Source organism: Micromonospora sp. PLK6-60 (genome assembly GCF_019890675.1).
Taxonomy (GTDB): domain Bacteria; phylum Actinomycetota; class Actinomycetes; order Mycobacteriales; family Micromonosporaceae; genus Micromonospora.
This window is the reverse complement of the sequence record NZ_JAIOAA010000003.1, coordinates 1-56997: the sequence shown is the minus strand read 5'-3', so window position 1 is coordinate 56997 and position 56997 is coordinate 1. Positions and strand designations below refer to the sequence as shown.

Below are 56997 nucleotides of genomic sequence, written 5' to 3'. Positions count from 1 at the left end.
CTCCAGCAGCCCCATCAGCACCCGGGTGAGCGGGCCGCTGCGCTGCGGCGTGGCGGGCGGGTCCTCCACCACGGCGTGCATGGTCTCGATCGGGTCGCCCTTGTCGAACGGGGGCCGCCCCTCCACCGCGGTGAACAGCGTCACGCCCAGCGAGAACAGGTCGCTCGGCGGCCCGAAGTCCTGGCCCATCGCCCGCTCGGGGGAGATGAAGTGCGGCGAGCCGAGGACCATGCCGGGGGTGGTGAGCTGCACGTCGGTCGGCATCCGGGCCACCCCGAAGTCGGTGAGCACGCAGCGACCGTCGGAGCAGATCAGCACGTTGGCGGGCTTGACGTCGCGGTGCAGCACACCGATCGAGTGCGCCACCTCCAGCGCGCCGAGCAGCGCCACGCCGATCTTGGCGACGGTGCGGGGCGCCACCGGCCCGTCCTCGATCACCATGTCGGCGAGGCTGCGCGCGTCCAGCAGCTCCATCACGATCCACGGCCGGCCACCCTCGGTGACCACGTCGTACACCTGGACCACGGCCGGGTGCTGGATGGCCGCGGCGGCCCGGGCCTCGCGCAGGGTGCGTTCGTACATCGCGTCGCGGTCGCTCGGGGCCAGCCCCGGCGGGAGCACGACCTCCTTGACCGCCACGTCGCGCCGCAGCAGGGTGTCGGTGGCACGCCAGACCGTGCCCATGCCGCCGTTGCCCACCGCGGAGCGCAGTTCGTAGCGCCCACCGATGGTGGTGCCGGGTGCCGCGCGTCCGTTGGGGGGACTGACCGGTCCGCCGCTCCACGTCGGGATCTGAGTCACTGAAAAGCCACCGGGGGATATCGAGGGGGCTGGGACACAACCCCCCTATCTTGCTGGTTCCGACGCCCGATGCGAAACCCGACGCGGCCGACGATTACCTACTCGACCGTACGCGCACGCGTACTCACCAGGCTTCCCGCTGCTGATGTGCGGTATCCCTCACCCGTCGATGTCTGGCCGCGTCCTACCATCCGAGGATGAGCGAACGGCGTCCGAGCGAGTCCGGTTTCCCCATCAAGGCCGTCTACACGGCGGCCGACCTGCCGGGGGAGCTGGAGTCCCGCCTGGGCGCGCCCGGGGAGTTCCCGTACACGCGCGGGGTCTACCCGACCATGTACACCTCCCGGCCGTGGACCATGCGGCAGTACGCCGGGTTCGGTACCGCCACCGAGTCCAACGCGCGTTACCACCAGTTGTTGCGGGCCGGGACGATGGGACTGTCGGTCGCCTTCGACCTGCCCACCCAGATGGGGTACGACTCCGACGACCCGATCGCGCACGGCGAGGTCGGCAAGGTCGGCGTCGCCATCGACTCCATCGAGGACATGCGGCTGCTCTTCGACGGCATCCCGCTGGACAAGGTCTCCACCTCGATGACCATCAACGCGCCCGGCTCGGTGCTGCTGCTGCTCTACCAGCTCGTCGCCGAGGAGAACGGGGTGCCGGGCACGGCGCTCAACGGCACCATCCAGAACGACATCCTGAAGGAGTACATCGCCCGGGGGACGTACATCTTCCCGCCCAAGCCGTCGCTGCGGCTGGTGGCCGACACCTTCGCGTACTGCCGCGCCGAGGTGCCGAAGTGGAACACCATCTCCATCTCCGGCTACCACATGGCCGAGGCCGGCGCGTCCCCCGCGCAGGAGATCGCGTTCACCCTGGCCAACGGCGTGGAGTACGTTCGCGCGGCGCTCGCCGCCGGGCTGGCGGTGGACGACTTCGCGCCCCGGCTGTCGTTCTTCTTCGTCGCCCGGACCACGCTGCTGGAGGAGGTGGCGAAGTTCCGCGCCGCCCGGCGGATCTGGGCCCGGCTGATGCGCGACGACTTCGGCGCGAAGGATCCGAAGTCGATGATGCTGCGGTTCCACACCCAGACGGCGGGCGTGCAGCTCACCGCCCAGCAGCCCGAGGTGAACCTGGTCCGGGTGGCGATCCAGGGGCTCGGCGCGGTGCTCGGCGGCACCCAGTCGCTGCACACCAACAGCTTCGACGAGGCGATCGCCCTGCCCACCGAGAAGGCCGCCCGGCTGGCGCTGCGCACCCAGCAGGTGCTGGCGTACGAGACGGACCTGACCGACACCGTGGACCCGTTCGCCGGGTCGTACGTGGTGGAGGCGATGACCGCCGAGCTCGAGGCGGCGGCGAACGACCTGATGGACCGGGTCTTCGACCACGGCTCCGCGGTGGACGCCATCGAGGCCGGCTTCCAGAAGCGGGAGATCGAGCAGTCCGCGTACCGGATCGCGCAGGAGATCGACTCGGGCGAGCGGGTGGTGGTGGGGCTCAACCGCTTCGCCATCGACGAGGAGGAGCCGTACGAGCCGCTGCGGGTGGACCCGACGATCGAGGCGGCCCAGGCGGAGCGGCTGGCGAAGCTGCGCGCCGACCGGGACAACGGGGCGGTCGAGCGGGCGCTTGCGGAGCTGCGGGCCGCGGCCGAGGGGGACGTCAACGTGTTGCACCCGATGAAGGCGGCGCTGCGGGCCCGGGCCACGGTCGGTGAGGTCTGCGGCACGCTCCGCGACACCTGGGGCGTCTACCGCCCGTCCGATCGGTTCTGACCTCTTCCGTCGTGCCGAGTGGGTGCCGGGTCGATCCGGCGCAGGCGTGTGGCCGGAAGAATTCGGGTAACCCGAACGGGTGACGGGAACGGACAGCGTGTCCGGTCGCGCGTGGTGCGCCCATGTCACCCTCGGGAGCCGCCCGACTGCTCAGCGTTGTCGGGGAATTGTCGGAGCGGCGGTTAATTGAACCGACGAATGCGACAATTCGGAACAGCGGCGCTGGTGCCGACGGGGATTTCGTAGCCGCTGAGCCGGTTACGCGTTGTAGGAGGTGGGGGGCAGATGACGGCGTTCGACCGCGATCTACCTGCTGTCCCGCAGATATTCGACCGCCCCCACCAGGGCATAAGTGACGCTGTGCGGTCCGATCACTACCGTAGTGAGGTTGCGCAGCGTCACCGTCGGAGGTCTAGGCTGTCTGCTGTCCTCCCCGAAGATCCATCCATTTCTAGTGATCGAGAATTCGACGTGACGAGTGCGTTGACGCTGCCCGCGGGCAGCCAGCTGGCGTCGTCCTGGCCGGAGGCGCCGTCCGGGTCCCAGCCCCTGCCCTTCGAGCTCGACCATCTGCTCGCGCTCCGGGAGCCAGGGCTCATCGCCACCCGGCGTCACATCCACTCGCACCCGGAACTCTCCGGCCACGAGTTCGAGACCGCCGCGCTGATCGCGCGGGAGCTCTCCCTGGCCGGGCTGACCCCCCGGATGCTGCCCAAGGGCAACGGGGTCATCTGCGACATCGACGGCCGCCCCGACGGGCCGGTGATCGCGCTGCGCGCCGACATCGACGCGCTGCCGCTGACCGACGTCAAGGACGTGCCGTACCGCTCCACGGTGGACGGCGTCTGCCACGCCTGCGGGCACGACGTGCACACGGCGGTGCTGCTCGGCGTCGGCATGCTGCTCGCCCAGCTCGCCGACACCGGCCGGCTGGACGGCCGGGTCCGGCTCATCTTCCAGCCGGCCGAGGAGATCCTGCCCTGCGGCTCGCTGGAGGTCATCGAGGCCGGCGGCCTGGACGACGTGGCGCAGATCTTCGCCCTGCACTGCGATCCCAACCAGCCGGTCGGCAAGGTCGGCCTGCGGGTCGGTCCGATCACCGCCGCCGCCGACAACGTGACCGTGCGGCTGACCGGCCCGGGCGGGCACACCGCCCGCCCGCACCTGACCGTCGACCTGGTCGACGCGCTGGGCCGGCTGATCACCGAGGTGCCCGCGCTGGTGAGCCGGCGGGTGCCGGCCAACAGCGGGCTGCTGCTGGTGTTCGGCCACGCGTCGGCCGGCACCCGCTACAACGTCATCCCCTCCGAGGCGTGCGCCTCCGGCACCCTGCGGGTGATGGACCGCGACACCTGGGAGCAGGCGCCGAAGATCGTCGCCCAGGTGGTCCGGGACGTGATCGCGCCGACCGGCGCCACGGTGGACCTGGAATACCTGCGCGGCCGGCCGCCGGTCTGCAACGACGGCCGGGCCATCGGAGTGCTCACCGCGGCCACCGCCGCCGCGCTCGGGCCGGAGGGGGTCGCCGAGACCCCGCAGAGCATGGGCGGCGAGGACTTCTCCTGGTATCTGGAGCACGTCCCCGGCGCCCTCGCCCGGCTCGGGGTGGGCCGCTCCGGCCCCAACGTCGACCTGCACCGCGCCTCGTTCGACGTGGACGAGCGGGCCATCGCGGTCGGCGTACGCGTCATGGTGCAGACCGCGCTGCGGGCACTGGCTGAGGTGCGCTGACCGGCGGCTGCGGTCCGGCCGGCGGCCCGGCCCGGCGCCGCCGCCGGCGCAGCCCCGCGAACAGCAACCCCAGCGGTACGCCGAGCACGACCAGCCAGGGCAGCAGCGCGCCCAGGACGGTGAGCAGCACCCCCAGCGAGGCGAGCAGGGCGTGCCAGCCGTCGCGCAGCCCGGACAGGAAGCCGGCCTCGCTCTTCGCCGCCGGTGGGGCGTCGGCCCGCACGAAGGCCACCGTGACGGTGGACAGGGCGGTCAGGTCGGCCAGCCGCCGCTTCTTCGCCTCCAGCGACGCCAGGTCGGCCTCCCGCCGGGCCAGCTCGCCCTCCAGCGTCACCAGATCGCTGATGGTGGTGGCCCGGGCGAGCAGCTTCCGGGCACTCTCCACCCGGGCCCGCTGGCTGGCGATCCGGGCGTCCAGGTCGACGGTCTCCTCGGTGACGTCCTCCGTGCGTACCTCCCGGGAGTCCTGCTTGCCCAGCGCGGCCAGCTGGTCGACGACCCGGGTGAACTTCTCCGCCGGCACCCGCAGTTGCAGCTCCGCCCGGGTGTCGGTGTCCCGGCTCTGCCGCTGGTCGCCGCCGACGAACCCGCCGGCCGCCGTGGCGATGCTCACCGCCTGCCCGGCGGCGAAGTCCACGTCCTCCACCCGGACCTGCATCGTTCCGGTGTAGATGATGGCCCGCTGGTCCACCCGCAGGTCCGGCGCGCCGCCCCCCTTCGCCTGGTCGGCGGCCGGCCCACCGACCTCCGGCGCCGCCCCGGCCCGGGCGTCCCCGCGGGCGGGAGCCTCCGCCGGGACCGCCGCCCCGTCGGCCGCGCCGCTGTTCCCCTCGTCGCTCGCGCCGGCGCCGCAGCCGCCGAGCAGCAGGGCGACCAGACCCGCCGCCAGCCCGGCCCGCGCCGCCCGGCGTCGTCCGCTCCGTCCGTCCATCTCCACTCCTTCCCCGTGGCCCCGGTCGGGGCGATAGGTCGGACGCGGCGCGGTACGGCCCCGGTTCCGGCAGACTGCGCAGAGGACGTCACGATTCGGTAATCGAGGAGGCGCGGTGCACCTCACCAAGTACGCCCATTCCTGCCTGCGGATCGAGCACGACGGGGGAGTGCTGGTCATCGACCCCGGCACGTTCAGCGACCCGGTGGCGCTGGACGGGGCGGACGCGGTGCTGATCACGCACGAGCACCCGGACCACGTCGACGTGGCGGCGGTCGGCCGCCAGCTCGACCGCCGGCCGTTCGTCATCCACGGACCCCCGTCGCTCGCCGGCGTGCTGGGCGACGCGGCGTCGGCGCTGAGCCCGGTCGAGGCCGGCGCGTCGTTCACCGCGGCGGGCGTGCCGATCCGGGCGTACGGCGGGCGGCACGCGGTCATCCATCCCGACATCCCGGTGGTGGAGAACCTCGGCTACCTGGTGAACGACGTCGTGTACCACCCGGGCGACGCCCTGGAGGTGCCGGCGGACGTCGAGGTGGACACCCTCTTCGCGCCCATCCACGCGCCCTGGTCGAAGTTCTCCGAGGTGGTCGACTTCATCCGGGCGGTCGCCCCGCGCAAGGTGTACGCGCTGCACGACGGCCTGCTCAACGACCGGGGCTACGCGGTGCTCGACCGGCAGTACGCCGCACTGTCCAGGAGCGACTACCAGCGGCTCGCCCCGGGCACCTCGCTGGACGTCTGAGGTCATGCCCGGCCCCTCCCGTGAGCTGGTCGAGCGGCTCTACGCCGAGCCGCCCGACCGGTTCGTCACCGCCCGGGACGCGGCCGTCGCCGAGGCGCGCCAGGCCGGTGACCGGACCGCCGCCCGGGAGATCGCCCGGCTGCGCCGGCCGACCGTGGCGGCCTGGCTGGTCAACCTGCTCGCCCTGCGCCGGCCGGAGCTGGTGGCCGACCTGGTGCGGCTCGCCGAGTCGCTGCGCTCGGCGCAGCGGGAACTGCGCGGCCCCCGGCTGCGGGAACTCTCCGCCCAGCGACGGGCGGTGGTCGGCGCGCTGGTGGCCGAGGTGCGCGCGCTGGCCGCCGACGCCGGCGCGCCGCCGGCCGGCAAGCTGCCGCTGGGCGAGGTGGAGGCCACCCTGAACGCGGCGCTCTCCGACGCCGACGTCGCCGAGCAGGTCCGCTCGGGACGGCTGCTGCGGGCGGCCCACTACGCCGGGTTCGGCGAGGTGCCGCGCCCGCAGCTGCGCCTGGTCACCGGCGCCGAGGAGGAGGAACCACCGCCCCCGCGGGCGGCGACCCGGGCCGAGCCGGCACCGGCCGGGCCGGCGCAGGACCGGGCGGCCGAACGGGCCGAGCGGGCGGCCGCCGCGGAACGGGCGAAACGGCGCCGGGCCCTGGACCGGGAGCTGGACCGGGCCCGCGGCGACCTGGCGCGGGCCGAGGCGGAGCTGACCGGCGCGGCGACGGCCGAGCAGGACGGCGCGGAGCTGCTCGCCGACCTGGAGGCGGAGCTGGCCGAACTGGAGCGCCGCCGGGCCGCCGCCGAACAGGACCTGAGCCGGGCCAAGCTGGCCCGCCGGGCCGCCGAACGGGGCGTGACGGCGGCCCGCCGCCGGGCCGGCGAGGTCGAGGCGGCGCTGGAGGAGTTGACGGCCGAAGAGGGGACTGCCGGCGACCGGGCCGACCGGGCACACTGATCGCGATGGATGACGAGGGTGGGCGGGCGGCCGGATGACCCCGGAGCAGATCGCCGCCGCCAGCAAGCCGGCGGTGCTGGAGCTGGGTGACCTGTTCAGTCGCTGCCCGGCCACGCTGCGGCGGGCCCGGTTGCTGGGCATCTCCGGGTGGGCCTTCTACATCACCAGCCGGGCCGGCGCGCTCGGTGACGTGCGGGCCGAGACGGTGGCCGCCGCGCTGGGCTTCATCGCCCCCGACGCGGTCGCCGACGGCTGGGACGCGGCGGCGCGTACGGTCCGGCCGGTCGAGGTGGCCGCGGCAAACCTCGCCGAGTGCTGCCGCTGGGGCGACCAGCAGCTCGGCCTGCTGCCCGGGGCGGCCCGGCTGGCCGAGCTGCTGCACCGGATCGCCGGTGCCGCCGACGCGACCGGGATGCCGCTGTTCGCCGCGTGGCGGGCCATGCCGGTGCCGCAGGGCGGGGCGGGCGCCCAGGCGGGCGTCGGGCTGCTGCTGCTCCGCGAGCACTTCGCGGGGGCGTACCTGCTGGCGGTGCGGGCCGCCGGGCTGACCCCGGTGGAGGCGGTGCTGGCCGGGCCGGAGGGGGAGGCCGGCGCGGCGGCCTGCGGCTGGCCGCCGCCGTACCCGCCGATCGGGCCGCTGGTCCGGCGCCGGCTCTGGGCGGAGGCGGTGACCGACCGGCTGGCCGCCACCGCGTTCCGCTCCCTCGGCCCCGGTGAAGGTGCCGAGCTGCTGGAGCTGCTGGCCGGCGCCCGGGCCCACCTGCGCCGGTCCGGCCTCGCGGCCTGACCGTCACCGATGGTGCGGGCCGGAATCGGGTGGCGCGGGCGACGGGTCGGCTGACAGGATCCGGCCGTGACGCTCCCCGCCGGCTGGACGGCCCGCCGACCGACCCTCGACGACGTACCGGCGATCCTGCGGGTGGTGCATGCCGCCGACACGTTCGCCATCGGGTATCCGGACTTCTCCGCCGAGGACGTGGTCGAGTGCCTGACCGCCCCGCACGTCGACCCGGCCGCGGACAGCTGGCTGGGCCTGGACCCGGCGGGCGACGTGGTCGCCTGGGCGATCCTGGACAACCCGACCGGGGTGGGGCGCGAGTTCGTCGAGGTGTACGTCGACCCGGAGCGCGGCCGGGAGCTGCGCGAACCGCTGCTGCGCCGGCAGCTGGCCCGGGTCGCCGAGCGGGCCGCCGGGCGCGGCCTGCCGGAGCTGACGGTGCGCTGCGCCGCCTGCCCGCCGGAGGAGCGGTGGCGGCGGATCCTGGCCGACGCCGGCTTCACCTTCGCCAGGCGGTACGTGCGGATGAGCCGCCCGCTGCCCGCCGACCCGCCGGTCATCCCGCCCGGCGTGCTGGTCCGGCCGGTCCGTCCCGACGACGAGGACGACCTGCGCACCTTCCACCGGATCTACGAGACCGCCTTCGCCGACACCCTCGACCACGACCCCCGGGACTTCGCCACCTGGCGGGAGCGGATCGGCCCGGACCCCTCCTGGGACGAGTGGTTCGTCGCCGAGGTGGACGGCGAGCCGGCCGGCGTGCTGCGCTCCTCCGACCAGGGCGCCGACCGCGACGAGGGCTGGGTCAAGAGCCTGGCCGTGCTGCCCGGGCACCGGGGTCGTGGGGTGGGCCGGGCCCTGCTGGGGCACGCCTTCGCCCGGTACGCGGTCAAGGGGCGGACCACCGCCGGGCTGGGCGTGGACCTGGCCAACCCGACGGCCGCGCTGTCGCTGTACCGCTCGGTGGGGCTACGGGAGACCTCGACGGTCGACATGTACGAGCTGGTGGTGCCGGCCGGTGTGTGATGCGCGACGCCGGTCGGGCCCGGTGGACGGGCGGTCCCGGCGGGGGCGCAGACTGGGCGGGTGGGATGCGCGCTACGCGGACGCCGTGCCGGTGGGGCGGGACCGCAGCTCGGTGACGTAGTCGTCCGGCGCGCCCGCCTTCTGCGCCGCGTTCGCGATCTCGGAGAGATACCACGCGGTGGGCAGGCCGCCCTCGTACCCGTCGAAGACGTAGACCCAGGCCGTCACGTCCCCGTCCAGCGTCGAGACCCGGACGGTGAGCTTGCGGTACGTCCCGGCGGTCACCCCCTCGATCTCGTCGAGCTGGGCGGCGTCGTACGGGTGGATGTCGTACAGCGCCACGAAGACCCGGTCGCCGGGCGACTCGACCACCGTGCTGACCGCGCCCTCCCAGCCGATCACGTCCTCGCCGGCGAAGGTCAACCGCCAGCCCTCCAGCCAGCCGGTGCCCACCATCGGCGAATGCGGACAGTAGGCGCGCATCCGGGCGGGATCGAGGTTTGAGCCGTAGGCGGCGTAATGACGCACGGCGATGACGATAGCCCGGCGGACGGGTGGGGGAGAATACGACGGTGCGTGTCGGACGTGTCCGGGAGAAGAAAGTCACTGTGAACACTGACGAGGGGCGAGCGCTGTGAGCCAGATCGTGATCATCGGCGGGGGGCCGGCCGGGTACGAGGCGGCGCTGGTCGCCGCCCAGCTGGACGCCGATGTCACCGTCGTGGAGGCCGAGGGGGCCGGCGGGGCCTGCGTGCTCTCCGACTGCGTCCCGTCCAAGACCTTCATCGCCAGCTCCGAGGTGGTCACCGGTTACCGGGACACCGAGGAGTTCGGCATCGACTCGGACGGGCTGGAGGCGGTGACCGTCGACGCCCGGGCGGTGCACGAGCGGGTGAAGCGGCTGGCGCTGGCGCAGTCGGCCGACATCCACGCCAAGCTGACCAAGGCTGGCGTGACCTTCGTGGCCGGCAACGCCCGGCTCGGCGAGGACAAGCTCGGCCACACCCACCAGGTGGTCGTCACCCCGGCCGACGGCGCCGCCGAATACCCGATCGACGCGACCACCGTGCTGATCGCCACCGGCGCCACGCCGCGCCAGCTCCCCACCGCCGTGCCGGACGGCGAGCGCATCCTGACCTGGCGCCAGGTGTACGACCTGCCGGAGCTGCCCGAGCACCTGATCGTGGTGGGCTCCGGCGTGACCGGCGCGGAGTTCGCCAGCGCCTACCTGGCGATGGGGGTGGAGGTCACCCTGGTCTCCAGCCGCGACCGGGTGATGCCGCACGAGGACGCCGACGCCGCGATGGCGATCGAGCGGGTCTTCCGCAACCGGGGCATGAGCATCCTGAACAATTCCCGCGCCGACGCGGTCCGCCGGACCGCCGACGGCGTCGAGGTCGTGCTCTCCGACGGTCGGATCGCGTACGGTTCGCACGCGTTGATCGCGGTCGGCTCCATCCCGAACACCGCCGGGCTCGGCCTCGCCGAATACGGCGTCGAGCTGGCCCGGGGCGGTTACGTCGCGGTGGACCGGGTGTCCCGGACCAACGTGCCGGGCGTCTACGCCGCCGGCGACTGCACCGGGGTGCTGCCGCTGGCCAGCGTTGCCGCGATGCAGGGCCGGATCGCGATGTGGCACGCGCTGGGCGAGGCGGTCCGTCCGCTGCGGCTGCGGACCGTGGCGGCGAACGTCTTCACCGACCCGGAGCTGGCCACCGTCGGCGTCTCGCAGGACGAGGTGGACGCCGGCAAGACCCCCGCCCGCCAGGTGATGCTGCCGCTGTCCGGCAACGCCCGGGCGAAGATGGACGACCTGGCCGACGGCTTCGTCAAGCTCTTCTGCCGCCCCGCCAGTGGCCAGGTCATCGGTGGTGTGGTGGTGGCGCCCAAGGCCAGCGAGCTGATCCTGCCGATCACCATGGCGGTGGAGAACAACCTCACCGTCAACGAGCTGGCCCAGACGATCACCATCTATCCGAGCCTCTCCGGCTCCATCACCGAGGCGGCCCGCCAGCTCATGCTGCACGAGTTGGAGTGAGCCGACGCCGGCCGGAGCAGCCGGACCGCGACGACGGTGAGCAGGCCGACCTCGGCGAGGATCAGCAGGCGTTCGACCAGGCCGAGCAGCACCCGGTCACCCGGGTAGGCGGACCAGATCATGGCGCCGGCCAGCACCAGGCTGGCCAGGGTCAGGGCGCGCAACCAGCCGGCGGTGCGGCCGCCCACGCCGCCGGCGAGCAGCCAGCCGGCCAGCGGCAGGGCGAGGAAGGCCACCACCGAGGCGTACCGGTGGACGTAGGCGGCGGTGTCCATCGGCAGGCCGGGCGGGTTGGTCGGCACCACGGCCGAGGTGAGCAGGCCGGCGGCCCACGCACCGAGCAGCGGCCCGGCCGCCCGGTGGGCACCTGAGCGGCGCAGCGCCGGCAGCAGCACGGCGCTGGCGGCGGCGAGCAGCACCATCGCCACGTCCAGGACGCCGCCCCGGTCGGAGACGGCGAAGTCGCTGACGGTCAGCGACCAGGGACTCAGGTCGTCGTTCACCTCAAGGTGAGCGAGCACGGCGAGCACCGCCGCCACGGCGATCCCGCCGAGGGCCAGCAGGCCCGTCGTCCGGTTTCCAGGCATGCCTCAGCCTGTCGCCGGGAGCACCCGAAACGGATCCGGGACCGCCACCGACATCGATCCGGGGGAGGTCCCCTACGTTGACCCCGATCAGCGGAAGTCGGCCGCGTGGTCGGCGACCCATTCGGCGTACGACCGGGCGGGGTGCCCGGTGACCGTCTCGACGGTGTCGGTGACCGCCTCCGGTTCGGCGACGAAGCCGGCCCAGCCGGCCAGCGCCAGGTCGGCGAACGCGGCGTCGCCGAAGGACGCCGTCAGCGCCCGGCGGGCCTCCTCCACCGGCTGCTCCGACCAGCGCAGCTCGCGGCCGAGCACCCGGCCGATGGCGTGCACCTGTTCCTCCTGGGTGAGGGTGGTCGGCCCGCTGATCAGGTGCCGGGCCCCGAGGTGGTCGTCGGTGGTGAGCGCCGCGACGGCGACCTCGGCCAGGTCACGCTCGTGCACCAGCGAGCGGGCCGCCGCGCCGTACGGCCAGCGCACCACGTCCCCCGCGCGGATCTGCCCGGCCCAGCCCAGGGTGTTCGCGGCGAAGCCCACCGGGCGCAGGAAGGTCCACGGCGCCCCGGACTCCTCGACCGCCCGCTCGACGATCCCCCAGAACGTCTCCGGGTATTCGGCGCCGGGCGCGGAGAGGTAGACGATCCGGGCGCCCCGCGCGGCGATCAGCCGGGCGACCTCGGGGGCCCGCGCGCGGGCCGCCGCCGGGTCGGTGAACGGCCAGATCAGGAACACCGCGCGCACGCCGGTCAGGTGCGGGGCGAGGGACGCCGGGTCGGCCAGGTCGGCCGCCACCACCTGCACCCCGTCCGGCAGTTCGGCCGTCGCCGGCCGGCGGCTCACCGCGCGTACCCGCTCGCCCCGCGCCGCCAGCAGCGACACCACCTCGCGCCCCACCGTGCCGGTCGCCCCCGTCACCAGGATCATCCGCGCCTCCGCCGTCACCGGAGCGCCGCTCGCCCCGACCCGGCACCGACGCTAGGAGCTGAAGCGCGGTTGAGGTCAACCGCCGGGGACCGGGCAATCTTCCCCAGCGCCCCGGTCACCGTCTGTCATGGCAGCGGAGGCAGGGTGACCGAATGAGCGTGATACCTCTCAGGAATATTTATGACTCACAGGTATCAGGCTCATGCGCGTCACCGCCCTGCCCCGGCGCCGCGTCGGCTGTCAGTCCTCGGCGGACCCGGTGCGGGCGGCGCGGGTGCCGATCAGGGTCATCGCCCACCCGGCGGCGGCGAACCCGCCCGCCGCGACCGCCGCGATCGCGGTAAGCCGCCAGGCGGACTGGGTAAGCGCCGTGCCGCCGAGGTGACCGACCAGCGCCCCGTAGGTCGCCCAGCCGAGCGCCGCGGCGGCCTCGTAGCAGAGGAACAGCCGGTACGGGTAGCGCCGGCGGCCGGCGGAGAAGCAGGCCGCCATCCGGCCGCCGGGGACGAACCGGCAGAGCAGGATCACCATCGGGCCCGGCCGGCGCAGCCCCCGGGTGACCCGGTCGGCGACCCGCCGGGCCCGGTTCGGCGTACCGGGCCGGGGCAGCCGGCGGTCGGGCGCGCGGCGACCGAGCAGATAGCAGGCCAGGTCACCGGTGAACACGCCGAGCGCGCCGACGACGATGGTGGTCGGCAGGTCCAGCCACCCGTACACGGTGAGCGCACCACCGGTGATCATGACGACCTGGGTAGGCACGATCGGCACGAACGCGTCCACCAGCAGCAGGGCGAGCAGCACCAGGTAGGCCGCCGTCGGCGACGCCACGTCACTGAGTAGTTGGGGCACTGCCACCTCGCCGGATCCGGCTGACCTTTTCCATCGAGCCTGCGCGACCGCCCCGGGCCGCCGTACACGGGGCCGGTCGCCGGTGACCACGGACACGGCCGCGCCACCGGGTGTCGACGACCCAGGTCGTCGGGAGGTGACCGGAATGCTGTTTCCCGACGCGGGCCGGAGCGGGCGGCGGATCGGCGATCGTGCGCGTACCGTGGTGACTCGCGTGGCCATGCGCGCCGGGTCCCCCGTTCCTGGCGAGGTGGCCGCCGAGGGTCGCCGGCAGGTCCCGTGCCGGCGGCCCGCCCCAAGCTCCTTGATATTCGGGTGCGCGGGACGAGCGCCCGCGGCTACCGTCGCGGCATGCGCAGCGCGGTGGTGACCACGACGCCGGGAATCCCCGGCGCGCCGCACTGACGTTTCCGTCGACGAGGCCCCGGGGCGAACCGCCCCGGGGCCTCGCGGCGTGCCGGGCCAGTTCGCCTCCGGGTCGTACCCGATCAAGGAGAGCGACATGACCGACCACCGTAGGCTCGGCCGGGAGCTGGAGCTGTTCGTCTCCGACCCGCTGGCGGGCGCCGGCCTGCCGATCTGGCTGCCGGCCGGCGCCGCCGCCCGGCACGCCGTCGAGGAGTACGTCCGGGAGTTGGAACGCCGGGCCGGCTACCGGCACGTCTACTCGCCGCCACTGGGCCGGCGGGAGCTGTTCGAACGCTCCGGGCACCTGAGCCACTTCGCCGACGACATGTTCCCGCCGATGCGGCTCGGCGCCGACGACGAGTTCGTGCTCCGCCCGGCGCTCTGCCCGCACCACGCGCTGGTGTTCGCGGCGCGCGGCCGGTCGTACCGGGAGCTGCCGCTGCGCGTCGCCGAGATCGGCGGGATGTACCGGGCGGAGCGGTCCGGGGTGCTCGGCGGGCTGTCCCGGGTCCGGGCCATCTCGCTGAACGACGCGCACAACTTCTGCGCGCTGGAACAGGTCGGCGACGAGGTACGCGAGATCCTGCGGCTGATCCGCGAGGCGCACGCCGCGCTCGGCGTCCGGCCGGCGGGGTTCCGGCTGTCGCTGCGCGGCCCGGGGGAGAAGTACGTCGGCGACGACGCGCAGTGGGCGCGGGCCGAGGAACTGCTCCGGGACGCCCTGGACGGGGCCGACTTCGTCGAGGGGCCCGGCGAGGCGGCGTTCTACGGTCCGAAGATCGACATACAGGTCGTGGACCCGGCCGGCCGCGAGTCGACCATCTCCACCATCCAGCTCGACTTCGACAAGCCGGAGCGGTTCGACCTGTCCTACACCGACGCGGACGGGCGCCGGAAACGGCCGGTGATGGTGCACCGCAGCCTGGTCGGCAGCCTGGAGCGGCTCTTCGCGTACCTGATCGAGGAGCACGCGGGTGCCTTCCCCGCCTGGTACGCCCCGGTCCAGTTGGTGCTGCTGCCGGTCGACGACGGCCAGGCGGACGCCGCCGTCGAGTTGGCCCGCCGAGCGGAGGCGGCCGGGCTGCGGGTCGAGGTGGACCGGGGCGGCTCGCTGGGCGCCCGGGTCCGGGACGCGGCCCGCCGCCGGGTGCCGTACGCCGGGGTGCTCGGCCCGCGCGAGGCCACCGCCGGCGCGGTCGCGCTGCGGCTGCGCGACGGCCGGGCGTTGGACCCGCGGCCCGTCGCCGACGCCCTCGCCCTGATCGCCCGGGTGGTCGCCACCCGCTCGCCGGACCTGCTGCCCGAGTCCTGACCCCACGACGTCCCCTAGGCCCGGCTGGGCTGGGGGGCGGTGGGGAGGGCGGGCTCCTCCTCGACGGTGGGGGCGGTGAACTGCGACTGGTAGAGGCGGTGGTACGCGCCACCCAGGGCGAGCAGTTCGTCGTGCGTGCCCTGCTCGACGATCCGGCCGTGCTCCATCATCAGGATCAGGTCGGCGTCCCGGATGGTGGAGAGCCGGTGGGCGATGACGAAGCTGGTCCGGTCCGACCGCAGGGCGGCCATCGCCCGCTGGAGCAGCACCTCGGTACGGGTGTCCACGGAGCTGGTCGCCTCGTCGAGGATCAGCAGCGAGGGCTCCGCCAGGAACGCCCGGGCGATGGTGATGAGCTGCTTCTCGCCGGCGCTGACGTTGCTGCCCTCCTCGTCGATCACGGTGTCGTACCCGTCGGGGAGGCTGCGGACGAAGCGGTCCACGAAGGTGGCCCGGGCGGCGGCGAGGATCTCCTCCTCGGTCGCCCCCGGCCGCCCGTACGCGATGTTGTCCCGGATGGTGCCGCCGAAGAGCCAGGTGTCCTGGAGCACCATGCCGATCCGGCCGCGCAGCTCGTCCCGGGGCATCGCGGTGATGTCCACCCCGTCCAGGGTGATCCGGCCGGCGTCCAGCTCGTAGAACCGCATGATCAGGTTGACCAGGGTGGTCTTGCCCGCCCCCGTCGGGCCGACCACGGCGACCGTGTGCCCGGGCTCGGCGACCAGCGACAGGTCGTCGATCAGCGGCTTGTCCGGGTCGTAGCGGAAGCTGACGTGCTCGAACTCGACCCGGCCGGCGACCCGGGGCGGCCCGGCCCGGTCCGGGGCCTGCTCCTCGGCGTCGAGCACCTCGAAGACCCGTTCCGCCGAGGCCACCCCGGACTGGAGCAGGTTCGCCATCGAGGCGACCTGGGTGAGCGGCTGGGTGAACTGCCGCGAGTACTGGATGAACGCCTGCACGTCGCCGAGGCTCATCGTCCCGGACGCCACCCGCAGCCCGCCCACCACCGCGATGGCGACGTAGCTGAGGTTCCCGACGAACATCATCGCCGGCATGATCAGCCCGGAGATGAACTGGGCGCTGAAGCTGGCCCGGTACAGCTCCTCGTTCTTGGCGTGGAAGGCCGCCTCCACCTCCTGCTGCCGGCCGAAGACCTTGACCAGCTCGTGGCCGGTGTACGCCTCCTCGATCTGCGCGTTCAGCTCGCCGGTGTGCCGCCACTGGGCCATGAACCGGTGCTGCGAACGCTTCGCGATGGCCCGGGTCACCAGCACCGACGCCGGCACCGCGACCAGCGCGACCAACGCCAGCACGGGCGAGATCCAGAACATCATGGCGAGTACGCCGACCACGGTGAGCAGCGACGTGACCAGCTGGCTCAGCGTCTGCTGGAGGGTCTGCGAGATGTTGTCGATGTCGTTGGTGACCCGGCTGAGCAGCTCGCCCCGGGGCTGCCGGTCGAAGTACGGCAGCGGCAGCCGGTTCAACTTGTCCTGCACGTCGGCGCGCAGCCGCAGCACGGTGCGCTGCACCACCGTGTTGAGCAGCCAGCCCTGCCACCAGGCGAGCAGGCTGGCCAGCAGATAGAGGCCGAGGGCGAACAGCAGCACCCGGCCCAGCGCGGTGAAGTCGATGCCCACCCCGGGCACCACATCCATCCGGGCCAGCATGTCGGCGAAGTTGTCGTTGCCGGCCGCCCGGGCCGCGGTGACCGCCTGCTCCGCGGTGCTGCCGGCGGGCAGCTGCCGGCCGATCACCCCGGCGAAGATCAGGTCGGTGGCGTGGCCGAGGATCTTCGGCCCGATCACCGCGGCCGTCACGCTGGCCACGGCCAGCAGCAGCACGGCCGACAGCCGGACCCGGTGCGGCCGGAGCCGGCCCAGCAGCCGCCGGGCGGACGGCCCGAAGTTCATCGACTTCTCCGCCGGCATGGCGGCGCCCATCCACGGCGGGCCACCGCCGCCGCGCCGACCGGCGGCGGGCAGCCGCTGCGGCGTCCGCCCGTCGCCGGCCGGCTTCTGATCGGGTACGCGCGGCGCGCTGCTCACGCGGTGCCTCCATTCGTTCGCGACTGCGGGGCTCGCAACCCCGGCTTGCTCCTCGCGCTCACGCGGTCACCTCCGCGGTTTGCTGGGACGCCACGATCTCGGCGTACGTGGGGCAGGTCGCCAGGAGTTCGGCGTGCCGGCCGATGCCGACCACGCCGCCGTCCTCAAGCACGATGATCTGGTCGGCGTCGACGATCGTGGAGACCCGCTGCGCCACGATCACCACGGTGGCGTCCGCGGTGACCGGCCGCAGCGCGGCCCGCAGCCGGGCGTCGGTGCCGAGGTCCAGCGCGGAGAACGAGTCGTCGAACAGGTAGATCTCGGGCTGGCGGACCAGCGCGCGGGCGATCGCCAGGCGCTGCCGCTGACCGCCGGAGACGTTGGTGCCGCCCTGCGCGATCGGCGCGTCCAGCCCGCCCGGCATCTCCGCGACGAAGTCGCGGGCCTGGGCGATCTCCAGCGCCGCCCACAGCTCCGCGTCGGTGGCGTCCGGGTTGCCGTACCGGAGGTTGCTGGCCACCGTGCCGCTGAACAGGTACGGCCGTTGCGGCACCAGCCCGATCCGGCGCCACACCTCGTTCGGCTCCAGCAGCCGCACGTCCACCCCGTCGACAAGCACCGCGCCGGCGGTCGGGTCGACCAGCCGGGGGATCAGCGTGAGCAGGGTGGTCTTCCCGGCCCCGGTCGCGCCCACGATGGCCGTGGTCCGGCCCGGCTCGGCCCGGAACGAGATGTCGTGCAGCACCGGTGCGCTCGCCCCCGGATACTGGAAGGCGACCCGGCGCAGTTCCAACTCGGCGCGTCTGGTCGTGGCGAGCATCGGTTCGGCCGGCGGGACCACCGACGACTCCGTGTCCAGCACCTCGACGATCCGTTCGGCGCAGACCGCGGCGCGCGGCACCATCATCAGCATGAAGGTGGCCATCATGACGGCCATCAGGATCTGCATCAGATATTGCAGGAACGCGGTGAGCGCGCCGATCTGGATCTCGCGGGCGTCCACCCGCTGCGCCCCGAACCAGAGCACCGCGACGCTGGAGACGTTCAACACCAGCATCACCACCGGGAAGATCAACGCCATCAGCCGGCCGGTGCGCAGGGCGGTCGCGGTCAGGTCGGCGTTCGCCCGACCGAACCGTTCCGTCTCGTACGGCTCGCGGACGAAGGCCCGGACCACCCGGATGCCGGTGATCTGCTCGCGCAGCACCCGGTTGACGGTGTCGATCCGGGTCTGCATCTGCCGGAAGCCCGGCACCATCCGCCGGATGATCGCGCCCAGCGCGACGGCCAGCACCGGCACGCAGACCAGCATCAGCCAGGAGAGGCCGACGTCCTCGCGCAACGCCATCACCACCCCGCCGACGCTCATGATCGGCGCGGCCACCAGCATGGTGCAGCTCATCAGCACGAGCATCTGCACCTGCTGCACGTCGTTGGTGTTGCGGGTGATCAGCGAGGGGGCGCCGAACCGGGCCACCTCCCGGGCGGAGAAGCTGTTGACCTGCGCGAAGATCCCCGCCCGGGTGTCCCGGCCGAAGCTCATCGCGACTCGGGCGCCGAGGAAGACCGCGGCCACCGAGCCGGCGATCTGGACCAGGCTGACCAGCAGCATCCACCCGCCGGTACGCATGATGTAGTCGGTGTCGCCCAGCGCCACGCCCTGGTCGATGATGTCGGCGTTCAGGCTGGGCAGGTAGAGCGAGGCCATGGTGCCGATGAACTGGAACAGCACCACGGCGGCCAGCGGCCCGCGGTACGGGCGCAGCCCGCCGCGCAGCAGACGGATCAGCACGTACGGCCTCCTGGTCGGGGCTCCTCGGGTTCCTGGGTCGATGGGTTCAACCGGCCGCCCTCCCCGTCGGACATGGTGGTAATCAGTTCCGTGAGGAACTCCCGGATCACCTCCCGCTTCGCCGGGTCGGCGTCGACGGAGGTCAGCGGCGGATCGCTGCGCATGACGGCGAGCACCGCCTCGGCGTGCTCCCGGCCCTTGTCGGTGAGCGCGAGCTGCACGGTGCGCCGGTCGGCGGTGTCCCGGCGGCGCTCCACGAAACCGTCCCGTTCCAGGGTGTCGACGATGCCGGTGAGGGTGGCGGGCCGGACGAAACAGTGCTCGGCGACCTCCCGGTGGGTGCTGTCGCCCGCCCGGGCCAGGAGCATCAGCACCCGCATCCCGGCCGCGGAGAGCCCGTGGCGCTCCGCCAGGTACCGCCCCCAGTACTGCTCGACGAGGTGGCCGGCGATCCCGATCAGCCGGCCCAGGGGCGCGTGGCCCAGCACGTCCGGGAAGCGCACCAGTGGTTCCATCTGCACGGCCTCACGTTAGCCCCCGAACCGTCAGGGCCCAAACTAATTTAAGGAAGGGCCCCCTATTAACGCCTGCTGCATAGCAGGGGCCCCCGCTTAACACCCGACCCGGCCCGGCTTCACACCCGACCCGGCCCCGCTCGACACGCGACCGTGCCGGCGTACGGTCAGGCGCGCCCCTCCTGGCAGCCCGACCCGCCGCAGGTCGGGCGGTGGCGTGGCCTGGACTGGCCGATGTCCCGCGGGTTGGGCGGTGGCGTGGCTCGGACTGGTCGATGTGCCGCAGGCCGCAGGTCGGGGCGGTGGCGCGGCCTTCGACAGGCCCGATGTGCCGCAACGCGGGGCATTGGCGTGGCCTGAACAGGCCGATGTGCCGCAGGCCGGGCGGTCGCGTGGCTCGGATAGGCCGATGTGCCGCGAGGCGGGCGGTGGCGCGGGCTGCCCACGCCGATGTGCCGTGCGCCTCCCGGGCCGTCGGCGGGCAAGCTACCAACTTGATGTCGTAAACGAATCAGGGTGGCGGCGGAATCCCGCAATCGGGGTGCTTCTCCCCGTGCGGTGACTCGTTTACGACATCAAGTTCGTAGGCTGCTCGACGCACCCCGGACGTCGGCCGAGGCAGTGGGCGGGCGCGCGAGCCGCCACGCCGAGCCCAGCCACGCCGAGCCCAGCCACGCCGAGCCCAGCCACGCCGAGCCCAGCCACGCCGAGCCGGCCACGCCGCCCGGCGCCACACCGTAAGCCGTCACCAGCTGGTCGGCAGCGGCATGCCCTCGGTGTAGCCAGCGGTGCTCTGCACCCCGACCAGCGCCCGGTCGTGGAACTCCTCCAGGTTGCGGGCGCCGGCGTAGGTGAAGGCGCTGCGCACCCCCGAGATGATCTCGTCGATCAGGTCCTCGACGCCGGGACGGGCCGGGTCCAGGTACATCCTGGCCGAGGAGATGCCCTCCTCGAAGATCGCCTTGCGGGCCCGGTCGAAGGCGCTGTCCTCGGCGGTCCGGGCGCTGACCGCCCGGGACGAGGCCATCCCGAAGCTCTCCTTGTACCGCCGGCCGTCCGGCTCGGTGTACAGGTCACCGGGGGACTCGTAGGTGCCGGCGAACCAGGAGCCGATCATCACGTTGGAGGCACCGGCGGCCAGCGCCAGCGCGACGTCCCGCGGGTGCCGTACGCCGCCGTCGGCCCAGACGTGCCGGCCGAGCGCCCGCGCGGCGGCGGCGCAGTCGAGCACGGCCGAGAACTGCGGCCGGCCGACGCCGGTCATCATCCGGGTGGTGCACATCGCGCCGGGGCCCACGCCCACCTTGATGATGTCCGCGCCCGCCGCCACCAGATCGCGTACGCCGTCGGCGGTCACCACGTTGCCGGCCGCCACCGGGACCGCCGGGTCGAGTGCGCGCACCGCCCGCAGCGCGGTCAGCATCCGCTCCTGGTGGCCGTGCGCGGTGTCCACGACCAGGGTGTCCACCCCGGCCTCCAGCAGCGCGGACGCCTTGCCGGTCACGTCCCCGTTGATGCCCACCGCGGCGGCGATGCGCAGCCGCCCCCGGTCGTCCACGGCCGGCTTGTAGAGCGTGGCCCGCAGCGCGCCCTGCCGGGTCAGCACCCCGACCAGCCGCCCCTCGGCGTCCACCACCGGGGCGAGCCGGCGCCGGCCCGCGGAGAGCCGGTCGAAGCCGGTACGCGGGTCCGCGTCCGCCGGCACGGTGTGCAGCTCGGTCGACATGACGTGCCGCAGCTGGGCGAACCGGTCCACCCCCACGGTGTCCGCCTCGGTGACCACGCCGATCGGCCGGCCGTCGGAGTCCACCACGACGACCGCGCCGTGCGCGCGCTTGGGCAGCAGGTGGATCGCGTCACCCACGGTGTCGGTCGGGCCGAGGGTGATGGCGGTGTCGTGCACCAGGTGCCGCCGCTTGACCCAGGCGACGACGTTGGCCACCACCTCGATCGGGATGTCCTGCGGGATGACCGTGACGGCACCCCGGCGGGCCACGGTCTCGGCCATCCGCCGGCCGGCCACCGCCGTCATGTTCGCCACCACCAGCGGGATGGTGGTGCCGGTGCCGTCGGCCGAGGCCAGGTCGACGTCGAGCCGCGAGGCCACCTCGGAGCGGGCCGGGGCCATGAAGACGTCGTTGTAGGTCAGGTCGTGCGCGGGGACCGCGCCATGAAGGAACCGCACCTGAACATCATTCCTGCTCGGGCCGGCTCCCGCCCCCGCTGGTGGCCCAAACCACCGCCCCCGCGACGAGCCCGGGGTGTTAATAAGGGGCCCCTGCTATGCAAAATGCGTTAACAGGGTGCCCCTCCTTACCCCCTCAGGCGATGGTGCAGATGGCGGCGCCGGCGCTGATCACCGCGCCCACCTCCGCCGCGAGCCCGCTCACCGTCCCGCCCTTGTGGGCGTGCAACGGCTGCTCCATCTTCATCGCCTCCAGCACCACCACCAGGTCGCCCTCGGCGACGGTGTCCCCGTCCGCCACGGCGATCTTGACGATGGTGCCCTGCATCGGGGAGGTGAGCGCGTCGCCGCTGGGCGCCGCGCCGGCCTTGGCGCCGCCGCCCCGGCGGCCCGGCTTCTTCGCGGCGGGCGCGGCGGTGGCCGTACCCGCGCCGAGGCCGGCCGGCAGCGTCACCTCCAGCCGCTTGCCGCCCACCTCCACCACGACGGTCTCCCGCTCGGCCGGGCCCTCGCCGGTGCCGGCGGGGGCGGTGAAGGCCGGGACGGTGTTGTCGAACTCGGTCTCGATCCACCGGGTGTGCACGGTGAACGGCTCGGCGGTGAACGCCTCGTCCCGGACCACCAGGCGGTGGAACGGCAGCGCGGTGGCCATGCCGTCGACGACCATCTCGTCAAGCGCCCGGCGGGCCCGCTCGATCGCCTCGGTACGCGTCTCGCCGACGATGATCACCTTGGCGAGCAGCGAGTCGAAGTTGCCGCCGATCACGTCGCCGGCCGAGATGCCGGTGTCCACCCGTACGCCCGGGCCGCTGGGCAGCCGCAGCGCGGTGACGGTCCCCGGGGCGGGCAGGAAGTTGCGGCCCGGGTCCTCACCGTTGATCCGGAACTCGATGGCGTGCCCGCGCGGGGTCGGATCCTCGGTGAAGCGCAGCTTCTCACCGTCGGCGATCCGGAACTGCTCCCGGACCAGGTCGATGCCGGCGGTCTCCTCGGTGACCGGGTGCTCGACCTGAAGCCGGGTGTTGACCTCCAGGAAGGAGATGGTGCCGTCCGCGCCGACCAGGTATTCGACGGTGCCGGCGCCGTGGTAGCCGGCCTCCCGGCAGATCGCCTTGGCGCTGTCGTGGATCTGGGCGCGCTGCGCGTCGGTGAGGAACGGCGCGGGGGCCTCCTCGACCAGCTTCTGGTGCCGGCGCTGCAACGAGCAGTCCCGGGTGCCGACCACGATCACGTTGCCGTGCTGGTCGGCCAGCACCTGCGCCTCGACGTGGCGGGGCTGGTCGAGGTAGCGCTCGACGAAGCACTCACCCCGGCCGAACGCGGCGACCGCCTCGCGGGTGGCCGACTCGAACAGGTGCGGGATCTCCTCCATGGTGCGGGCCACCTTGAGGCCGCGACCGCCACCGCCGAAGGCCGCCTTGATGGCGACCGGCAGGCCGTGGTCGACGGCGAAGGCCATCACCTCGTCGGCGTTGTTGACCGGGTCCGGGGTGCCGGGGACCAGGGGCGCGCCGGCGCGCTGGGCGATGTGCCGGGCGGTCACCTTGTCACCGAGGTCGCGGATCGCCTGCGGGGTCGGGCCGACCCAGGTGAGGCCGGCGTCGATGACCGCCTGGGCGAAGTCGGCGTTCTCGGAGAGGAAGCCGTAACCGGGGTGCACCGCGTCGGCGCCGGCCTGCGCGGCCACCTCGATCAGCTTGTCGATCCGCAGGTAGCTGTCGGCGGCGGTGTCGCCGCCGAGGGCGTACGCCTCGTCGGCCAGGGTGGCGTGCAGCGCGTCCCGGTCGGAGTCTGCGTAGACGGCGACGCTGGCCAGGCCGGCGTCGCGGCAGGCGCGGATGACGCGTACGGCGATCTCGCCGCGGTTGGCGATGAGTACCTTGCGCACCTTGTGGCTCCTCCCCGGGGTGGATAGCCGGGAGTGTATCGGCCGGTCTGCTGGCCCTAACGATCGCTCAGTGTGGGATGTGGCACTGTCGCGCCATCGCCTAGTCAAACTTGCTTATTACGCTTGTGTGATGTCGGCAACGCGGATGATGATTCTCGGTCTGGTCAGGTGGATGCAGCCGGTGCACGGCTACGACGTGCGCCGCGAGCTGCTGAGCTGGAGCGCCGACAAGTGGGCCAACGTGCAACCGGGATCGATCTATCACGCGCTGCGCAAGCTGGCCGACGAGGGGCTGCTCCGCGAGGTCTCCACCGAGCAGGTGGGTGCCCGTCCCGCCCGCACCACGTACGAGGTGACGGCCAAGGGGGAAGAGGAGTTCGAGACCCTGCTGCGCGCGCAGTGGTGGCAGCTCAACGAGGGGTCGGATCCGTTCGCCGCGGCGTTCTCCTTCCTGCCCGCGCTGCCCCGCGAGGAGGCGGCGGCGGCGCTGCGCAACCGGGCGAACCTGCTGCGGGCCGGCATCGAGTCGATGCGCGCCTCGCTGGAGTCGGAGTGGGTGCGCAAGACCAAGCCGGTGCACGTGGGGTGGATGTTCGAGCTCTGGTCGGCCCGGGCCGAGGCGGACATGGCCTGGTGCGAGCGGATCGCCGAGCGGATCGAGTCGGGAGTGTCGTACCTGCCCGCTGGAATGGAGCGCGCCGAGGGCTGGTCCGGGTGGCGGGACGGCGCCGCCCCCGACGGTGTTCCGTCGGGAGCCACAGACGCGGATTAATCAACGTTGACCATAAGAGCTATATCGCGATAACCTCTTCCGCGAGCCGCGCGGGAGAGGTGCGTCCCCGTCGCGGGGGATCGGCGGCCGGTGACTCCGGCCCGGACGACCAGGAGCAGACATGATCGAGACCAGGGGGTTGCGGAAGTCGTTCCGCTCCCGGGCGGGTCGCGAGACGAAGACCGTGGACGCGGTCCGGGGGGTGAACCTGGAGGTCGCCGAGGGGGAGATCTTCGGCTTCCTCGGCCCCAACGGCGCCGGCAAGACCACCACCCTGCGGATGCTCGCCACCCTCATCGAGCCGGACGGCGGCGAGGCCACCATCGCCGGCGCCGACCTGCGCACCGACCCGGCCGAGGTGCGCCGCCGGATCGGCTACGTGGCCCAGGGCGGCAGCACCTGGGACGAGTCCACCGCCCGGGAGGAGCTGGTGCTCCAGGCCCGGATGTACGGCATCGGCAAGGCCGAGGCGCACCGCCGCGCCGCCCGCGCCCTGGACGCCTTCCAACTCACCGAGTACGCCGACCGCAAGTGCAAGACGTACTCCGGCGGCCAGCGCCGCCGGGTCGAGATCGCGCTCGGCATCATCCACGAGCCGAAGATCGTCTTCCTGGACGAGCCGACCACCGGCCTCGACCCGCAGAGCCGCGCCCACATGTGGGACGAGATCCGCCGGCTGCGCGCCGAGGGGATGACCGTCTTCATCACCACCCACTACCTCGACGAGGCCGACGCGCTCTGCGACCGGATCGCGATCATGGATCACGGCGAGGTGGTCGCCGAGGGGACCCCGGCCGCGCTCAAGCGGGAGATCTCCGGCGAGGTGGTGCTCGTCGGCCTCGACGCCGGGAGCACCCCCCAGGCCGCCGAGCTGCTCGACACCGCCGCGTACGTCAACAAGCTGGAGACCATCGACACCGGTGGCCTGCGGCTCTTCGTCGACGAGGGCGCCACCGCCATCCCGCAGATCCTGCGCCGGCTCGACCAGGGCGGGATCGAGCTCAGCTCCATCGAGCTGCACCGCCCCAGCCTCGACGACGTCTTCCTCACCAAGACCGGCCGCTCGCTGCGCGAGTCCTGACCCCCGGAGAAGCTGTCATGAAACTCGCCCGCGACACCTGGCTCATCTTCCGGCGGCAGACCCAACTGCTGCTGCGCAACCCGGTCTGGATCTTCGTCGGTGTCTTCCAGCCGGTGATGTACCTGCTGCTCTTCGCCCCGCTGCTCAAGCCGGCGCTGAACGCGTCGACCCAGGCCGCCGCGTACAAGATCTTCGTGCCCGGCCTGCTGGTGCTGCTGGCCATCTTCGGCGGCCTGTTCCAGGGCTTCGGCCTGATCGCCGAGCTGCGCGCCGGGATCATCGAGCGGTCCCGGGTCACCCCGGTCAGCCGGCTCGCCCTGCTGCTCGGCCGCTCCCTGCGGGACGTGGTCTCGCTCCTCGCGCAGGCGGTCATCATCACCCTGCTGGCGCTCCTGTTCGACCTGCGCGTCTCGCTCGGCTACCTGCTCCTGGCGTACCTGATGCTGGCGCTGATCGCGCTGATGACCTCGGCCGTCTCCTACGGCGTCGCGCTCAAGGTCAAGAGCGAGGACGCGCTCGCCCCGCTGATGAACACCGTCGCCCAGCCGGTGCTGCTGCTCTCCGGCATCCTGCTGCCGCTCACATTCGCCCCTGGCTGGCTCCAGGGCGTCGCCAAGTGGAACCCGTTCTCCTGGGCGGTCGACGGGGTGCGGGCCCTCTTCGTCGGTGAACTCGGCAACGACAAGGTCTGGCAGGGGTTGGCCATCATCACGGTGCTCGCGGTGGCCGGCGTCTTCTGGGCGGCCCGCCAGTTCGCGCGCAGCGTCCGCTGAAAGGAGCGCGCAGCGTCCGCTGATAGGAGGGTGCCCTTGTTAACGCCTCCGGTAGAGCAGGGGCCCCCTCTTAACACCGCGAGCCGGGCTGGTCAGACCAGCCCGACCTCGCGATCCTCGGCCGGCGAAGGAGCACCGGCCCGCCCGGCCCGGTTGTCGACCCTGGTCATGACGGCCCGGGCGTACAGGGCGACGCCGGCCAGGATGCTGACCACGGCGATCGGCACTCCGAAGACCGGCCGCACGTACATCGCCAGGAACCAGGACCTGACCTGGACGTCGGACAGGATGAAGACCAGCGGAAGGATCCCCTGGGGCACCAGCAGGATCGAGCCGAGGCCCCAACTCAGCCCCTCGGCCGTGCCGCCCTTCCTGGCCACGTCCGTGCCGCCGGCGTTGCGGACCGCGGCGGGCCGTCCGGTGCGCATGGTGTGTAGCAGGTCGGACCCGTTCTCGCTGAGCTTCCGGACCGCTAGGCCGCCCAGCACCCAGGCGACGGCGACGCCGGTCAGCACGCCGACCGGCAGCCCGGCCCAGGTCAGCCACGGCTGGTCGAACCGGGTGCCGAGATAGACCACGGCGAGCGCGGGCGCCGGCGGCACCAGCCCGACCCAGAACAGCACATTGGACTGGCCCGTGGTGTCGGCGCGCTCAAGCGGGTTGCTCGGCCGCTTGTGGGCGTCAGGGCCCGGGACCATGCCGAACACCGACGAATAGATGATCAGGCCGGCGCCGCCGCCGAGCAGCGCGGGCACCGCCGCGGCCACCCACGGCCAGGTCCAGGTGGAACCGCTCCACCAGGTGAACGCGACGCTCAGGGCGATGACCGGCGGCGTGAAGACGATCAGGTACGCCCACTGCCGGCCCCGCACGTCGGCGCGCTCGGTGCCGGTCGTCATCGTCTGCCAGAGCGCGGTGCCGTCCTGGCCGTAGAGGTTGCCGGCCGAGGTGATCGCGAAGAGCGCGAGCGCCGGGCCGGCCCAGGGCAGCAGGAGTCGGGCGTCGAAGGTCAACGGCAGCAGTACGGTGCCCAGCGCCCAGGCGATCGGCACCACCGCGGTGGTGGTCCGCAACGGGTCACGCCACCAGGTGCGCAGCTCCTTGCGGACGACCGCGCCGGTCGTACCGTCGAGCGGGCCGCCGCCCACCGGGGCGCGGCCGGCGCTGCCCCGGATGGTGGCCCGGGCCCGGCGCGGGTTGCCCAACTCGACCGACCAGACGAGCAACAGCAGCACGCAGAGCACGGCCAGGCCGACCGGCGCGGCGACCGCGAGCAGCCAGTCCCCGCGGCCCGCGGCGTCCACCGCCACCACGCCCCAGCTCGACGGGATCGCCCGCAGCGTGACGGTGGTCGCGTGGGAGAACCCGGTCTCGAGGATGTCGGAATACATCACGGCCACGACGATCATCCAGCCGGACTGGGTGAGCACGAGCATCGCCGCGAACAGCACCCCGGTGATCGCCGCGCCCGCCCGGGACGCCGCGACGACGCCGAACAGCGCATAGACCACCCGGGACAGCAGCACCACGAAGATCAGTTGCAGGGCCGCGACCGGCACCGCCAGCAACGCCGGGACGAGACCCAGCCGGGCCCCGTACGTGATCAGGCCGACGAATCCCAGCGCGGTGACCGCGGTGGTGATCCCGACGAACGCCGCCCCCAGCAGTCCCACCGCGAGCCGGCGGCGCGGCACCGGCAGCAGCGTGAAGTGGTCGGCCCGCAACACCGCCGAGCCGCCCCACAGCGGACCGATCAGCCAGCCGAGCGTCCACATGCCGAAGACGCCGGCCAGCAGGTCGCCCAGCACGTCGGAGTTGGGCAGCTCGACCAGGGAGAGCCAGATGGTGGCGGCCGCGAACAGCAGGCCGAAGACCGCGCCGACAAGCATCCACGCGGCCCGGCCACCGGTCATCGAGTTCCTGATGATCGACAGCTTCATCCGGATCAGGACGCCAGCCACGACAGTCCCTTCCGGGTGTGCTCGTCGCCGCGGACCAGCCGGACGAACGTCTGCTCCAGGGTGGTGTCGCCGCGTACCTCGGCCAGCGGACCGGCCGCCACGACCCTGCCGCCGGCCATGATGGCCACGGTGTCGCACAGCTGCTCGACCAGCGGCATCACGTGGCTGGAGAGCACCACCGAGCCACCGCCGGCCACGAACCCGTTCAGGATCGCCTTGAGGGCCGCCGCGGACACCGGGTCGACCGCCTCGAACGGCTCGTCCAGCACCAGCAGTCGGGGCCCGTGCAGCAGCGCCGTCGCCAGCCCGATCTTCTTGCGCATGCCGGTCGAGTAGTCGACCACCAGGGTGCGCTCGGCCCCGCCGAGCTCCATCACGTCGAGCAGCTCCTGGACCCGGCCGGCCAGCACGCCGGCCTCGATGCCGCGCAACTGCCCGATGTACGTCAGCAGCTCGCGTCCGGTCAGCCGCTCCGGCATCGACAGCCCGTCGGGCAGCACGCCCAGCAGCGCCTTCGCCCCGACCGGGTCGGACCACACGTCCACCCCGAACACCCGCGAGGTGCCCTCGTCCGGGCGTAGCAGCCCGACTGCCATGGACAAGGACGTCGTCTTGCCCGCCCCGTTGGGCCCGACCAGTCCGAAGAACGAGCCCTGCGGCACCACGAGATCGACATGGTCGACCGCCGTGTTCGCGCCGAACGCCTTGTGCAAGCCGGACAGTCGCAACGCCGCCGGCCGGTCATCCCCATCAGGACTTTCCGCGCCGGCGTGCCGAGCGGTCGCTTGCTCCATGATTCCCCTCGATGTCACTAGGTGCCGGCGGGCCCCGCCTGCCCCGACCCGCGCTCCGGACGGCGGCGCCGACAACAGGGTTGAGCCACTGCTTCCTCCCGCTGTGCAGGGGAAGTGCGGCATGCCGTGGCTGACGAAGGAGTCGCGGCGTGGGGGCTCACCGGCCACGCGCAGGTCGGGCAGGCGTTTCGCGATCGCCCGGAACGCCGCCCCGGCCTCGACCCGCGCCAGCGGCGTTCCGAGGCAGTAGTGGCTGCCGACCGATGAGGACAGGGTATCGGCGGCGCTCGTCCGGGTGTGCCCCAGCGGCGGGCGTCAGCGGACGCGGGCCAGGGTGAGGCCGTCGGCGATCGGCAGCATCACCGTGTCCACCCGCACGTCGGCCAGCACCGCGTCGTTGAACGCGGCGATCGCCCGGTCGGCGGCGTCCTCCGGGGCGATCACCCGACCGCCGCGCAGGGTGTTGTCGACCGCGATCACGCCACCGGCCCGCATCCGGGGCACCAGCTCGTCCCAGTAGACCGGGTAGCCGATCTTGTCAGCGTCGATGAATGCCAGGTCGAGATGCCGTTCCCGGGGCAGCTCGCGCAGCGTCTCGCCGGCCGGCCCGATGCGCAGCTCGATCCGGTCGGCCACGCCGGCCCGGGACCAGTAGCGACGGGCGATGGCGGTGTAATCCTCGGAGACGTCGAAGCAGGTCAACCGGCCGTCGGCGGGCAACCCGCGGGCGATCGCCAGCGCGGACAGCCCGGTGAAGGTGCCCACCTCCACCGCCCGCCGCGCGCCGAGCATCCGGGTCAGGAAGGTGAGGAAACCGGCCTGCTCCGGCGCCACCTGCATGCCGGCCTGCCCCGGCAGCGCGGCCACGGTCTCCGCCACCAGGTCTCGGACCACCTCGTCCGGCGCGGAGCCGTGCGCGACCAGGTACGCGTGCAGGTCGTCGGTGAGCGGGAGCGACTTGCGGGTCATGACCGCACGTTAACCCAGCGGCTCGACCGACTGGCCGCCCGGCGCGACCTTCGTCCACAGATCGGTGACGCGCAGGTCCAGCTCGCCGAGAAGGGTACGCAGCAGCGGCAGGCTGAGGCCGACCACCGTGCCCGGGTCGCCCTCGATCCCGGTGAGGAACGCCCCACCCAGCCCGTCGATGGTGAACGCGCCGGCCACCGCCAGGGGCTCGCCCGTACCCACGTACGCGGCGATCTCCTCGTCGCTGATGTCCGCGAAGTGCACGGTCGTCGAGGCGACCGCCTCCGCCCGCGCCTGCTGCGTCACGTCGATCAGGCAGTGCCCGGTGTGCAGCACCCCGCTGCGGCCCCGCATCCGTACCCAGCGCCGGGTCGCGTCCGCCGCGTCGTCCGGCTTGCCGAGGATCTCCCCGTCGAAGGCGAGCACCGAGTCGCAGCCGAGCACCAACGTGCGCTCGTCCGCGCTCGGCCGGAGCCGACCCAGCACCGCCTCGGCCTTCAGCCGGGCCAGCTCCAGGCACAGATCCTCGGCCCGGTCGCTGACCACCTGGGACTCGTCCACCCCGCTGACCAGCACGTCCGGCTCGATGCCGGCGGCCTGAAGCAGCTTGCGGCGGGCGGGACTCTGCGAAGCGAGCACGAGGCGCAGCGGCATGGAGTTCGACACCCCGCCGACGCTACCGGCTGATCCGGGGCGGCGGGTCGTCGGCACGGCGACGGCGTCGCACGAGGGCCCAGGCGCCACCGGCCGCGACCAGGACACCAAGCGTGGCCAGCCCACGTACGGTCGCACCACCGTCGCCCTGATCGCCGGTCGGCGTCGGAGCGGCGGCCGCCGTCGTGGTCGCGACGCCGGCCGACGTGGCCGGCGCGCCGCTCGTCGGGCGGGCACCCCGTGTGGGTACGTCCGCGGTGAGCGCCGCCACCGGGTCGACCACCCCGAAGCCGTACTGGTCGTCCCGGCCCGGCGGGCCCTTGTCGACGGCGGTGGCGGTGAGCCGGTGTGCGACCTCGTCGGCGGACAGGTTCGGGTATTTCGACCGGATCAGCGCCGCTACGCCAGCGACGATCGCGGTGGCACTCGACGTGCCGGTCCCCTTGGAGTACTTGCCATCGATGCTCGTGCTGACGATGTCGACGGCTGGGGCCGCGATGTCGATCTCCGATCCGGTAACCGAGACGTCCGCATGTTGGCCTTTTTGATCCACGCCAGCGACAGCGATCACGCCGTCGTATGCCGCTGGATAACCGACGCGGCTATCGTCTGGCCGATTGCCAGCTCCAGCTATGATGACGATATTTGCTGAGATAGCTTCTCCAACCGCTTCCTCTAATTCAGGGGTCGCACCGGTGGCGCCGGAAACGCTTATTATGCTGGCGCGGTGAGCAGCAGCCCATCTTATCGCGGATGCAAGGGTGGCGCTGTTTCCCTGCCTTGCTGTCGGGATTCCGTAAATGGGAATTATCTTGGCCTCAGGCGCAATACCGAGAGCTCCTCGGGTGCTGCCGCGCCCATGCGCTGCTATCAGGCCAGCCATTGATGTTCCATGACTGTCTCGGTCTTCACGGCCGTCGCCATGTCCTCCTGGAATGAGATCCGTGCCGGGTAGCAGGTTGCGGATTAGGTCGGGGTGGGGGTCGACGCCGGTGTCGGGGACTGCCACCGTAACGCCCGCGCCTTTACTAATCTTGTTTGCCTCGTCGGTTCCGAGATAACGAAGGTGCCACTGGTCGTACCGGACGCGGGCGGCTCCGTCCGTGTCTGGCGCCGCAGTAGCTGGGACTACTACTACTAACGAGTTAATTACGGAGAAGGCGAGAAGGACGAAGAAAGCCCGGCCCCGTCGCCGCCTCACCGGTTAAAGCCGATGGCCGGGCCCGGATCGATTGGTCCCTCGTCATGTGAGGGCCGAACCACCGGAGCTACACCCTCTTGGACTTCCCACGGATTATCGGGATCCCAGTGCTGTGGCCCTCCGTGGTCGTCGTCGCGGCGACTGGACCGCCCTGTGCCTACTCCACCTTGGGCGTAAGCGGCTCCATGTAGACCCAGGGGTCTGCCACCGACGCGCCGATCCTCAGTGCTGCCGTGTGCTGCGCCCAGAGCGCCGCCGAGTGGCGGCATCCCGTGTTGCATCCCCTGCTGGCCGCCGCGTACGGCGCCAGGCCGAGAGCCTGCTGCGCCAGACGGGGCGGTTCCGGCGCCGCCGCCTCCTATAACACCGCCGACGGGATTCACCCGGCGTTGAGGCTCGCCGCTCGATGATTGGATCCGACTTGTCGGTGGGCTGCCGCCGATCATGCCGCTGGCAGGCAACGATCTAGGCGGGCTGGTTGGGGCAGTATGCCCGGAATTGATCCCGCCATTAAATCCACGACCGGGCGTTTGGGGCTGGCCGAGATGAGACCCTGAACTGCTAGCGCGTCCGTTCGAACGGGTGATTGGTGGAAGCGCCGGAGGTAGGCCTGTGCCAGGAGAAGTGCCGGCAGGCGTGGGAGGTGGCACGACCGGAATGTTCGGGTTGAGTTGCGAAGCCGTCGGGGAACTTGCACCGCCAAGGATCGGCCCTGGGCCTGCGATGGGTGAGGCCCCGAGCGTTGGGCCCGTGTGGGCATGCTTGGTGCCGCCGAGCACTGGGCTGACGATTGACGACTTTGCTGGGATTTGAGGGGAGGGCAACACCGGCTGACGCAATGAGGTGCTCGCTCCGACCGTGGGTGTCGGTGCAGGAACTATCGGTGGAATTATCGGGGCGGGGGAATTTGCATACAGGTCGGAGGTCTCATGTTGGATCGGCCCCCAGGACTTTGGAGGCGGCTGTCGAAGTGCCACTTGGGCCTGCTGGAGTTCCCCGCTGAGGCCGTACATGATGCCGCGCGCCTGCACATCCAGCCGGTTCAGCTCCGTCTCGGTCACCGGTGCGTCGGGCAGTCGGCTGCCCATCAGTGCCTTCGGGTCGCGGACCGTCTCCTCGTACGCCTGCTTGCGCCTGAGCTTGTCGACGTACTCGTCGAAGACGGGCCGCAGTGTCCGGCGGGCGTCGTCGATGGCGCGGGTGGCGGCGGAGAGGGCGGTGAGGTTGGCGGAGGCGGCGTCGTGGGTGCGGCGTACCCGGTCGATCAGCCCGTCGAGTTCGGCCAGGTACGCCCCGGAGGCGGCGCTGGTCTCCGGCGGCCACGCCTGGGCCAGCCCGTCGCGGTAGGTCTGCAATCGGCTCAGGTGCAGTTGGGCGAGGTCGCAGACCTTTGCCCAGCCGGAGACCTGCCGCCAGTGGTTGGCGGTGTCGTGGTCCTCGACGAGGGACCACATGCTCAGCACGTCCATCGACTGCCAGTCGGTGAGGCCGGCCCGCCCGCTGCCACCACGTTCGATCATCAGAGCACCGCCCCGCGGTTGTCCGTCCGGTCGGGGTTGTCGAGCACGAGGCCGGGGCCGGGGCGGGCGGTGGACGGGTCGGCGAGGGCGCGTTCCACGTCGGCCACCCGGGCGGCGGAGAAGGCGTCGGCGCCGGTGTACGCGGCGGCGACCTTGCCCGCGGCGGCGGCCAGGTGGCCGGTGGCGTCCCGGACGTCGAAGATCATGTCGGCGGTGGCCTGTTGGGTCTCGTGGTGCGCGCGCAGGAACTGCACCAGTTCCTGAAAGACGTCGTACGGGTTGGGGATCGGCGCGGTCATGTCGTCGGCGATGTACGACAGGTGCGGCCCGTAGTTCTGCCGCACCTCCGCCTCGAGACGCTCGGCGAACTCGCGGAGTTGGCGGATGTCGGCCTCGATGCCGCCGTAGCCGTGCAACCAGGACGCTGGGCGGTCCTCCTGAGGGATCATCCGCACTCCCTAACCGTCACGGCTCCGTTTCCCTGAGTGAGGTTAACGGCTGTGAGCCAGCGCCGGCAGCCCCGCCGGCGCCCGGGAAGCGGCGTACGCCAGGTTGGTCAGCGGGGGAGGCCGGCGGCGCGCCACGCGCCGCGGCCGGCGGCGAGCGCCGCGCCGGTGGGCCGCGCGCTGCGGGCCCAGAGCGACGCCGGCGCCGGCGCGGCCGGGGCCACCGGGCGTGAGCGGGCGGCGATGACACCCACCAGCGCGGCCAACTCCTCGGCGGTCGGCACGCCGCGGACGACCCGGAACAGCGGCTCATCGGCAGACATGACGCCAGCGTACGCGTCAAGAAGTTGACCTTCGCCGCAGAGTGGCGTGCCGGCGGTGTGTCATCGGGCCCGGCCGGGTACCGTCTCCTGCGATGTCGAACGCGCTTCCCCAACTTGTCGCCGACCGGTACCGGCTCATCTCGCCGCTCGGCCAGGGCGGCATGGGCAGGGTGTGGAAGGCGCGCGACGAGGTGCTGCACCGCGACGTGGCGATCAAGGAACTCGTCCCGCCGCCCAGCCTCACCGACGACGAGCGCCGTGAGATGCGCGAACGGTCGTTGCGGGAGGCCCGGGCCATCGCCCGGCTCAACCACATCAACGTGGTCCGCATCTTCGACGTGCTGCGCACCGACGGCGACCCGTGGATCGTCATGGAGTACGTGGCGTCGAAGTCGTTGCAGGACACCCTCGCCGAGGACGGCCCAGTGTCCCCGGCCCGCGCGGTGGAGATCGGGCTCGGGGTGCTCGGCGCGCTGAAGGCGGCGCACAAGGCCGGGGTGATGCACCGCGACATCAAGCCGGGCAACGTGCTGCTCGGCAACGACGGCCGGGTGGTGCTTACCGACTTCGGGCTGGCCACCATCCCCGGCGACCCGAACGTGACCCGCACGGGCATGGTGCTCGGCTCGCCCGCGTACATCGCCCCGGAGCGGGCGAAGGACGGCACCGCCGGCCCGGAGGCGGACCTGTGGTCACTGGGGGCCACCCTCTACGCGGCGGTGGAGGGCAAGTCCCCGTACGCCCGGCCGTCGGCGATCGCCACGCTGGCCGCCCTGGCCACCGAGCCGATGCCGCCGCCGAAGAACGCCGGCCCGCTGAAGCCGGTGCTGAACGGGCTGCTGCGCAAGGACCCGACCGAGCGGATCACCGCCGAGGTGGCGGAGCGGCTGCTGCGCCGGGCCGGCGGCAAGCGGGCCAAGAGCATCTCGCTGCTGGACGGCGTACGCCGGCCGGGGCCGAACGGTCCGCGCGAGCCGCGCTCCCGGGTGGTGCCGGCGCCGCGGCCGGCCGAGACCTCGTCGGACGAGCAGATCACGCCGCCGCCCACCCCGCGCAGCCGGCCGAACGCCGCCGCTGCGGCGGCGGGCGCGGTCGCGGCGGGTTCGGCGGCGTCGGCGGGCGAGGACGCCACCGCGAAGGTGCCGGCCCCGGTCGACGCCGAGCCGACGGCGAAGGTCGAGACCCCGGCGCCGGCCAGCACGGACGCCGACCCGACCGCCCGGGTCGACCCGCCGCCGGCCAAGGAGCGCCGCGCCCCGGTGAACCCCACCTCGGTGATGCCGGCGCAGGCGGACCCGGCGGCCGGCCGGGCGACCGTGGTGCCCGGCACGAAGCCGGACCACAAGCGGCGCAATCTGCTGATCGGCGCGCTGGTCGCGGTGCTGCTGATCGGCCTGGTGGTGCTGGTGCCGCTGCTCAACTCCGGCGACGGCAAGAAGGAGACGCCGCAGACCGGCGCGACCGGGGGCGGCTCGGCCGCGCCGGGCGGGCCGGGCGGGTCGTCGGTGGCGCCGTCCGGGGAGACCTCCAGCGCGGCGCCCGCGCCCGCGCCGCCCACCACCGACCCCACCAGCGCGGCGCCGAGCGCCACCCCGTCCGCGCAGCCCTCCTCGCCGAACGCCCCGGCCCTGCCCGCGGGGTGGACGCTGAAGACCGACGGGCCCGGCTACGCCGTGCCGCTGCCGCCCGGCTGGAGCGGCGGGCGGACCGGATCCGACACGGCGGTCTACCGGGGACCCAACGGGGTGGGCAAGCTGCTCGTCCAGTGGACGCCCGATCCGAAGGACGACGCGGTCGCCGATTGGCGGCGCATCGAGCCGTACCGGAAGGACAAGGTCAAGAACTACCAGTTGATCGGCATCGAGCGGTGCACCTACTACCGCACCTGCGCCGACTGGGACTGGTACCAGACCGACAACGGCACCCGGATCCACGTGCGCAACCGCGGCTTCGTCACGGCGTCCGACCGGGGCTACGCCCTGCGCTGGGAGATCCCGGAGGCGCAGTGGGACGCGAAGCTGGCCGACTGGGCCCAGATCGTCCGGCACTTCAAGCCCGACCGGCGCAACTGACCGGCGCTGCGAATTTCGTTCGCATGACCTTCCGTCGGGCGGGGTATCCCTTCCGCACGACGGAAGGGAGGTACGACATGGGTCACCGACGCAAGGACGCCCGCCCCCGACTGGCACTGTGGATGCTCGTCGCCCTCGGCGACGCGGTGCTGCTGCTGGTCAGCGCGGGTCTGTCGGTCCTGATCGCGCTGCTCGCGGTCGTGTTCCTCACCGTCGCCGGGGTGACCGCCTGGCGGCTGACGCGCCGCGCCGCCCCGGTGCGCCGCGAGCGGATCCCCGCGCCGGTCACCGTGCCCGGCGTGACGCGACGGAGGGCCTGAGGCCGGACGTGAGGGTGGCGGCAGCCGGACCGGTTGGCGATCGTTGAGCGCCAGGTGATCCCGCTGCCGCCGACCCGGGCGGCCCCGCTCGTCAGGTGTTGTTCGCCAGCGCGATCAGCCGGCTGCGGTCGCCGTTCCAGTAGTTGCGGTCGACGTTGCCGCTGATCCCGGAGACGCTGCCGGTGCTGGTGTACTGCCAGAAGCTCCACACGGAGGCGCCGGCCGGCAGGGTGCCGGGCGTGCTCGACCAGCGGGCCAGCCAGAGCGGGTGGTTGGCCCACGGGCCGGTCCAGCTGCCGGTGCACTGGTTCCACCAGCTGGTGGTGGTGTAGATGACCGCGTACCGGCCGGTGCGGGACCGGTAGGTGTTCAGGAAGTCCTGGATCCAGTTGCGCATGCCGGTGGTGCTCAGGCCGTAGCAGGTGCCGCCGCTGTACGGGTTCGCCTCGATGTCCAGCGCGGCGGGCAGGGTGCGGCTGTCCGCCGACCAGGCGCCGCCGTTGCTGGCCAGGTAGCCGGCCTGGGTGGCGCCGGAGGAGATGTTCGGCCGGGCGAAGTGGTACGCCCCGCGGATCACCCCGGCGTTGTAGGCGTTGACGTAGTTCGTGTTGAAGTTCGGGTCCTTGTAGCTGGTCCCCTCGGTGGCCTTGATGAAGGCGAACTCGATGCCCGCGTTGCGGACGCTGGTCCAGTTGATCGTGCCCTGGTAGCGCGAGACGTCGACGCCGGCCACCGTGGCGGCGGCGGCCGGGCCGCTGGTCGCGACGAGCGCCGCGGCGGCGGTGGCGAGAACGGTCAGGCCGGCCGCGAGCAGCCGGCGCACGGAGATTCTGGTACGGGTCATGGATGCCTCCAGAGACGCCGATCAATTGACAGACATCTTTGAAGGTTAATGCCCAAGATCGCAAGAGTCACTGAACAAATTTTCACCCAACCCGTGCTGGAGACCCGGGACCGACGGGCGGTGATTCAGCGCAGCGAGGCGGGATCGAGCTGCCAACGGAACGGCTCCGTCAGCGCCAGCGTCTCGCCGGCCTTGGCCACCCGGTCCTCGACGTAGTGCCCGCCGTCCAGCCGGTACAGCCGCAGCGCGAGGCCCTCGCCCTCCTGCTCGACCAGCAGATACCACGGGATGCGGGCGATCGCGTACAGCTGCATCTTCAGCACCCGATCCGCGGCGCCGTTCCCGGGCGAGACGATCTCTCCGACGAGCGCGATCCGATCCGCGTCGAGGAACACGCCATCGTCGTCGGCATCGGTGACGACAAGGTCCGGGATCACGATCCGGTCGACGCCGAGCCGCACGTTGATGGCGTCGTAGACGAAGAGGCCGGCCGGCTCCGCCGCCTGTTCGACGCTGTTCGCCAGTCGTCGCGCCACCCGCTGGTGTCGTCGGCTCGGAGCAGGGCTCACGATCAGGCTCCCGTCGAGCAGTTCGATGCGGTCGCGGCTCTCACCCAGCGCGAGGTAGTCGGCCTCGGTCCAGAGGCCCACGTGCGACCCGAAGGGCTCCAGGGGGGCTGCGCTCACCGACCTCACCTCCGCTCCGGCGCCTCGCCCGATCAGTTTCACACCCTACGGTCCGCCGGCCCTGAACCGACACTCGATCAGCGAGTAGGCTCCCGGCCCATGTTCTCGATCGACGGCCTGAGCACCCTGTGGGACAAGCTGTTCAGCGCGCAGCCCGACCCGCCCCCGCTGCTGGTCCTGGTCACCGCCGTCCTCGCGCTGGCCGTGGTCGCCACCCGGCTGCCCTGGCGGATCGCCCGCAACGCCATCACCATCGCCCACGAGGGCGGGCACGCGCTGGCGGCGCTGCTCACCGGCCGCCGGCTGCACGGCATCCGGCTGCACTCGGACACCTCGGGACTGACCCTGTCCGCCGGCCGGCCCAGCGGCCCCGGGATGATCCTCACCCTGCTCACCGGGTACCTCGCCCCGTCGCTGGTCGGCCTGGCCGGCGCCTGGCTGCTCGCCGGCAACCGGATCACCCTGCTGCTCTGGGTGGCGGTCGCGTTGCTGCTGGCCATGCTGGTGCTGATCCGCAACGTGTACGGGGTGCTCTCGCTGCTGGTCACCGGCGGCGCGGTGCTCGCCGTCTCCTGGTACGCCACCCCGCAGGTGCAGGCCGCGTTCGCCTGGACCGGCGTCTGGTTCCTGCTGCTCGGCGGCGTACGACCGGTGTTCGAGTTGCAGAGCCTGCGCGGCCGCGGCCGGATGCCGGCCTCCGACGCCGACCAGCTCGCCGGGCTCACCCCGTTCCCGGCGCTCTTCTGGGTCGGGGTGTTCGGAGTGGTCAATGTGGCCGTGCTCGTCGTCGGCGCGCTGCTGCTGGCCGGCCCGATCCTCACCGACGCCGGCCTGATCGGCTGACCCCGGGCACCGACCTCGCCAGAACTGCCGTCGCCCGGCCGTCACGGACCGACCCGGCGAGGCAGAATCGGGGCATGCGGTACGTGATCATCGGGGCGGGCGCGGTCGGCGGCACCATCGGCGTACGGCTGGGGGAGGCCGGGCGTGACGTGACGCTGGTGGCCCGCGGCGCGCACCTGGACGCCATCCGGACGCGCGGCCTGACCCTGCGTACGCCCGACGGCGCGGTGACCTGGCGCGGCCCGGCCGCCGACGGGCCGGGGCAGACCTCGCTGCCGGCCGACACGGTGCTGGTGCTGACCGTCAAGTCGCAGGACACGGCGGCGGCGCTGGCCGCCTGGGTGGACGCGCCGGTCGCCGGGGGCGGCACCGCCGGCGAAAGGCTGCCGTTGTGCACCGCGCAGAACGGGGTGGCCAACGAGCGGGCCGCGCTGCGGCTGTTCGCCGCGGTGCACCCGGTCTGCGTCTGGCTGCCGGCCACCCACCTGGAGCCGGGCGTGGTGGTCGCCAACGGGCACCCGCACCCGGGCATGCTGCATCTGGGCCGCTACCCGACCGGCTCGGACGGGACCACCCGGGCTGTCGCCGCCGACCTGACCGCCGCCGGGTTCGTCGCGCCGGTCCGGGACGACGTGATGCGCTGGAAGTACGGCAAGCTGCTCAGCAACCTCGGCAACGGCCTCCAGGCACTGCTCGGCCCGGACGTCCCGGAGCGGCTCGTCGAGCGGGTACGGGCCGAGGGGGAGGCGGTCCTGGCCGCGGCCGGCATCGCGCACACCACCCCGGACGAGGAGGCCGCCGAGCGCGGCGACCTGGTCCGGCACCGCCGGGTCGACGGCGCGGAACGGGCCGGCGGCTCGACCTGGCAGAGCCTGGCCCGGGGCGCCGGCTCGGCCGAGGCCGACCACCTCAACGGGGAGGTCGTGCTGCTGGGCCGGCTGCACGGCGTACCGGCTCCGGTCAACGCCGCCGTGCAGCGTGCCGTCCGCCGGGCGGTCCGGGAGCGGATCCCGGCCGGCGGCTTCCCGCCGGCGGAACTGGAGAAAATGCTCGACTGACCGGCAACCCCGGCCACCTCGCCAGGCGTGTCCCCTGCGAAGACGGGGAGGTGCAGGTGCCCGACAGCGACGGCTTCGACGAGTTCTACCGGGGCAGCCGACAACGGCTGCTCGGCTTTCTCTACGTGCTCACCGGCGACCTGGCCGAGGCGCAGGACGCCGCCCAGGAGGCGTACGTCCGGGCCTGGCAGCGCTGGTCGACGGTCCAGGGGTACGACGACCCGGAGGCCTGGCTGCGGGTGGTGGCGAGCCGGATCGCGGTGAGCCGCTGGCGCAGCCTGCGCAGCCGGGCCCGGGCGTACCTGCGGCACGGCGCGCCGGAGAACGTGCCGGCCCCGAGCACCGAGACGGTGGAGGTGGTGGCCGCGCTGCGCCGGCTGCCCGAGGCGCAGCGCACCGCCCTCGCGCTGCACTACCTGCTCGGCCTGCCCGTCGCCGAGGTGGCCCGGGAGACGGCGGCACCGGTGGGCACGGTCAAGGCGCGGCTGTCGCGGGGGCGGGTCGCCCTCGCCGGCCTGCTCACGGTGCCGGAGCTGGAGGAGGCAGCGGATGCGTGACGAGGCGGCCTTTGTGGAGCGGTTGCAGCGGGAGCTGCGGGAGGTCTCCTGGCCGGAGCCGGCCGAGCTGCGGGCCCGGGCCCGGCGTCGCAGCCGGCGTACGGCCGGGATGGCGGCGGTGGCAGTGCTGGCGGTCGCCTCGGCCGCCGTCGTGCTGCCACCCCGGGCCGGGGTGCCGGAGCTGCCGCCCGTCGCTCCCGGGCCGGCGGTCCACCAGCGGACGGAGATTCCGGTGGAGGCCGTCCTGGTGCCGGCCGACCTGCCGGCCCGGACGGACCTACGGCTCGACGAGGTGGGGCTGGGGGAGCCGGTCCGAGCCGACGAGGTGCTCCGGACCTGCGCGCAGGCCCAGGGGGCGCCGGCGGACGAGACCGTCTCCCGCTACTCCCGGTCGCAGAGCCTGATCGGCGCCGACGAGCGCGACGGCGCCGCCTACCGGCGTGCGATGCTGAGCCAGGTGGTCTACCGCCTGGACGGCGACCCGAACCGGGTCTTCGACGAGCTGGACCGGTTGGTGGGCGCCTGCCGCTCGTGGACCGAGACGACCCAGGTACAGCAGGGGGAACAGGCGCCGGTCACCGCCCGGCTCACCCACCACTGGACGGTGGCCCGGCGGGACTTCGCCGGTGACCAGGCGGTCCTGATCCAGCACACCTACTCGCAGCCGGTGGACCCGGTGACCGACAAGCCGGTGGGCGTTCCGCCGGGGGCCCAGGCCACGCTGGTGGTCCGGGTCGGTGACCTGGTCAGCGTGCTGGTGCCGGCGCAGGGCCTGCCCCCGTGGGCGTCGGGCACCGACCTCTCCGACGCCCAGCTGGTTGACGTGGCCAGGGCCGCGGCCCGGCGGATGTGCGTCGCCGCCAACCCGGGCTGCTGACCCGGGACGCCCTCCCGCCGGCCCGGCGGGAGGGCGTCCCGACGGGCCGCTACAGCGGGATGTTGCCGTGCTTCTTCGGCGGCAGGGTCTCCCGCTTGGTGCGCAGCACCCGCAGGGCCCGGACGATCTGGGTACGGGTCTCGTGCGGCGGGATCACCGAGTCGACGTAACCGCGCTCGGCCGCGATGTACGGGTTGGCCAGGGTGTCCTCGTACTCGGCGATCTTCTCGGCCCGGACCGCGGCCGGATCATCGGCGGCGGCCAGCTCCTGCCGGTAGAGGATGTTCACCGCGCCCTGCGCGCCCATCACCGCGATCTGCGCGGTCGGCCAGGCGAAGTTCAGGTCCGCCCCGAGGTGCTTCGAGCCCATCACGTCGTACGCCCCGCCGTACGCCTTGCGGGTGATCACGGTGACCTTCGGGACGGTGGCCTCGGCGTACGCGTAGATGAGCTTGGCGCCGCGGCGGATGATGCCGTCCCACTCCTGCCCGGTGCCGGGCAGGAAGCCGGGCACGTCCACGAAGGTCAGCACCGGGATGTTGAAGGCGTCGCAGGTGCGCACGAACCGGGCGGCCTTCTCCGACGCGGCGATGTCCAGCGTGCCGGCGAAGTGCATCGGCTGGTTGGCCACCACGCCCACCGGGCGGCCCTCCACCCGGCCGAAGCCGACCACCATGTTCTGCGCGTAGAGCGGCTGCACCTCCAGGAACTCCCCGTCGTCGAGCACGTGCTCGATGACCCGGTGCATGTCGTACGGCTGGTTGGCCGAGTCCGGGATCAGGGTGTCCAGCTCCCGGTCCTCGGCCGAGATCTCGAGGTCGGCCGGGGCCTCGTACACCACCGGCTCGTCGAGGTTGTTCGACGGCAGGTGGGACAGCAGCGCCTTCACGTACTCGACGGCGTCCTCCTCGTCGGTGGCGAGGTAGTGCGCGTTGCCGCTGCGGGCGTTGTGGGTACGCGCGCCGCCCAGCTCCTCCATCGCCACGTCCTCGCCGGTGACCGTCTTGATCACGTCGGGACCGGTGATGAACATGTGCGAGGTCTGGTCGACCATCACGGTGAAGTCGGTGACCGCCGGGGAGTAGACCGCCCCGCCCGCGCACGGGCCCATGATCAGCGAGATCTGCGGGATGACGCCGCTGGCGCGTACGTTGCGGAAGAAGATCTCGCCGTACAGGCCGAGCGAGGCCACCCCCTCCTGGATCCGGGCGCCGCCGGAGTCGTTGATGCCGACCACCGGGCAACCGATCTTCATGGCCAGGTCCATCACCTTGACGATCTTCTCGCCGAAGACCTCGCCGAGGGAGCCGCCGAAGACCGTGAAGTCCTGGGCGAAGACGCAGACCTGCCGGCCGTCGACGGTGCCGTAGCCGGTCACCACCCCGTCGCCGTACGGGCGGGTCTTCTCCAGGCCGAAGTTGGTGGAGCGGTGCCGGGCGAACTCGTCCAGCTCGACGAAGGAGCCCTCGTCGAGCAGCATCTCGATCCGCTCCCGGGCGGTCTTCTTGCCCCTGGCGTGCTGCTTCTCGACCGCGCGCGCCGATCCGGCGTGCACCGCCTCGTCGACCCGGCGCTCCAGGTCCGCCAGCTTGCCCGCGGTGCTGTGGATGTTGGTCCCGGTCTCGGTAGTCACCCAGGGAATATAACGATGGTTCAGGACCGGGCCGCTGTGCAGTTCGCCTCACCGCTCCCGCCGGTGTGGTGCGCCGCCCCGCGCCGGGCGCTTCGGGACCGGTGTCAACCGGGGGCCCCTGCTATACCGGAGGCGTTAACCGGGGGCCCCTCCTTGCCCGCCAGTAGGCTGGCGGGATGCCCGGTTCGCCGTACACCGACCTGGACCGCCCGCCGCTGTCGGCGGCCCGGCTGGCGCGCGCGCTCGCCGGCCCGCACGGGCCGTGGCGCCGGCTGGAGCTGCGCGCCGAGACCGGGTCGACGAATGCCGACGTGACGGCGGCCGCGCAGGCGGGCGAGCCGGCAGGGCTGGTGGTGGTCGCCGAGCGGCAGACCAGCGGCCGGGGCCGGCGCGGCCGGGTCTGGCAGTCGCCGCCCCGGGCCGGCATCGCGGCCAGCGTCCTGCTCCGGCCCGGCGAGGCCGACGCCGAGCGCGGCTGGTCACCGGTCTCCCCGGTGGCGTACGGCTGGCTGCCGCTGCTGGCCGGGGTGGCCCTGGTCGAGTCGGTGGCCCGGCTGGCCGAGCTGGAGGCCGGCCTGAAGTGGCCGAACGACCTGCTGATCGGCGACGCGAAGTGCGCCGGGGTGCTGGCCGAGTCGGTGCCCGGCGCGACGCCGGCCCAGCCACCGGCGATCGTGCTGGGGATCGGGCTCAACGTGACGCTGCGCGCCGACGAGCTGCCGGAGAACCCGACCGGCCTGCCGGCCACCTCGCTGCTGCTGGCCGGCGCCGCGGCGACCGACCGGGATCCGCTGCTGCGCGCGCTGCTGCGCGGGCTGGCCGACTGGTACGACCGGTGGCGGGCGGCCGGCGGGGACGCCGTCGCCTGCGGGCTGCGCGACGCCTACCTGGCCGCCTGCGCGACGGTCGGCCGGCAGGTGCGGGTGCTGCTGCCGGACGGCTCGCAGTTCCACGGGACCGCCACCGGCGTCGACCCGGACGGGCTGCTGGTGGTGAGCGGGCCGGCCGGGGAGCGCCGGCTGGCCGCCGGCGACGTCCTGCACCTGCGGTGAAAGGAGGGTGCCCTTGTTAACGCCTGCGGTAGAGCAGGGGCCCCTTGTTAACACCCTCCGGTACGCCCGCGCGGCCGATCCCCGGAAGCGGCGCTGACCCGTTACGGTCACCCCGTCCTGTTCTGCGAGGAGGTTCCCGTGGCGTTCCCCGAAGACGTGCTCACCGAGGACGAGCACGTCGTGCTGCACCTGCACCCGCACTGGAAGGCGCTGCTGCGGCCGATCCTGGTGCTGGTGCTCGCCGTCGCCGCGGTGGTGGCGGGCTGGGTCCTGCTGCCCGAGAGCGACGGCGGCACGATCGCGCTCTACGCGGTCGCGGCGGTCTGCCTGCTGCTGGTGCTCTGGCTCGCGCTCTGGCCGTTTTTGGTCTGGCGCACTACCCACTACCTGTTCACCAACGAGCGGGTGCTGCTCCAGCAGGGCGTGCTCTCCCGGGAGCGGCGGGACCTGCCGCTCACCCGGATCAACGACCACTCGATGAACCAGCGGTTCGTGGAGCGGCTGCTGGGCTGCGGCACGCTGACCATCGAGTCCGCGGGCGAGCGCGGCCAGTCGGTGCTGCGGGACGTGCCCCGGGTGGACCGGGTGCAGACCCGGCTCTACGAGCTGGTCGAGGCCCATCACGACAAGCATTCACTGGGTGACGGCGAGATGCGGGACATCCTCGCCGACATGCGCGAGGGCCGGCCGCTGCGCGACCCCTCGGCCTAGGCCCTGTCCTGTCGATCATGTCGGTGCGAGGCGCGGTCCAGGCGGCGGTCCGGCAAGGCGGCGGTTCGTCCGGATACCGGTGTTGTATCCGGACGAACCGACAACGCCGCCGGTCGCCGTCTGGGCCCGCCGCAGCCCGGCAATGATCGGCAGGACAGGGCCTAGAAGAACGGCACCCGCCCGGGCTCGCCGGCCCGGGCGCGGGGCCGATCAGGGGCGGCGTGAGCGCTGGGTGCCGGAGTGCAGCTCGGCGGCGAACTCGGCCTCCAGGCCCCCGACGGTACGGCCGAGGCCGGCGTCGAGTGGCGCCGTCCGCGCCTGGGGTTGCTTGAACACCGGGTCGGCGGGGGAGCGGTCCGACCGGTGCCGCTCCGCCTCCTCCAGCTCGGTGACCGACTCGGCCAGCTCGGCCACCGGGTCCATCTCGGCCATGGTGTCCCACTCGTCCCGTGGGACGTCGTGCCAGGTCTGCTCGGCGTGCGCCGGGACGGGCTGGAAGACGAACGTCCGGTAGGACCAGAAGCGGAACAGGGTGGCCAGCAGGACACCCGCCGTCTTCGCCACGTTCAGCGCCAGCAGGCTGTGGATGCCGAGGCCGTACTTCGCTGCGGCCAGCACGCCCAGCTCGATCACCAGACCGGTGGCATTGAAGAGGAAGAAAAGGACGTACTCCCGCTTCATGGCCGATTTCGGACGATCCCGGTACGTCCAGTGCCGATTCATCAGGTACGACGTGATCGTGGCCACGATGGTGGCGATCACCGTCGCCTTGAGTTGCCCGTCCCGAAAAACGGTGAGTGCGAGCGCATTGAACACCGCGTAATTGATAACGGTGTTGATGCCGCCGACGATGCCGAATTTCAGCGCCTCGTGGATGAACTTCTGCCATCTCTCGGGCAGCAGACGGACCAGACGCATGCGGAACACCTTAGGGCAGTGGGCGGGGCCGGAACGGCCCGGCGGGACGAGGTGGGCGGCAGGTCACGCCCCGGAGTCACGGTCGGGACGGGAAGCCGGAGCAGACTGTGTTCCCGCCTCCACGAAGACGAACCGTCGGTACGACCAGAACCGGAACAGCGTGCCGAGCCCGGTGCCGACGACGAAGCTGGCGATGTTGTCGGCCAGGGCGGTGCGGAAGACCCCCGGCCAGATGCTGCCGAGCCCGTAGCGGCTCAGGGCGAGGCAGGCCACGGCGATGCCCAGGCCGACCGCGTTGAAGAAGAAGAACAGCGCGTACTCCCGAGCCGGGTGGGAGCGCTGCCGGTGCCGCCAGGTCCAGAACCGGTTGCCGAGGAAGGCGAAGGTGGCGGCGACGACCGTGGAGATGGTCTTCGCCGTCAACTGCTCGACGCCGTGACGGGCGGTCAGGTAGTTGAAGAGTGCGAAGTCGATGAGGAAGGCGATCCCGCCCACGGTGGCGAACTTGCTCAGCTCGCGGACGAGGTGACCGAACCGGTCGATCAGCGTGCCGATCAGACCCGGGCGGGTCTGCGGGGTGGCTGGTTGCTCCCCGGTCATCGTGGCGGCCACGCGGAGAGCCTACCGGTTGGCGGCTCTTTCGGCGGGCAGCAACAGCGAACGCCCGGCCCGGCTCGGCGGTTCCACCCCCGACCGTCGCGGCGGCGTCGACCGGGCCACGGCGGTGGCCGTGAGGGCAGCGTAACGGATTGTGAAGAAGTTGCGGATCCGTTCGCCGAATCGTCCCCCGACGGCGGCGGTGCGGATTCCACTCCGTCCCGTCCGGTTGGTACGCGGGGGGCCCGGCCACCGGCGCGATCGGCGAACGTTGCCGGGAAGATTTGCGTGAAACTGCGCGCGAAAGCGGGTATCAGATCGCGATGCCGCAGCGTGACCGCACCTTGTGCAGTTCTTCACAACCAGTCCCACTGACTGGCGGCGCAGCCCGGTTTACGCTGAGCCCAATCCCAGGTTTCCACGACGGCGAGGCCTCACTCGCCAGTACTCGTGCATCCCATAGATCGGTCAGCGTCGACCACAAGGAGATGTGACATGGTTGCTCCGGCTGCTGTTCGGGGTATCGATCAGGCCCCGACGTCCCACCCCAAACTGCTCGCCTGGGTACGTGAGGTCGCGGAACTGACCACCCCCGACCGGGTGGTCTGGGTGGACGGGTCCGATGAGGAGTGGCGTCGGCTGACCGACGAACTCGTCGAGAACGGCACCCTGATCCGGCTGAACCCGGAGAAGAAGCCCAACTCGTTCTACGCGCGGACGGACCCGTCCGACGTGGCCCGGGTGGAGGACCGCACCTATATCTGCTCCGTCGACGAGGCGGACGCCGGCCCCACCAACAACTGGATGGCGCCGGCCGAGATGAAGCGGACCATGACGGACCTCTACCGCGGCTCGATGCGGGGTCGGACGATGTACGTCATCCCGTTCGTCATGGGCCCGGCCGAGGCCGAGAGGCCCATGTTCGGCGTCGAGATCACGGACAGCGGGTACGTGGTCGCCTCGATGCGGATCATGACCCGGATGGGTGCCAAGGTCCTGGAGGCGATGGGCGACGACGCGGACTTCGTGCACGCCCTGCACTCCATCGGCGCCCCGCTCGCGCCCGGCCAGCAGGACGTGCCGTGGCCGTGCAACGAGACCAAGTACATCTCCCACTTCCCGGAGACCCGGGAGATCTGGTCGTTCGGCTCGGGCTATGGCGGCAACTCCCTGCTCGGTAAGAAGTGCTACTCCCTGCGGATCGCCAGCGTGATGGGGCGGGACGAGGGTTGGCTCGCCGAGCACATGCTGATCCTCAAGATCACCTCGCCGGAGGGCAAGGTCTACCACGTGGCCGGCGCCTTCCCGTCGGCCTGCGGCAAGACCAACCTCGCCATGCTGGAGCCGACCATCCCGGGCTGGAAGGTCGAGACCATCGGCGACGACATCGCCTGGATGCGGTTCGGCCCGGACGGTCGCCTCTACGCGGTCAACCCCGAGTACGGCCTCTTCGGCGTCGCGCCCGGCACCGGCTGGAAGACCAACGCCAACGCGATGCGCACCATCGAGCGCGGCAACTCGGTCTTCACCAACGTCGGCCTGACCGACGACGGGGATGTCTGGTGGGAGGGCATGGGCGAGCCGCCGGCCCACCTCACCGACTGGAAGGGCCGGGACTGGACGCCGGAGAGCGATGAACTCTCCTCGCACCCCAACAGCCGGTTCTGCACCCCGATCACCCAGTGCCCGATCCTGGCCGAGGACTACTACGACCCGAACGGGGTGCCGATCGACGCCATCCTGTTCGGTGGCCGGCGCCGGGACACCGTCCCGCTGGTCACGGAGGCCCGCGACTGGGTGCACGGCGTCTACATGGGCGCCACGCTCTCCTCGGAGACCACCGCTGCGGCCTCCGGCGCGGTCGGCGTGGTCCGCCGTGACCCGATGGCGATGCTGCCGTTCATCGGCTACCACGCCGGCGACTACTTCCGGCACTGGATCGAGATGGGCAAGGGCGCCGACGGTGACGAGGCCAAGCTGCCGAAGATCTACTACGTCAACTGGTTCCGTAAGGATCCCGAGGGCAACTTCCTCTGGCCGGGCTTCGGGGAGAACTCCCGGGTGCTCAAGTGGGTAATCGAGCGGCTGGAGGGCCGGGCCGAGGCCGTCGAGACGCCGATCGGCATGGTCCCCGCCCAGGACGCGCTCGACGTCGAGGGCCTGGACATGACCCCGGAGGACGTCCGGATCGCGCTCAAGGTCGACCCGGCGGAGTGGCGCAACGAGCTGCCGCTGGTCACCGAGTGGTTCGAGAAGTTCGGCGACAAGCTGCCCGGCGTGCTCTGGGCCGAGCTGGACGCGCTGCGCGCCCGGCTGGACGCGGAGCCGCAGCGGTAGGTGTGAGCGTTGCCCGTACCGGGCAACATCGGGTGCCATGAGGACGGCCGCCGAACCTGTCGAGGTCCGGCGGCCGTCCGCCGTCCGGGCGCTGAGCACCCTGCTGGCCGTCACGGCGGCGGCCACCGTCGTGGTCGAGCTGCTCAACTGGTGGTACGCGCCGGAGCAGGAGTTCGGCCTGGCGGTACGGACCGGTTGGGCGATGCTCCGCTCGGTGGCTTTCCTGGTGCTGATCGGGCACGTCAACCGGGGCCGGACGGTGGCCAAGCCGTTCGGCCTGATCCTGGCGGTCACCACCGTCTTCGCGGTGGGCCGGCTGGTGGTGCCCCGGCAGGGGGTGCCGCCGCTGCCCGGCCTGCTCGGCTTCGGGCTGCTCACCGCGCTCTGCGTGGCGGTGGTGGGGCTGCTGTACCGGTCGGACGCGGTGGGCGGGTACCTGGTCCGGCACCGCAAGGGCCTGGTCCTGGAGCACGGCGCGATCTCCTGGCGGGAGGTGGCGCCGAAGCGGCCCGCGGTCACCGGCTGGCTGCTCACCGCCCGGGTCGCCGCCTTCACCTACAGCCCGCTGATGCTGGTGCCGGCGCTGGTCGCCGGCGGGTCCATCCTGGACGGCGGGCTCAGCGCCGTGCCGGCGGTGCTGGGCTGGTTCGTCGCCGGCATCGTGGTCAGCTACGTGGTGCTCTTCGCCACCGCGTTCCTCATGCGGCACCGCCCCTGGGCCCGCAAACTGCTGGTCGTCACCACCGTCGCCGTCCTGGCCGTGGACCTCCCCCTCTGCTGGTGGCTGCTCGACGTCGACGGCCTGATCCGCGACGGCGCCCCCCTGCTCTCCGCCGCCCTCCTCTGCCTCTGGTCCCTCCACCGCGCCCCGCGCACCCCCTGACCCGTTGATCATGAAGTTTGCGTCGTCCATGGCCGGATTTCCGACGCAAACTTCATGATCAACGAAGGGGGGCTGGGTGCGGGGGAGGGGAAAATAGGGGCGTGTGGGATGTGGTGGTGGTGGGGGCGGGGCCGGCGGGGGCCGCGGCGGCGTTGGCGGCGCGGCGGGCGGGGGCGCCGCGGGTGTTGCTGCTGGATCGGTACGACTTTCCCCGGGACAAGGCGTGTGGGGACGGGATCGCGGCGCACGCGGTGGACGTGCTCGGTGAGCTGGGGGTGACCGGGGTGGTCGACGGGTACGCCCCGGTGCCGGCGCTGCGGCTGGTCGGGCCCGGCGGCGGGGTGGTGGCCCGGGAGTTGCCCCGGCCGGCGTACACGGTGCCCCGCGAGGTCTTCGACGCCCGGCTGGTGGCCGCGGCGGTGGCGGCCGGGGCGGAACTGCGCCGGCACACCGTGCGCCACCTCGACGTCCGCGCCGACCGGGTGGTGCTGGACGGCCAGGTCAGCGGCCGGGCGGTGGTCGGCGCGGACGGGGCGGGCTCGGTGGTCCGCCGGGCGCTCGGCCACCCGGTGAACCCGGACCGGCACCTGGCGCTGGCCATCCGGGGGTACGCTCCGGCCCGTCCCGGCCCGCCCGAGCAGCTCATCGTCACCTCGGCCGCGCGCTGGCCGGCGTACGCCTGGTCCTTTCCGATCGGCGACGGGCGGGCGAACGTCGGGTACGGGGAGGTGTTGCGCGGCGAGCCGCTGACCCGGGCCCACCTGCTGGACCGGCTGGCCGCGCTGCTGCCGGAGACCGACCCGGCGGCGGCGACCGGGCTGCGCGCGCACCACCTGCCGCTGTCGACCTGGCGGCCGGCCCCCGGTCGGGGCCGGCTGGTGCTGGCCGGTGACGCCCTGTCCCTGATCAACCCGTTCACCGGCGAGGGGATCTTCTACGCGCTGCTCTCCGGCGCGCTGGCCGGCGCGGCGGCCGCCGGGTCGCCGGAGCGGGCCGGCGCGCGCTACACCGCCGACCTGCGCCGCCGCCTCGGCCGGCACCTGCGGCACAGCTCGACCGCCGCCTGGCTGGCCCGGCGCCGGCCGGTGGTGGACGCGGCGGTCCGCGCCGCCCGGCGGGACCCGCGGGTGTACGCCACGGTGGTCGAGCTGGGGCTCGGCGACGGCCGCCTGGACGCGCGGACCCTCGCGATGATCGGCGTCGGTCTCTCGGCGTGGGATCGGCCACCGCGACACTGATCTTTCCGATCGGTCGCTACCCTGCAAGGTGATGACTCTGCGGAATCTCCTCTACTCCGTTTACGAGCGGCGCCTGACGGCGAAGCTCGCGGGCAAGCCGGTGCCCCGGCACGTCGGTGTCATGTGCGACGGCAACCGCCGGTGGGCGCGGGAGATGGGCTTCGTCGACCCCAACGACGGCCACCGGATGGGCGCCGAGCGGATCAAGGAGCTGCTGCGCTGGTGCGACGCGGCCGGGGTCGGCCACGTCACGCTCTGGCTGCTCTCCACCGACAACCTCTCCCGCCCGGCCGAGGAGCTCAACCCGCTGCTGCAGATCATCGAGGATCTGAGCACCGAGCTGGCCGAGGAGGGCAACCCCTGGCGGCTGCGGATGGTCGGCGCGTTGGACGTGCTGCCCGCCCAGCTGGCGCAGGCCCTGAAGGCCGCCGAGGAGCGCACCCGGGACCGGGCCGGCGGCGCCCAGGTCAACATCGCCGTCGGGTACGGCGGGCGGCGCGAGATCGCCGACGCGGTGCGGTCGCTGCTGCTGGAGCACGTGGCGGCCGGCGGCACCGTCGAGGAGCTGGCCAACTCGATCGACGTCGACCACATCTCCGAGCACCTCTACACCAAGGGCCTGCCGGACCCGGATCTGATCATCCGGACCAGCGGCGAGCAGCGCCTCTCCGGCTTCATGCTCTGGCAGTCGGTGCACTCGGAATACTACTTCTGCGAGCTCAACTGGCCCGACTTCCGCCGCGTCGACTTCCTGCGTGCGCTGCGCTCCTACGCCACCCGGCAACGCCGCTTCGGGGTCTGATCCCGCCGGGCACCGGCGACGGTCCCGGCCGCCGGGCCGGTGGCACAGTCAGGTCAGGTCAGGTGCGGGAGGGCGGCGGTCAGGAAGTCGCCGAGCGCGGCGGGGGAGTCGATGGTGAGGTCGGCCGCCTCGGCCACCTCGTGACCCGTCTCCGGGTTCGCCACCGCGACGCAGACGCCCACGAAGCGGGGATCCGCCGCGGCCCGGGCGCGCAACGCGGCGAAGGCCTTGATGTCGGAGACGTCGTCGCCGAAATACCAGGCGCCGCCCGCGTCCCGGACGACCTCGCCGATGACCATGCCCTTGTCGCGGTCGACCGGCGGCTTGATCTCCAGCACCATCCGGCCGGCCTGGCACTTGAGGCCCAGCCGGTCGGCCTGCTCCCGCCCCCACCGCTCCACCTCCGGCCCGAGCTGCGGCGAGGTGCGCCAGTGCAGCGCGACGGAGAGTCGCTTGAACTCGACGAGCGTGCCGGCGGGCAGCTCGGCCCGGGCCTGGTCGGCCAGCTCGGACATGGTGGGCACCCAGGGCAGCGCGGCCGGCTCGGTCACCGTCTCGCCGCCGGAGTGGCTGTGCTCCAGCCCGTACAGGCCGTAGAGGTCGACGCCGTGCAGGCCGCCGAGCTGCTCGCGGAGGAACTCCACCGGGCGGGCCGAGACGATGGCCACCCGGCGGACGACCGGCGCCAGCGCCTCGATCGCGGCGAGCACCTTCGGCGCGGGGCGCACGGCGGTGGGGTCGTCGTCGACCGGGGCGAGGGTGCCGTCGAAGTCGAAGAACAGAACTGTCTCACTGGCCCTCGCGCCGGTGGCGCGCCAGGCCTGCTCGGCGTCCAACGGGGTCTTCGGCTGCTGGTTGCCCAGATTCAACGGCGGCACGCGCGAAAGCGTACCCCGGGGGCGGTCGCCCGCTCGTGGCCGAGAGGTGACGCTCAACCGTCCGGGGGATCAGCGTTCGGCGGCTCCCCGGCCGCGCCGATCGAGCGGTACGACGGCCGCATCGGGGCCGTGGGTGAGCAGGTAGCCCTCCACGAAGCCGGCGTTGCGGTCGCCGGTGTGCGCCTCGATCTCGTTCAGCCGGGCCACCAGGAACTCGGTGAGCGCGGTGACCCGGTCGTTGAGCCGGTCGTGCAGCTCGGCGAGGACGGCCAGGACGACCGCCGTGCCGGCGGTGGTGAGGGCGAAGAGATTGACGAGCAGGGGAACCTGCTCGCCGTCGACCGCGACGATCACCACGTTGGCGGTCACGGCGGAGGTCAGGCACACCACCGCGACCACGACTGCCCACCATTTCAGGGTCATGGACAGACCCCTCCTTCTGTCCCGCAGGGCTGGGTTCGGCCTTGTCCCGTCCCCCCGCCGATGACGAGCCCAAGCAGTACAGACAGGACGCTAGCGTGCCGGGTCCGTCCCGGAAGGGAAACGATGGAGGCTGACCAGGCGTTCTTTCGCCATCTGGAGAACTAGCCCGCTTGTTTCCGTCGATTTCGGACATCGACGGGGAGGGATGGGCGATATGCGAGATAACGAATGGTTTCTCGGATGTGGAACTTCTCCGCGTCCGAGACTCCCGGATCGACCAAACGGCGCAGCAGCGCGGCGACGTCCGGGTCCATCTCCGGGGTGACCGGGTCGGCGGCGGCCGGGGCGGTGCGGTCCCAGCCGAGCGCGCCGAAGGCGGCGGCCGGGTTGAGCCCGAGCCCCTCACAGAACGCGACCACCCGTTCCGCCTCCGGGTCGCTGGCCCAGTCGCCGCGGACCCACCGGTTGATGGTCTGCCGGGAGACGCCGGTGCGGCGGGACACCTCGGTGCCGCTCCATGCCCGGGTCGCCCGGGCGTCGTCGAGCGCCCGGCGGACGAAGGTGGCGAAGGCGATCTTCCGCGCGTTGTTCGTCTCGGTCACCCCGTGACGGTACGGCCGGGTGGCCGTCGAGGGTGGACCCGGCGCGCTGCCGTCTCGCCTGTGAGACGACTTCAACTCTGTGCCGGTAAACGACTTATTGCCTGCTCTGAGGGGTGTCACCCGGGCAGATTAGCTGCCGTCACGGACCGCGGTAACCGGACGAAAAGCTGATACTGTCACGTTCATGGGACAATCTACGGTGTGTCACGTGCATGAGACGATCAGTGCTCACATGCGTCACTCCTTCGCCGCACGGGGGGTGTGGTGACCGAACTCGCTACCCGTGCCCAGGCCTTCCGCCTGATCGCCGACGGAGTGGCCGCCGGCCTGAGCGCGCCCTGGCGCCTCTACCTCGCCCGCGGCTGCCGCTACCTGTCGCTGAGCGTCGCCGACCGGGGCGAGTGGGACGCCTGGCGCACCCATCTCGGCTGCCCCGAGCTGAGCGTCCGGGTGTACGACGCCGGCGGCGAGATCCGGCGCTCCTCGGTGGCCGAGGTCGTCCTGGACGGCTGCCGGATCAGCGTCGAACTGGTGGAGGAGGTGACCACCGCCGACCTGGAGCGGCTGCTGGTGGTCGACCCCAGCCGGGCAGAGCCGGAGGACCGATGACCCCCTCCGTCATCCCGCGACCCGCCGGAGTCGCGGGATGAGCCCCTTCCTCGCCGTCGTCCTGGTCCTCGTGCTCGCCTCGACCAGCTACGCGGCCGGCCGGCTGCACGGCCAGCTCAGCTACCGCATCGGCTACCGGTTCGGCTACCGCCAGGGCTACTTCGACGGCGACCGGGGGGCCTGGAACCGCCGCCGGCGGGACGCCCAGGCGGCGATCGCCTCGGCGCTGTCGGCCTCCGCCGCCCGCTCGGGCGGTGCCGGGAGCCGGCAGGGCACCACCTACACCGGCTCGTCGTTCACCGCCCCCGCGGTGACCGGCCGACACCCGACCGGCACCCTGGTCCGGCGCCGGGGCTGAGGCCCCACCACTGGACGCGGTGCGCCGTCCGCGGCGGACGCGCACCGTCGGGGCCGGCGTCAGACCGGTGACGCCGGGCCTCGCCGGCCGGGATGCGCGCAGGGGGCATGCATCCCGGCCGGACCGCCGCCCGTACGCCGCCTCGGCCGGGCCCGGTGGGAAACACCGCCTGACCCGCCCGTCGGGTGAGATCCAGTTCGGGTACTAGCCGCCGCGCCCGCGCGCCGCTAGCGTCTACTCATGGCGCGGGGTTCCCCCGGGCCAGCCGGCCAGCCCGGACCTGCGACCTCGCGCACGGGGCCCGCATCCGACCCCGTGTCCACCGGGCACCGGACGAGGCGGACTCGGGTGGCCGGGTGCCCACCCGCGGAGCAGGCCTGTGACGACTCGCCGTACCGCTACCGGGGCCGACCAGACCCCGGCCGCGACTGCCACGACCCGCCGGACCACCCGGAGCCGCCGGGCGGCGGCCGCCCCCGCCGACACCGAGGAGCCCCGACCATCGGGCCAGGTCTTCGTCCTGGACACCTCGGTCCTGCTCTCCGATCCCGCGGCGTTCCACCGTTTCGCCGAGCACGAGGTGGTGCTGCCGCTGGTGGTGATCTCCGAGCTGGAGGGGAAGCGGCACCACCCCGAGCTGGGCTGGTTCGCCCGGCAGGCGCTGCGCATGCTGGACGAGCTGCGGGTGACGCACGGCCGGCTGGACCGCCCGCTGCCCGCCAACGAGCAGGGCGGCACGCTGCGGGTGGAGCTCAACCACACCGACGACGGGGTGTTGCCGCCCGGCTTCCGCAACGAGTCGAACGACGCCCGGATCCTGTCCGTGGCGCTCAACCTCGCCGCCGAGGGGCGGGAGGTGACCCTGGTCAGCAAGGACATGCCGCTGCGGGTGAAGGCCGCCTCGGTCGGGCTGCGCGCGGACGAATATCGGCACGGCCAGGCCAGCGACCCCACCTGGACCGGGATGGCCGAGCTGGAGCTGGCCGAGGAACAGATCGGGCAGCTGTACGCGGGCGAGACCCTCGACCTGGACGCCGCGGCGGGGCTGCCCTGCCACACCGGCCTGGTGCTGCACTCGGCCCGGGGCTCGGCGCTCGGCCGGGTGCTGCCCGACAAGACGGTGCGGCTGGTTCGCGGCGACCGGGAGGCGTTCGGCGTGCACGGCCGCTCGGCCGAGCAGCGGATCGCGCTGGACCTGCTGCTCGACGAGTCGATCGGGATCGTCTCGCTCGGCGGCCGGGCCGGCACCGGCAAGTCCGCGCTGGCGCTCTGCGCCGGTCTGGAGGCGGTGATGGAGCGCCGCCGGCACAAGAAGGTGGTCGTCTTCCGGCCGCTGTACGCGGTCGGCGGTCAGGAGCTGGGCTACCTGCCCGGTTCGGAGTCGGAGAAGATGTCGCCCTGGGCGCAGGCCGTCTTCGACACCCTCGGCGCGGTGGTGCACGAGAACGTGCTGGAGGAGGTCACCGCGCGCGGGCTGCTGGAGGTGCTGCCGCTTACCCACATCCGGGGCCGGAGCCTGCACGACGCCTTCGTCATCGTCGACGAGGCCCAGTCGCTGGAGCGCGGGGTGCTGCTCACCGTGCTCTCCCGGATCGGCCAGGGCTCCCGGGTGGTGCTCACCCACGACGTGGCGCAGCGGGACAACCTGCGGGTCGGCCGGCACGACGGGGTGACCGCGGTGATCGAGACGCTGAAGGGTCATCCGCTGTTCGCGCACGTCACCCTCACCCGTTCGGAGCGTTCTCCGATCGCCGCGATGGTCACGGATCTGCTGGAGGACATTCCGTAGCCGGGCCGCCGAGCCGGCGGTTCTGGTCGTTTACGTCCGCATTCGCTTTGTGGTGCAGATCACAAATTGAGTCGCCGGTTTCCCATCAGCCTCACCGTGCGCGATGGTTTCCATCGAGCGCCCACGCACCAGGAAGATCGTTGAGGATCGCTCGCCCCACGGCGAGCGGCATCGGCGACCGCCAGTGCGTCGGCTGCGACCGGCTTTGAGGTCGGGGCGCTCGCGGCGCGGACGGGCCGGCACCGGCCACCTCGCCGCGTCCTTGCCCCCGACGAAGGGACCACTTCGTGAGTCGGCTGTGGAGCCGGTTCGGCGCCCGCACGGCCGCTGTCGCGCTGCTCTCCGTGGGCGTAGCCGGCGGCTTCTATCTGGGTGAAGACCGGGAAGTCCAGCAGCAGGGCCTGACCGCGCAGGTCGGGTTCCAGGTCGACCGGGCCGAATACCGCTACCAGCAGGAGCGGCAGGCCGATCACCGGGTCGACGCCGCCAAGCAGCGGGCCGCCGAGTACCAGGCCCGGCTGCGCGCCGCCGCGGCGGCCAAGGAGGCCGCGGAGCGGGCCCGGCAGGCCGAACGCGCCGCCGCGTCCCGGAAGAAGGAGCGCGAGGAGGCCGCGGCCCGCAAGAAGGCCGAGGAGGAGGCCGCCAAGAAGGCGAGCAAGCCGTACGACGGCCCGATCCCCGCCTCCTGCAACGAGTACAGCGGCAACCGGAAGATCGGCTGCGCGCTGATGATCCAGGACGGCTTCGGCATCGACCAGTTCCCGTGCCTGGACAAGCTCTGGACCAAGGAGAGCGGCTGGAACCCGAAGGCACACAACTCCAGCTCGGGGGCGCACGGCATCCCGCAGGCGGTCCCGGGCAGCAAGATGGCCACGGTGGGTGACGACTGGGAGACCAACCCGGCCACCCAGATCAAGTGGGGCCTCGGCTACATCGAGGGCCGCTACGACAACCCGTGCGGCGCCTGGAGCCACTCGCAGAACTCCGGCTGGTACTGATCATCACCGATTGACGTCGACGGCGGGGGGGGGGGGCGCCCCCCCCCCCCGCCGCCGTCTCGCCCCGCGCACGGGTGGCGGTTGCCCCGGATAGCTGATAGCTCTTGGAGGGTGACCACAGGCGGGG

54 protein-coding genes (1 of these 54 only partly in view) are annotated in these 56997 nt (G+C 72.6%); 28 read left to right on the top strand and 26 right to left on the bottom strand.

Features of this window, described 5'->3' with window-relative positions:
- On the bottom strand, positions 1–801 hold the beginning of the coding sequence (locus K7640_RS06495; RefSeq protein ID WP_222953802.1) for a protein kinase. Its footprint begins 1314 nt before the window's first position; the window shows 801 of its 2115 coding nt (coding positions 1–801); the start codon lies at positions 799–801; the stop codon falls past the left edge of the window.
- 197 nt (positions 802–998) lie between these two features.
- Here K7640_RS06495 and K7640_RS06490 point away from each other — a divergent pair, with 197 nt between their 5' ends.
- Entirely contained in the window at positions 999–2582 is a 1584-nt protein-coding gene (locus K7640_RS06490; RefSeq protein ID WP_222953801.1) for a methylmalonyl-CoA mutase, read from the top strand.
- 471 nt (positions 2583–3053) lie between these two features.
- Positions 3054–4313 carry an amidohydrolase gene (locus K7640_RS06485; protein WP_222953800.1) on the top strand — a complete coding sequence of 420 codons (1260 nt, stop codon included), beginning with the start codon at positions 3054–3056 and terminating at the stop codon, positions 4311–4313.
- On the opposite strand, the gene K7640_RS06480 is transcribed toward K7640_RS06485, so the two are convergent.
- Positions 4270–5244, bottom strand: coding sequence for a DUF4349 domain-containing protein (locus K7640_RS06480; protein ID WP_222953799.1), 975 nt, complete (start codon positions 5242–5244; stop codon positions 4270–4272). The genes K7640_RS06485 and K7640_RS06480 overlap by 44 nt on opposite strands.
- Positions 5245–5359: 115 nt before the next feature.
- On the opposite strand from K7640_RS06480, the gene K7640_RS06475 reads away from it, so the two are divergent.
- The 4 genes from K7640_RS06475 (at position 5360) to K7640_RS06460 (ending at position 8748) form a co-directional block, all read left to right on the top strand.
- Complete coding sequence (locus K7640_RS06475; protein ID WP_222953798.1) at positions 5360–5989, top strand: MBL fold metallo-hydrolase; 630 nt, start codon at positions 5360–5362, stop codon at positions 5987–5989.
- Positions 5990–5993: 4 nt separating this feature from the next.
- The gene (locus K7640_RS06470) at positions 5994–6944 is read left to right on the top strand and encodes a hypothetical protein (protein WP_222953797.1); all 951 of its coding nucleotides are present in this window, start codon (positions 5994–5996) and stop codon (positions 6942–6944) included.
- 34 nt (positions 6945–6978) lie between these two features.
- The gene (locus tag K7640_RS06465) at positions 6979–7731 is read left to right on the top strand and encodes a hypothetical protein (protein WP_222953796.1); all 753 of its coding nucleotides are present in this window, start codon (positions 6979–6981) and stop codon (positions 7729–7731) included.
- 66 nt (positions 7732–7797) lie between these two features.
- Positions 7798–8748 carry a GNAT family N-acetyltransferase gene (locus K7640_RS06460; RefSeq protein ID WP_222953795.1) on the top strand — a complete coding sequence of 317 codons (951 nt, stop codon included), beginning with the start codon at positions 7798–7800 and terminating at the stop codon, positions 8746–8748.
- A 72-nt stretch (positions 8749–8820) separates the two neighbouring features.
- Here the strand turns inward: K7640_RS06460 and K7640_RS06455 are convergent, their stop codons facing one another.
- On the bottom strand, positions 8821–9276 hold the full coding sequence (locus K7640_RS06455; protein WP_222953794.1) for a gamma-glutamylcyclotransferase: 456 nt from the start codon (positions 9274–9276) through the stop codon (positions 8821–8823).
- A gap of 106 nt (positions 9277–9382) precedes the next feature.
- Here K7640_RS06455 and K7640_RS06450 point away from each other — a divergent pair, with 106 nt between their 5' ends.
- On the top strand, positions 9383–10786 hold the full coding sequence (locus tag K7640_RS06450; RefSeq protein ID WP_222953793.1) for an NAD(P)H-quinone dehydrogenase: 1404 nt from the start codon (positions 9383–9385) through the stop codon (positions 10784–10786).
- Here K7640_RS06450 and K7640_RS06445 read toward each other — a convergent pair.
- The 3 genes from K7640_RS06445 to K7640_RS06435 all read right to left on the bottom strand — a co-directional run bounded on the left by K7640_RS06445 (position 10720) and on the right by K7640_RS06435 (position 13143).
- Positions 10720–11373, bottom strand: a complete 654-nt coding sequence (locus K7640_RS06445) for a DUF998 domain-containing protein (protein ID WP_222953792.1) — start codon at positions 11371–11373, stop codon at positions 10720–10722. The genes K7640_RS06450 and K7640_RS06445 overlap by 67 nt on opposite strands.
- Positions 11374–11460: 87 nt before the next feature.
- Positions 11461–12294 (bottom strand): SDR family oxidoreductase, encoded by an 834-nt coding sequence (locus K7640_RS06440; protein ID WP_222953791.1) that lies wholly within the window; start codon positions 12292–12294, stop codon positions 11461–11463.
- A 240-nt stretch (positions 12295–12534) separates the two neighbouring features.
- Positions 12535–13143: a DedA family protein gene (locus tag K7640_RS06435; RefSeq protein WP_222953790.1), complete on the bottom strand. Its 609-nt coding sequence runs from the start codon at positions 13141–13143 to the stop codon at positions 12535–12537.
- 487 nt (positions 13144–13630) lie between these two features.
- On the opposite strand from K7640_RS06435, the gene thrS reads away from it, so the two are divergent.
- Positions 13631–14863, top strand: coding sequence for a threonine--tRNA ligase (thrS, locus tag K7640_RS06430; protein WP_308042494.1), 1233 nt, complete (start codon positions 13631–13633; stop codon positions 14861–14863).
- Positions 14864–14877: 14 nt separating this feature from the next.
- Here thrS and K7640_RS06425 read toward each other — a convergent pair whose 3' ends face one another.
- The 5 genes from K7640_RS06425 to K7640_RS06405 all read right to left on the bottom strand — a co-directional run bounded on the left by K7640_RS06425 (position 14878) and on the right by K7640_RS06405 (position 23291).
- Positions 14878–16794 carry an ABC transporter ATP-binding protein gene (locus K7640_RS06425; protein ID WP_222954321.1) on the bottom strand — a complete coding sequence of 639 codons (1917 nt, stop codon included), beginning with the start codon at positions 16792–16794 and terminating at the stop codon, positions 14878–14880.
- Between the two features lie 175 nt (positions 16795–16969).
- Complete coding sequence (locus tag K7640_RS06420; protein ID WP_222953788.1) at positions 16970–18703, bottom strand: ABC transporter ATP-binding protein; 1734 nt, start codon at positions 18701–18703, stop codon at positions 16970–16972.
- Positions 18697–19218, bottom strand: a complete 522-nt coding sequence (locus K7640_RS06415) for a MarR family winged helix-turn-helix transcriptional regulator (protein WP_222954320.1) — start codon at positions 19216–19218, stop codon at positions 18697–18699. The genes K7640_RS06420 and K7640_RS06415 overlap by 7 nt, the downstream gene beginning before the upstream one ends.
- Positions 19219–19963: 745 nt before the next feature.
- Complete coding sequence (locus tag K7640_RS06410; RefSeq protein WP_222953787.1) at positions 19964–21403, bottom strand: GuaB1 family IMP dehydrogenase-related protein; 1440 nt, start codon at positions 21401–21403, stop codon at positions 19964–19966.
- A 136-nt stretch (positions 21404–21539) separates the two neighbouring features.
- The gene (locus K7640_RS06405) at positions 21540–23291 is read right to left on the bottom strand and encodes a biotin carboxylase N-terminal domain-containing protein (RefSeq protein ID WP_222953786.1); all 1752 of its coding nucleotides are present in this window, start codon (positions 23289–23291) and stop codon (positions 21540–21542) included.
- A gap of 130 nt (positions 23292–23421) precedes the next feature.
- Here K7640_RS06405 and K7640_RS06400 point away from each other — a divergent pair, with 130 nt between their 5' ends.
- The 3 genes from K7640_RS06400 (at position 23422) to K7640_RS06390 (ending at position 25917) form a co-directional block, all read left to right on the top strand.
- Complete coding sequence (locus K7640_RS06400; protein ID WP_255608342.1) at positions 23422–24063, top strand: PadR family transcriptional regulator; 642 nt, start codon at positions 23422–23424, stop codon at positions 24061–24063.
- Between the two features lie 121 nt (positions 24064–24184).
- Positions 24185–25144: an ATP-binding cassette domain-containing protein gene (locus tag K7640_RS06395; RefSeq protein ID WP_222953785.1), complete on the top strand. Its 960-nt coding sequence runs from the start codon at positions 24185–24187 to the stop codon at positions 25142–25144.
- 17 nt (positions 25145–25161) lie between these two features.
- Entirely contained in the window at positions 25162–25917 is a 756-nt protein-coding gene (locus K7640_RS06390) for an ABC transporter permease (RefSeq protein WP_222953784.1), read from the top strand.
- A 92-nt stretch (positions 25918–26009) separates the two neighbouring features.
- Here the strand turns inward: K7640_RS06390 and K7640_RS06385 are convergent, their stop codons facing one another.
- The 5 genes from K7640_RS06385 to mycP form a co-directional block, all read right to left on the bottom strand.
- Positions 26010–27878, bottom strand: coding sequence for a hypothetical protein (locus K7640_RS06385; protein ID WP_222953783.1), 1869 nt, complete (start codon positions 27876–27878; stop codon positions 26010–26012).
- Complete coding sequence (locus K7640_RS06380) at positions 27863–28672, bottom strand: ABC transporter ATP-binding protein (RefSeq protein WP_255608341.1); 810 nt, start codon at positions 28670–28672, stop codon at positions 27863–27865. The genes K7640_RS06385 and K7640_RS06380 overlap by 16 nt, the downstream gene beginning before the upstream one ends.
- 315 nt (positions 28673–28987) lie before the next feature.
- Positions 28988–29641, bottom strand: a complete 654-nt coding sequence (locus tag K7640_RS06375; RefSeq protein WP_222953782.1) for an O-methyltransferase — start codon at positions 29639–29641, stop codon at positions 28988–28990.
- A gap of 9 nt (positions 29642–29650) precedes the next feature.
- Positions 29651–30307 (bottom strand): nucleoside triphosphate pyrophosphatase, encoded by a 657-nt coding sequence (locus tag K7640_RS06370; protein WP_222953781.1) that lies wholly within the window; start codon positions 30305–30307, stop codon positions 29651–29653.
- Between the two features lie 10 nt (positions 30308–30317).
- Positions 30318–31496 carry a type VII secretion-associated serine protease mycosin gene (mycP, locus tag K7640_RS06365; RefSeq protein ID WP_374198063.1) on the bottom strand — a complete coding sequence of 393 codons (1179 nt, stop codon included), beginning with the start codon at positions 31494–31496 and terminating at the stop codon, positions 30318–30320.
- A gap of 1218 nt (positions 31497–32714) precedes the next feature.
- Between mycP and K7640_RS30735 the strand changes: the two genes are divergently transcribed.
- Positions 32715–32843, top strand: coding sequence for a hypothetical protein (locus K7640_RS30735; RefSeq protein WP_308042476.1), 129 nt, complete (start codon positions 32715–32717; stop codon positions 32841–32843).
- A 172-nt stretch (positions 32844–33015) separates the two neighbouring features.
- Here K7640_RS30735 and K7640_RS06360 read toward each other — a convergent pair whose 3' ends face one another.
- Together K7640_RS06360 and K7640_RS06355 are read right to left on the bottom strand one after the other, a co-directional pair.
- A complete protein-coding gene (locus K7640_RS06360; RefSeq protein WP_222953780.1) occupies positions 33016–33465 on the bottom strand; it encodes a hypothetical protein in 450 nt (149 codons plus the stop codon).
- Between the two features lie 107 nt (positions 33466–33572).
- Positions 33573–33785 carry an acyl-CoA carboxylase subunit epsilon gene (locus tag K7640_RS06355; protein WP_222953779.1) on the bottom strand — a complete coding sequence of 71 codons (213 nt, stop codon included), beginning with the start codon at positions 33783–33785 and terminating at the stop codon, positions 33573–33575.
- A 92-nt stretch (positions 33786–33877) separates the two neighbouring features.
- Here K7640_RS06355 and K7640_RS06350 point away from each other — a divergent pair, with 92 nt between their 5' ends.
- Positions 33878–35857, top strand: a complete 1980-nt coding sequence (locus K7640_RS06350) for a serine/threonine-protein kinase (RefSeq protein WP_222953778.1) — start codon at positions 33878–33880, stop codon at positions 35855–35857.
- 77 nt (positions 35858–35934) lie between these two features.
- On the top strand, positions 35935–36177 hold the full coding sequence (locus K7640_RS06345) for a hypothetical protein (protein WP_222953777.1): 243 nt from the start codon (positions 35935–35937) through the stop codon (positions 36175–36177).
- A gap of 91 nt (positions 36178–36268) precedes the next feature.
- Here the strand turns inward: K7640_RS06345 and K7640_RS06340 are convergent, their stop codons facing one another.
- Positions 36269–37021, bottom strand: a complete 753-nt coding sequence (locus tag K7640_RS06340; protein WP_222953776.1) for a GH25 family lysozyme — start codon at positions 37019–37021, stop codon at positions 36269–36271.
- A 125-nt stretch (positions 37022–37146) separates the two neighbouring features.
- Positions 37147–37707, bottom strand: a complete 561-nt coding sequence (locus tag K7640_RS06335; RefSeq protein ID WP_222953775.1) for a Uma2 family endonuclease — start codon at positions 37705–37707, stop codon at positions 37147–37149.
- 99 nt (positions 37708–37806) lie between these two features.
- On the opposite strand from K7640_RS06335, the gene K7640_RS06330 reads away from it, so the two are divergent.
- The 4 genes from K7640_RS06330 (at position 37807) to K7640_RS06315 (ending at position 41042) form a co-directional block, all read left to right on the top strand.
- Positions 37807–38550 carry a M50 family metallopeptidase gene (locus K7640_RS06330; RefSeq protein WP_222953774.1) on the top strand — a complete coding sequence of 248 codons (744 nt, stop codon included), beginning with the start codon at positions 37807–37809 and terminating at the stop codon, positions 38548–38550.
- A 74-nt stretch (positions 38551–38624) separates the two neighbouring features.
- Entirely contained in the window at positions 38625–39608 is a 984-nt protein-coding gene (locus tag K7640_RS06325) for a ketopantoate reductase family protein (RefSeq protein WP_222953773.1), read from the top strand.
- A gap of 56 nt (positions 39609–39664) precedes the next feature.
- Positions 39665–40165 carry a sigma-70 family RNA polymerase sigma factor gene (locus tag K7640_RS06320; protein ID WP_222953772.1) on the top strand — a complete coding sequence of 167 codons (501 nt, stop codon included), beginning with the start codon at positions 39665–39667 and terminating at the stop codon, positions 40163–40165.
- A complete protein-coding gene (locus tag K7640_RS06315) occupies positions 40158–41042 on the top strand; it encodes a hypothetical protein (RefSeq protein WP_222953771.1) in 885 nt (294 codons plus the stop codon). The genes K7640_RS06320 and K7640_RS06315 overlap by 8 nt, the downstream gene beginning before the upstream one ends.
- Positions 41043–41091: 49 nt before the next feature.
- Here the strand turns inward: K7640_RS06315 and K7640_RS06310 are convergent, their stop codons facing one another.
- Positions 41092–42675, bottom strand: coding sequence for an acyl-CoA carboxylase subunit beta (locus K7640_RS06310; protein ID WP_222953770.1), 1584 nt, complete (start codon positions 42673–42675; stop codon positions 41092–41094).
- A gap of 176 nt (positions 42676–42851) precedes the next feature.
- On the opposite strand from K7640_RS06310, the gene K7640_RS06305 reads away from it, so the two are divergent.
- Both K7640_RS06305 and K7640_RS06300 read left to right on the top strand, forming a co-directional pair.
- Entirely contained in the window at positions 42852–43727 is an 876-nt protein-coding gene (locus tag K7640_RS06305; protein WP_222953769.1) for a biotin--[acetyl-CoA-carboxylase] ligase, read from the top strand.
- Positions 43728–43865: 138 nt separating this feature from the next.
- A complete protein-coding gene (locus tag K7640_RS06300) occupies positions 43866–44438 on the top strand; it encodes a PH domain-containing protein (RefSeq protein ID WP_222953768.1) in 573 nt (190 codons plus the stop codon).
- A 210-nt stretch (positions 44439–44648) separates the two neighbouring features.
- On the opposite strand, the gene K7640_RS06295 is transcribed toward K7640_RS06300, so the two are convergent.
- Both K7640_RS06295 and K7640_RS06290 read right to left on the bottom strand, forming a co-directional pair.
- A complete protein-coding gene (locus K7640_RS06295) occupies positions 44649–45356 on the bottom strand; it encodes a GtrA family protein (protein ID WP_222953767.1) in 708 nt (235 codons plus the stop codon).
- Between the two features lie 63 nt (positions 45357–45419).
- Positions 45420–45968: a GtrA family protein gene (locus K7640_RS06290; protein ID WP_308042475.1), complete on the bottom strand. Its 549-nt coding sequence runs from the start codon at positions 45966–45968 to the stop codon at positions 45420–45422.
- A 480-nt stretch (positions 45969–46448) separates the two neighbouring features.
- Between K7640_RS06290 and K7640_RS06285 the strand changes: the two genes are divergently transcribed.
- The 4 genes from K7640_RS06285 to K7640_RS06270 all read left to right on the top strand — a co-directional run bounded on the left by K7640_RS06285 (position 46449) and on the right by K7640_RS06270 (position 51213).
- On the top strand, positions 46449–48290 hold the full coding sequence (locus tag K7640_RS06285; RefSeq protein WP_222953766.1) for a phosphoenolpyruvate carboxykinase (GTP): 1842 nt from the start codon (positions 46449–46451) through the stop codon (positions 48288–48290).
- A gap of 37 nt (positions 48291–48327) precedes the next feature.
- Positions 48328–49173, top strand: coding sequence for a hypothetical protein (locus K7640_RS06280; protein ID WP_222953765.1), 846 nt, complete (start codon positions 48328–48330; stop codon positions 49171–49173).
- 101 nt (positions 49174–49274) lie between these two features.
- Complete coding sequence (locus tag K7640_RS06275; protein ID WP_222953764.1) at positions 49275–50411, top strand: geranylgeranyl reductase family protein; 1137 nt, start codon at positions 49275–49277, stop codon at positions 50409–50411.
- A gap of 31 nt (positions 50412–50442) precedes the next feature.
- A complete protein-coding gene (locus tag K7640_RS06270) occupies positions 50443–51213 on the top strand; it encodes an isoprenyl transferase (protein WP_222953763.1) in 771 nt (256 codons plus the stop codon).
- A 53-nt stretch (positions 51214–51266) separates the two neighbouring features.
- Here the strand turns inward: K7640_RS06270 and otsB are convergent, their stop codons facing one another.
- The 3 genes from otsB to K7640_RS06255 all read right to left on the bottom strand — a co-directional run bounded on the left by otsB (position 51267) and on the right by K7640_RS06255 (position 53116).
- Positions 51267–52091 carry a trehalose-phosphatase gene (gene otsB, locus K7640_RS06265; protein WP_222953762.1) on the bottom strand — a complete coding sequence of 275 codons (825 nt, stop codon included), beginning with the start codon at positions 52089–52091 and terminating at the stop codon, positions 51267–51269.
- A 69-nt stretch (positions 52092–52160) separates the two neighbouring features.
- Positions 52161–52514 (bottom strand): hypothetical protein, encoded by a 354-nt coding sequence (locus K7640_RS06260; RefSeq protein ID WP_222953761.1) that lies wholly within the window; start codon positions 52512–52514, stop codon positions 52161–52163.
- Between the two features lie 161 nt (positions 52515–52675).
- A complete protein-coding gene (locus K7640_RS06255; RefSeq protein ID WP_222953760.1) occupies positions 52676–53116 on the bottom strand; it encodes a helix-turn-helix transcriptional regulator in 441 nt (146 codons plus the stop codon).
- Between the two features lie 264 nt (positions 53117–53380).
- Here K7640_RS06255 and K7640_RS06250 point away from each other — a divergent pair, with 264 nt between their 5' ends.
- The 4 genes from K7640_RS06250 (at position 53381) to K7640_RS06235 (ending at position 56870) form a co-directional block, all read left to right on the top strand.
- Positions 53381–53725: a hypothetical protein gene (locus tag K7640_RS06250; protein ID WP_222953759.1), complete on the top strand. Its 345-nt coding sequence runs from the start codon at positions 53381–53383 to the stop codon at positions 53723–53725.
- A gap of 37 nt (positions 53726–53762) precedes the next feature.
- Positions 53763–54083, top strand: a complete 321-nt coding sequence (locus tag K7640_RS06245; protein WP_222953758.1) for a hypothetical protein — start codon at positions 53763–53765, stop codon at positions 54081–54083.
- Positions 54084–54462: 379 nt separating this feature from the next.
- Complete coding sequence (locus tag K7640_RS06240; RefSeq protein WP_222953757.1) at positions 54463–55872, top strand: PhoH family protein; 1410 nt, start codon at positions 54463–54465, stop codon at positions 55870–55872.
- Positions 55873–56159: 287 nt separating this feature from the next.
- Positions 56160–56870, top strand: coding sequence for a lytic transglycosylase domain-containing protein (locus K7640_RS06235; RefSeq protein WP_222953756.1), 711 nt, complete (start codon positions 56160–56162; stop codon positions 56868–56870).
- The last annotated feature ends 127 nt before the right edge of the window (positions 56871–56997 follow it).

Excerpts from the sequence above, each read along its gene's own strand:
- K7640_RS06490 (WP_222953801.1), top strand. The coding sequence starts at position 999 with ATGAGCGAACGGCGTCCGAGCGAGTCCGGTTTCCCCATCAAGGCCGTC.
- K7640_RS06480 (WP_222953799.1), bottom strand. The coding sequence starts at position 5,244 with ATGGACGGACGGAGCGGACGACGCCGGGCGGCGCGGGCCGGGCTGGCG.
- K7640_RS06470 (WP_222953797.1), top strand. The coding sequence starts at position 5,994 with ATGCCCGGCCCCTCCCGTGAGCTGGTCGAGCGGCTCTACGCCGAGCCG.
- K7640_RS06465 (WP_222953796.1), top strand. The coding sequence starts at position 6,979 with ATGACCCCGGAGCAGATCGCCGCCGCCAGCAAGCCGGCGGTGCTGGAG.
- K7640_RS06445 (WP_222953792.1), bottom strand. The coding sequence starts at position 11,373 with ATGCCTGGAAACCGGACGACGGGCCTGCTGGCCCTCGGCGGGATCGCC.
- K7640_RS06440 (WP_222953791.1), bottom strand. The coding sequence starts at position 12,294 with ATGATCCTGGTGACGGGGGCGACCGGCACGGTGGGGCGCGAGGTGGTG.
- K7640_RS06425 (WP_222954321.1), bottom strand. The coding sequence starts at position 16,794 with ATGCCGGCGGAGAAGTCGATGAACTTCGGGCCGTCCGCCCGGCGGCTG.
- K7640_RS06415 (WP_222954320.1), bottom strand. The coding sequence starts at position 19,218 with ATGGAACCACTGGTGCGCTTCCCGGACGTGCTGGGCCACGCGCCCCTG.
- K7640_RS06400 (WP_255608342.1), top strand. The coding sequence starts at position 23,422 with ATGTCGGCAACGCGGATGATGATTCTCGGTCTGGTCAGGTGGATGCAG.
- K7640_RS06395 (WP_222953785.1), top strand. The coding sequence starts at position 24,185 with ATGATCGAGACCAGGGGGTTGCGGAAGTCGTTCCGCTCCCGGGCGGGT.
- K7640_RS06390 (WP_222953784.1), top strand. The coding sequence starts at position 25,162 with ATGAAACTCGCCCGCGACACCTGGCTCATCTTCCGGCGGCAGACCCAA.
- K7640_RS06380 (WP_255608341.1), bottom strand. The coding sequence starts at position 28,672 with ATGGAGCAAGCGACCGCTCGGCACGCCGGCGCGGAAAGTCCTGATGGG.
- K7640_RS06375 (WP_222953782.1), bottom strand. The coding sequence starts at position 29,641 with ATGACCCGCAAGTCGCTCCCGCTCACCGACGACCTGCACGCGTACCTG.
- K7640_RS06360 (WP_222953780.1), bottom strand. The coding sequence starts at position 33,465 with ATGATCCCTCAGGAGGACCGCCCAGCGTCCTGGTTGCACGGCTACGGC.
- K7640_RS06355 (WP_222953779.1), bottom strand. The coding sequence starts at position 33,785 with ATGTCTGCCGATGAGCCGCTGTTCCGGGTCGTCCGCGGCGTGCCGACC.
- K7640_RS06350 (WP_222953778.1), top strand. The coding sequence starts at position 33,878 with ATGTCGAACGCGCTTCCCCAACTTGTCGCCGACCGGTACCGGCTCATC.
- K7640_RS06345 (WP_222953777.1), top strand. The coding sequence starts at position 35,935 with ATGGGTCACCGACGCAAGGACGCCCGCCCCCGACTGGCACTGTGGATG.
- K7640_RS06340 (WP_222953776.1), bottom strand. The coding sequence starts at position 37,021 with ATGACCCGTACCAGAATCTCCGTGCGCCGGCTGCTCGCGGCCGGCCTG.
- K7640_RS06330 (WP_222953774.1), top strand. The coding sequence starts at position 37,807 with ATGTTCTCGATCGACGGCCTGAGCACCCTGTGGGACAAGCTGTTCAGC.
- K7640_RS06325 (WP_222953773.1), top strand. The coding sequence starts at position 38,625 with ATGCGGTACGTGATCATCGGGGCGGGCGCGGTCGGCGGCACCATCGGC.
- K7640_RS06315 (WP_222953771.1), top strand. The coding sequence starts at position 40,158 with ATGCGTGACGAGGCGGCCTTTGTGGAGCGGTTGCAGCGGGAGCTGCGG.
- K7640_RS06305 (WP_222953769.1), top strand. The coding sequence starts at position 42,852 with ATGCCCGGTTCGCCGTACACCGACCTGGACCGCCCGCCGCTGTCGGCG.
- K7640_RS06295 (WP_222953767.1), bottom strand. The coding sequence starts at position 45,356 with ATGCGTCTGGTCCGTCTGCTGCCCGAGAGATGGCAGAAGTTCATCCAC.
- K7640_RS06285 (WP_222953766.1), top strand. The coding sequence starts at position 46,449 with ATGGTTGCTCCGGCTGCTGTTCGGGGTATCGATCAGGCCCCGACGTCC.
- K7640_RS06280 (WP_222953765.1), top strand. The coding sequence starts at position 48,328 with ATGAGGACGGCCGCCGAACCTGTCGAGGTCCGGCGGCCGTCCGCCGTC.
- K7640_RS06270 (WP_222953763.1), top strand. The coding sequence starts at position 50,443 with ATGACTCTGCGGAATCTCCTCTACTCCGTTTACGAGCGGCGCCTGACG.
- K7640_RS06260 (WP_222953761.1), bottom strand. The coding sequence starts at position 52,514 with ATGACCCTGAAATGGTGGGCAGTCGTGGTCGCGGTGGTGTGCCTGACC.
- K7640_RS06245 (WP_222953758.1), top strand. The coding sequence starts at position 53,763 with ATGAGCCCCTTCCTCGCCGTCGTCCTGGTCCTCGTGCTCGCCTCGACC.